Consider the following 57,671-nt stretch of genomic DNA (forward strand, 5'->3'; position numbering starts at 1 on the left):
TCTACGCCCTGGGGGCAAAGAATTGAGACACGGATGTTGTGCGCCTTATGGGAAATCGCGAGGTTCTCCGCAAAGCCAACCGCCGCATGCTTGGTGGTCGAGTAAGCCGCACTGCCGACCTGAGAGAGAAGCCCTGCCGCTGAAATCGTATTGAGGAAATACCCGCCGCCGCGCGCCTTCATGCGCGGGATCAGGTGGCGCGCCGCATACACATGCGCCATGACATGGATCGCCCAGCTTCTCGCCCACGGCTCATCCGAGGTCCCACCAGCATTTTCCGAGAGCGGATCAAATCCCGCACCAATGCCTGCATTCGAGCAGAACAATTCGATCGGACCAAACTGCTGCTCGGTTGTCTCGATCAACTCGCGAATATCGCTTTCCTTACCGACATCGCAGGAAAACGCGGCGCCGCCAATGGAGTCGGCGACGACTTGCGCGCGCGCACCGTCAAGATCGGCAACAACGACTTTTGATGCGCCTTCGCGATGGAAGATTTCGCACAGCGCCTGACCGATGCCATTGGCGCCGCCGGTGACAACAACGACTTTTCCTGAAACTTTCATACGAAAGTTTTAAGTCGGAAAGACAGCGAGATCAATCGATCTGGTGTGGTGGTTCAAAGGTTCGCTCTAGGCACCGAGCAGAATCATGTCCAGAACGGCGGTATAGTGGCAAGCTGCGGCCAGCAGCACGAACGAATGCCAGATTGCGTTCTGGAAACGCAGCCGCTCCCAGACGTGGAAAATCACGCCGAGCGAATACAGCAATCCGCCGGCTGCAATAAACCAGAGCGTCGAAGTCGGCAGTGAAGCCACAACGCTATCGTAGGCAATCACGCCGCTCCAGCCGAGTGCGAGATAAAGCCCCACCGCGAGGCGATCGAACCGGCCCGGGAAAAAGATCTTGATGGCGATGCCGGTAACGGCAACGGACCATACGCCGATCATCAAGGCGATCGCGATAACGCGGTCATTCATTTCGGTGAGAAACGGCGTATAGGTCGCAGCGATCAGAACGTAGATCGCAGAGTGGTCGAAGCGCCGCAGCACCCATTTAACGGGTGAGACCGGCCACAGATTGTAGGTGGCGGATAGCACCAGCATCGCCACCAATCCGGTCACATAGATCGAAACAGAAATGATCTCGGGCGTCGTGGCATAGAGGCCGGCAAGAACAACGAGGACAGTCGCGGCGATCAGGCCAAGAACGGCGCCCAACACGTGCACCACACCGTCTGCAATCAATTCAGCGCGGTCGTAATCCCAACGGATCACGCCACCGCCGATGCTACGCTTGTCCGAATTAAACTGCTTCAATCTGAAAATCGCCATCCGTACAACCTGACAGGACCGACATTGAGCAAGAGACCTAGCTCAAAAGGGTCAATGACTTCTGAAAAGTAGCTAGTGCCCCGAATCCAAAGTTCGCCTCATCGTGCAGCACGCTTCGTAGCGAACTTTGGATTCGGGAGGACCCCAGTAACTTTATGATTCTAATGTGGTTTAGGTTCAGCCACACTAGCCAAACGTCACCATAAAGCTGAAACTTGATTTCTGTTTGACAGCCTCCAGATTCAAGGAGCCGTTACTTGATTATTGCTGCTGCGATTGCTTCTCAGTCCGATAAAGTCTTGATGGAAATATGGCCCCCAGCTTTTCGGACATTGTCGAGGAAACCCGCCTCTCGCTGCGATCTCTGATCGAGTATGGCGAGAATTTGTTGAATCCGACGGTTCGGCTCGGCGTCACAGGTCTGTCACGGGCTGGAAAGACTGTTTTCATCACGGCTCTGGTCCATGGCCTGCTGCGCGGCGGCCGGTTTCCTGTCTTTGAATCCCTCGCGACCGGCCGCATCGCTCGCGCCCGGCTCGAACCGCAGCCCGATGACGCGGTCCCGCGCTTTGCCTACGAAAATCACGTTCGTACGCTGATCGACGAGCGCCATTGGCCGAACTCGACGGTCGATATCAGTGAGCTGCGCCTCGTCATCGATTATCAGCGTCAGAATGCGGCGACCCGCAGCCTGACGCTCGATCTGGTCGATTATCCCGGCGAGTGGCTGCTCGACCTTCCATTGCTCAAGAGGAGTTATGAGCAATGGTCCGCGGAAAGTATGGCGCTATCCCGGCGTGAGCCGCGTGCCCGACTGGCCAGAGAATGGCACGCGCATCTTGCACGCCTTGATCCAAACGACCGTGAGGATGAACAGGCGACACTGACCACTGCCAAACTCTTCACCGAATACCTCCGCGCCTGCCGCGATGAACGCTTCGCCATGAGCCTTCTGCCCCCGGGTCGCTTTCTGATGCCGGGCAGTCTCGCGGGCTCGCCGGCGCTGACCTTTTCCCCGCTTGACGTGCCGCAGGATGGTTCAGCGCCAAACGGCTCGCTATGGGCAATGATGCGGCGACGCTACGAAGCCTACAAAGACGTCGTGGTTCGTCCGTTCTTCCGCGATCACTTTACACGCCTTGATCGTCAGATCGTTCTGGTGGACGCCCTTGCCGCATTCAATGCAGGCCCTGAAGCATTGAAGGATCTTGAGGGCGCGCTTTCCGGCATTCTTGATTGCTTCAATATTGGCCGGAGCACCTTCGTCAGTACGCTGTTTCGCCCGCGTATCGACCGGATTTTGTTCGCTGCAACCAAAGCCGATCACCTGCACCGCTCAAGCCATGACCGGCTAGAAGCAATTTTGAAGCGCATGGTGGAGCGCGCGGCCTCAAGGGCGGAATTCGCTGGTGCCGCCGTGGATGTGATTGCGCTGGCGGCAGTGCGAGCCACCCGTGAAGCGGTCGTGCAGCAAGGTCGCGAGAAACTGCCTTCGATTCTGGGGACACCAGAGGCCGGTGAAACTGCAAATGGCGAGATTTTCGATGGAGAGACAGAAGCTGCAACGTTTCCGGGTGACCTTCCGAACAACCTCGATGAGCTCTTTACCGGCAAAGCTCCATTTCGCGGACTGACGACAGCTACATCCGAGCACGCGGACTTCCGCTTCTTGCGATTTCGTCCGCCATTGCTCAGCCGGAGTGGTAGCGAAGAGCCGGCGCTACCCCATATTCGTCTGGACCGCGCGCTTCAGTTCCTGATCGGAGACAAGCTGCAATGAGCGACCGTCCCCATCACCGCAAACCAACAGCTTTCAAGCTGGACGACCCGCGTGTGATCGTGCTGGACGAGGAGAACGAGACCGCGCGCCCGCTGCGTGGCAAGATTCGTATCACCCCTGACGCCGATCCCGCCTTGCTTCCAGTCCCGGTCGAAGAACCGTTCGTCCCGGTCCGTAAGGGATTCGGCTGGGCCAAAGTGTTCTGGGTGGCGCTCGGCGTGTTGGTTCTGCTCGGCCTTGGTCTTGGTATTACCAACCTCGTAGAGGACCTGTTCAACCGCAGCCTCAGCCTTGGCTATATTGGGCTGACCTTCGCCATTCTGGCCGTGGTGGCGCTGGTCGCCATCATTACCCGCGAAACGCTAAGCCTTGCCCGGCTTGAAACGATCGAGAAGCTTCACGCACGCGCAAATGCCGTCCTGTTGAACGACGACCGAAGGGAAAGCGACGCGATCGTGCGCGACCTGCTCAAAGTCGCCCATGACAATCCGCGGCTTGCCCGGGCTCGTGTTGCGCTCGAGGAACACGGCCGCGACATCATCGACGGCGCGGACATGATCCGGCTCGCCGAACGCGAGTTGATGACACCGCTCGATCAAGAGGCACGCCGCCTCATTTCAAGTGCGGCGCAGCGGGTCTCCATCGTCACGGCGGTCAGCCCCGGAGCGATCATCGACGTCTTGTTCGTGCTGGCTGCAGCGCTGCGTCTCGTCCGTCAGCTCGCAAGGCTCTATGGCGGCCGGCCCGGCACACTGGGCCTCATTCGCCTGATGCGGCACGTGGTTGCGCACCTTGCGGTCACAGGCGGTATGGCAGCCAGCGACAGCCTGATCCAGCAGGTGCTGGGCCATGGCATTGCCGCCAAACTCTCCGCGCGGCTCGGCGAGGGCCTGCTCAATGGACTGCTCACGGCGCGGCTTGGCCTCGCCGCCGTGGAGGTGACGCGTCCGCTGCCATTTGCGGTGTTGCCCCGCCCGATGCTGTCGGATCTCGCGAAGGACCTGCTCCGTCGCGCTGGCGACGACGAACCAAAATCCTGAATCTCCTGACGACCCGCCCTTCGACAAAGTGCTCCAAAGGGCTGCCGACAGGCGTGAACCTACGCCGGACGGAACACGACCAATTTGCGGTGGTGGATATCGGCATCAGCGCGGTCAGCGCCCGTTCAGGAGAATACCATGCTTCGCAAACTCACTCTCGCCCTTGCCGCTGCCGCCGCACTTGGGGCGGCGGCCCTGTCCCCGACCGCAGCCTCCGCTCACGGTTGGCATGGTGGCCACTGGGGGCACGGTTGGGGCCACTATTATGGCGTAGGATTTGGCTTCAGCCCCGTCTATGCAGGACCCCAATACGTCGATGACGGCTGTTACGTGACCCGCCGCGTCCGCACCGCCCGAGGCATCCGATTGCGCACCATCAACGTCTGCTATTGATCCATCGTCTCTGCACGAACCTCCAATCCCCGGTCATCGCCATGACCGGGGATTTGCTTTGACCGATCAGAACCGTTCGCAGAGCAGCCGCCCATGGCGCCGGTACCTCGCATTCGCTAAACTCCGGCTGCGTCGTCAGAGGATGTCGTCCGATCGCCTCATCACGCAATATCAGGCTGATTTCAGGGACCATCCAGCACGATGTCTGATGCCGCTTTCTCGTTGACCAAGTTCGCGCGCGGCATCGGCCTGCGGCAGGTCCGGTTTGCCACGGGCCTCATTCTCTTCGTCTATCTGATCACCCATTTCACGAATCACGCGCTCGGCAATATCTCGCTCAACGCGATGGAAGACATGCTCGTCTACCAGATGTTGTTCTGGCAGAGCTGGCCGGTGCTGATTGTATTTTATGGCGCAGCGCTGACCCACATGGGCCTCGGAATCTGGGCGCTCTACGTGCGGCGACAATTCCGCTGGACAACCATTGAAGCAACCCAGCTGATTTTCGGTCTCAGTATCCCCCTGCTGATCCTGGGACATCTGATCGGCGTGCGCCTCGCGGCGCCCCTCAAGGGCATCGACAAGGATTACCCCCAGGTCCTGTTCGCGTTCTGGATCGCGCGGCCACACCTACTATGGACAATCCTCACGGCCCTCATCGTTTCGTGGATCCACGCATGTATCGGGTTCTATTTCTGGCTGCGAATAAAGCCCTACTTCAAGACAATCGCACCTCTTCTTTTTGCGGCGGCAGTCATCATTCCCACACTCGCATTGCTCGGGGTGTATCAGGGCGGCCGCGCGGTGGAGCGGGCCAGCACATCCCCGGAATGGCGGTCTGACAATCTCTCACGCGACAAGGTCGGGAGCGGCGCTGATCAGGCGGCTCTGGATAACATGACGTTCTACGCGGTGTACGGGTATCTTGGCTTGATCGGTCTGGTCCTCCTCGCCCGCGGCATCCGAACTCTAAGCGAGCGCCGCAGCGGTCTGATCAAGCTCTCCTACGACAATGGCAAGGTCGTCCGAGTGCCGGTCGGCCTGACCGTGCTGGAGGCCAGCACGCGCTTTGGTGTCCCCCATTCAAGTATCTGCGGCGGCCGTGCGCGCTGCTCAACCTGCCGGATACGGGTGATCGGTGACTGCAGTCGTCTGCCGGCTCCCTCGAACCGCGAAGCCTTCGTACTTGAACGCATCGGCGCCGACGGCGACCCCGCCGTTCGGCTGGCCTGCCAGCTACGTCCGAAATCCGACATAACGTTCGTCAGAATATATCCGGCCCGAGGAGGTGCCCTCTCCTCAGATCATACAAAGCCGACGAACACCGGCAAGGAACAGTATCTGGTCAGCATGTTCGTAGATCTGCGCGGATCAACCAAGATTGCCGAAGAGCTCCTGCCGTTCGATACGGTCTTCCTCATCAACCGTTTCCTGTCCGCGGTCACCCAAGCTGTTGTCGAAAGTGGCGGCCAGCCGAACCAATATATTGGCGATGGAATGCTCGCGCTGTTCGGCCTCACGACCACCCCGCAAGTGGCAGCCCGGCAAGCAATCGCGGCAGCGGCCCGTATTGCGGCGCGCATCGACGAACTCAATGAAATCGTCGGCAAAGATGTCCCGGATCCTCTTCGGTTCGGGATCGGTATTCACGGTGGCGAGGTGATTGTCGGAGATATCGGCTCCCATAATCACACGGTGTTCACGGCCATCGGCGATGCCGTCAATGTCGCCTCGCGCTTGCAGGACATGACCAAAGGGTTGGCCTGTGAGGTTGTCCTCTCGGAAGAGCTGGTCAAGACCGCGAAGCTGCCCACGAATGCCTTGCCGAGGGCCGAGGCCCCTATCCGCGGGCGAGTTGAACCGATGGCTATTTATGCGATCGAAAAGGCCGCGACATTATCCGGTTTGATCCCGGATTTCGCAGTTGCGGCAATCTAAGCGCGGCAATCCGCGCAATTAAATCGCGTGATTTGGACTACCAAGGTGCAAATATACCGCGTAGCCTAGCCTGCGTTGGATACGCCATCTGCGGAACCGACCGATTATAACGTTTCTTATTTCTGGAGACCAATTAATGGCTAAAGGCACTGTGAAATGGTTCAACCCGACGAAGGGCTATGGATTTATTCAGCCAAGCAGCGGCGGCAAAGATGTGTTTGTTCATATTTCCGCGGTCGAGAAGGCAGGGCGTTCTACGCTGAATGAAGGGCAGGCGGTTGAGTACGAAGAGATCGCCAATCGCGGAAAAACGTCTGCGGAAAATCTCAAACTTTAATCATTCAAACTCTCAGCACATTACCGGGCTCGATCGTCCGTCTTGAGCGTCTGTATCCATGTTTGAAGAAGTAGACCGGCGGCGACAAGGTCGCCGGTTCTATTCCGGCCACACCAGGGCGGTGGGAGCAGACGTTGGACTGCGCGTCCATGCGCCTCCTCAGATCATTGATCTAACTTTATATCGTAGATCGAGACGATGTCGCGCGTCCGTGATGCTCATACTTGGGATGGGGCTTGAGCTTGTCGCCTGAATCGCGCTTCAATTCGTCTGTTTGATTGCAACGATAAGAATCGAAATTCGGGAGGCACCTATGAGAACGCTCGCAGCCGCGCTGTGCGCTCTAACGCTATTCGCAACCGGCGCGCAGGCGCAAACGGTCAAGGATTTTCTGGCGCAGGTCACCAAAAAGTGGACCACGCCCTTTGACCCGTTCCACATGATCGGAAACATCTACTACGTCGGCACCGACGGCATTGCCGTCTACATCATCAAGACCTCGGACGGTCTGATCCTCATGGATACGGCGCTCCCGGAATCCACCGGCATGATCAAGGACAATATCGCCAAGCTCGGATTCAAGCTCAGCGACATCAAGTACATCCTGAACACGCACGCGCACTTCGACCACACCGGCGGCTTTGCCGAGATCAAGAAGGAAACCGGCGCTCAGCTCGTTGCGGGCGAACGCGACAAACCGCTGCTCGAAGGCGGATACTATCCAGGCGATGAGAAGAACACCGACCTCGGGTTTCCGGCTGTGAAGGTCGATCGCGCTGTCAAGGAACGCGACAAGGTCACCCTCGGCGACACAACACTGACCGCGCACGCCACGCCCGGCCACTCTCCTGGCTGCACGAGCTGGGAGATGACCGTGAAGGACGGCGGTCAGGACCGCGATGTGCTGTTTTTCTGTAGCGGAACGGTTGCGTTGAACAAGCTGGTCGGCCATCCGACCCACCCCGGCATTGTCGAGGATTACCGATCGACATACGCAAAAGTCAAAGGGATGAAGATCGACGTGCTGCTCGGGCCGCATCCGGAAGTCTACGGTATGCAGGAGAAGCGAGCGCAAATGAAGGACGGCGCGCCGAACCCGTTCGTCAAGCCCGGCGAACTTGCGACCTATGTGGCAACGCTCGAACAGGATTTCGACAAGGCGCTCGCCAAGCAGACAGCGGCACTTCAGAAGAGCAATTAGCCCAGAGCTGGATCAAGCGACGCGTGCTGAACGCACGCGTCGCACCAAATTACCCCCAGGGACCACGCGGCCTGTTGCCGGCGGCATGGGGCTCAGCGCTCGTGAAGTCGCCACGCGATCCGAACTCACTCGCAAGGCGCTGCAACTCCCGGACACGATTTTCCGTTGAAGGATGGGTGGAGAACAGGTTGTCTACCCCGTGCCCTGACAGCGGATTGATAATGAACATGTGCGCCGTCGCGGGGCTGCGTTCGGCCTCCATGTTCGGGATTTGATGTGCGGCATTGTCGATTTTGACCAGCGCTGACGCCAGCCACATCGGCTGACCGCAAATCCGTGCACCCAGATTGTCCGCCGAATATTCCCGCGTCCGACTGATCGCCATCTGCACGATCATCGCCGCCAATGGCGCCAGAATCATCATGGCCAATGAGCCGATGATGCCTGGACCGTTGTTACCGCGATGACCGCCAAAGAACATTCCGAACTGCGTGATCATGGAAATGGCACCGGCGATCGTCGCGGTGAGCGTCATGATCAGCGTGTCGTGATTTTTGATGTGAGCGAGTTCGTGCGCGATCACGCCGGCCAGTTCCTCACGACTCAGCATCTGCACGAGGCCAGTCGTCGCGGCCACCGCGGCGTTCTGCGGATTCCGCCCCGTCGCGAAGGCGTTCGGCTGCGGATTGTCCATCAGATACACTTTCGGCATCGGCACGTTCGCGCGCGCGGCGAGTTCAGCCACCAGATGCACGAGTTCCGGGGCCGAACGTTCATCGACCTCCTGCGCGCCATACATTGACAGCACCATCCGGTCTGAATTCCAGTACGCAAACAGGTTCGTCGCCGCCGCGATGACCAATGCGATCATGGCGCCGCTTGAGCCACCGATGAGATAGCCAACGCCCATGAACAGGGCGGTCAGACCTGCGAGCAAAATCGCCGTTTTGAAATAACTCAAAGCCGCCTCCCACCCTCAGAGCATGGAACACACCCCCTAAATGGTGGGTATGCCCCATGGGGTTCAAGGTCGAATGCTGCGTCGCGGCGTCGCGTCGCGATAACAATCATTGATTGAATGATATTCATCATATAAAAGCGCTCTCATCCAGGGACCTTTGAAATGACGATCCAGAATCTGAGGCAGGACGAAACACGCGCGCAGCAGACCCCGGCAATCTCAACACGGATTGTCGTCCTTGCAGCGCTTGCATCGGTCGGATCGTTCGCAACAAGCATCTTGCTGCCGTCGCTGCCGTCGATGGCGAAAAGCCTGCATGTCTCCACCGCCGATGTCGCCTCTGCGATCAGTATCTACCTTGCCGTATTCGCCGCCGGACAGTTGCTTGTCGGTCCATTGTCCGACCGCTACGGCCGGTGGAAGCCGGTCGTTATCGGGCTGCTGATCTTTGTTGCAGGCAGTGTCTGGTGCGAATTCGCCGCCGACCTGCCCATGCTGTTGATCGGCCGGGTCATTCAGGGATTTGGCGCATGCGCCGCGTCTGTTCTGTCGCGTGCCATTGCACGCGACCTGTTGAGTGGAGAAGAGCTGACGCGTGCACTGGCCTTCATCATGGTGGCGATGTCGGCCGCTCCCGGATTCTCTCCGCTGATCGGCGGCCTGCTTGAATCGACATTCGGATGGCGGTCTGCATTCTTCGCTGTTGGAATCTTCGGAGCGATCGTCGCTCTCTCCTATTGGCGATATGTCGGCGAGACCCACCGCCCGGATGGCAACGTCTCGATACAGCCGATCGTCATTCTCAAAGGTTACGCCGACCTGTTAGCGGATGCTCGCTTTATCGCCCCAGCGGGCACCATCGGACTTCTCATGGGCGCAATATTTGCGATGTTTTCAGGAACGCCGCGCGTGCTGATCGACGGTCTGGGGCTGTCGCCGATTCAGCTCGGCCTGTTCTTCGCCGGCTCGGTGTTCGTGGTGTTCGCGGCCGGCATGTCGGCCCCCCGTCTCGCGATCAAGATCGGGCACTCGCGAGCGACGCTCGTCGGGATTGTCATTGCAACGGCGGGCGGGATCGCCCTCCTGGCGGCCCACTGGATCGATCACTCCGTCTGGAGCTATCTCTTACCGGTCGCCGTGTTTCTGGCAGGCTTTGGAATGGTGAGCCCACTAGCAACCGCAACCAGCCTGCAGCCTTTTGGCGACAGGGCGGGTCTAGCATCCGCGCTTCTCGGATTTTTGCAGATGGCAGGAGCCGCGGTTGGCACCATGATGGCGGCTTCCATTGCCAGCCCGACACTAGCGGTCGGCGTCGTCCAGGCATCGTTAACGATGCTGGGACTTCTTCTCTACCTCATGGGCAGGCGGTCGGCAGCGGCGCACTGACGTCAGCAGGACGCCTCCCAGCCTTTTGGAAACGGAATCATCGGCCAGGCGCCGGATCCCGAGCAATCAGACGCCTTGTCGCCTGGTTCCAGCACGCCACCGCAATACGGACAGGGGTTGTCGTTGGCCGCGCGCGGGAAGTCGCTAGAGGTCTCGGTGACCTCGTGAGCGAAAAAGTTAACAACATTGCGACGCGGTTTCAGTCGATCAACGGGCATGCTCAATCCTCTTCATCAGAGATTGCATCATGCCAGCGAGATCATGCTGGTCCGTTCAACAGAACGCTCAAATTTTAGCATTAGATCGCGCGGTTCCGCGCGAAAAGATCAGCGTGCGACGATCAGCCCACGGCTGGTCACGACAACCCAGCGGCCATCCTGGCGGCGGATCGCATCCACCCGGCCGACGCCCGGGAGCGGATCGCCTGGGATGACTTCGAAAATGCCCTGGCGCCCTTCCACAGTTGCAGCGCCATCCAGAACCTGGCGTAACACCCAGCCATCGACGACCGGAAGCCGGTTCGGCTGGGCAGCAGCAGGCGCCGGGGCCGGCGCTGGCGCCACAGAGGCCGTGGCTTCGGCCGCACGGAGCTTTTCGACAGTCTCGGTCAGTTTTGCCAGTTTCGCGGCTGGTTCGGCCTGCGCCTTCTCGACACGGTCGATACGGTCGTTGAGCTTTTCAACGCGATCAGTGAGCTTTCCCGCCTGCGCGCTGTTGCCGGAATTGCCGGACTTCAGCGCCGATATATCAGCGTTGAGCTTGGCGATCGCGTTTTCGAATGTTTTGGCCTGTTCGACAGTGACGCTTGCGACGGCCACCTGCTTCTGGTCGTCCTTCATAAGCTGGCCGACGCCCACGGTCGCCAGGGCACCACCGACTGCACCGACCGACGCCGCGATGGCCACGACTGCCGCCATCGAAAGCGAGCGACGCACCGGCGCTGCGGGCGCCGCCGCAGGTTCCGCGTCGAATGTCTTCTCGCGCTCGTTTTCGTGAAGGACGAAATCTTCCCATGAACTGTTCGGCGTCAGCCGCTGCAGCACGATGTTTTTTGGAGGGTGAACTGTATCAGCCCCATGGTCACTGGAGGGCTTTTCGGCGTTGTCCTTTGAGGGATGCAAAACCATGTCCGTCGAATCTGGAACCAACGATGCTTCATTCGCATCGTTGTTGTGAGCGCTGATCTCGCCGTCGGTGTTGTGGTCGGTCATGGCACGGGTTCCAAAGGGAGTTTGACCATTTGGTAACTACGATTGCTTGAGAAATCGTTACTGTTTCATAACCATCACACGTGCGTGCGGACATGTTCACGCCGCGTGCTCCCGCTCACTGTTATAATGTTCACCCCGTGACGTATTGCCCTCCCCGCCCTGTCATTGGTTGGCGAGCCCGCCAACAGTCTGGTAAGGGACGACAGAGCCTTGAAAATGCCGGATGACCGGCCCTCACTAAAAGCGACATGACGCAAGAACCCATCAACAGCACTGGTTACGCGGACCGGCGGCGCAGACTGCCGCTCGTCGCCACGCTCGTGCTGGGACTGCTGCTGTCACTCTTTCATTGTGCCAATTGCGATCTCGCATTTGCCGATTCCGGCTCCACCACGATTGCTTCAAGTCTCGACACCACCACATCCCACGATGGTCCTGCCGAGCAGCAACTGCCCGCGCACAGCGGCCACTGTCTAAGCCACGTCGCAGCGCAACCATCGGCCGTTACGCTCATCCCCACGGATCTCGGCTACCGGGCATTCGCCATCGGCTGCGATCAAAGCCCGGCATCTCTCGCCGGCCTGCCGCTTTTCAAACCACCACGCGCCTGATCATCAGCGGCCCCTCGTGGCCTGCTGCTGTCCGTAGCCTCACAGAGCTGCGTGACAGCTTCACGCGTTTTAGTTTGACGAGCGAAAGCACGGGCCATCGCGGCTCGATGCGGGATATTTCCAATGAACAGGATTGGTTTACATGCAGCTTGCACCGTATTGTGCGCTGTCATGCTCTCTTCGCCGTTGGCGTTCAGCCACGATGCGACAGCTTCATCCAAAAGCGCTGGATCGGAAACCGAGCATCATGATGCACATGTCCAACTGAGCGACCGTCAGGTCGAAGCCGGAAATTTCTCCGTTCAGGACGTCGCTCTCAGCGCATTAAGCAAACGCATCACCGTATCAGGCGCGATTGTGCCGAGCGGCGATCACATCGCCAGAGTCTCGGTCAGGTTGCTTGGCACCGTTGCCGAACTGCGCAAGCGCCTCGGCGACCCGGTGCAGGAAGGCGAGATCGTCGCAGTGATCGAAAGCCGCGAAGTGGCAGATGCCAAAAGCGGATACCTCGCAGCACGATTGGCATCCGATCTCCAGGAGACGTTGTTCACAAGGTCGAAGAGCCTGTTCGATTCCAAGGTACTGAGCGAGAACGATTACCTCCGCGCCCGTACTGCGTTCGAAGACGTCCGGATCAAACTCGAAGTGGCGCGGCAGAAGCTGTTTGCACTCGGCCTCACTGAGGATCAGATCGCATCGCTTCCTCAACAGCCCGTGGCAACGCTGCGGCGGCAGGAGCTTCGGGCGCCGATCTCTGGGCGTGTTGCAGAACGCCGGGTTGATCTCGGATCGCTTGTCGGGCGCGAGGGGCAGGAAAGTGAGCTATTCGTCATCGTGGACCTCAGGGTCGTCTGGGCCGAACTCGCCGTCCCAACCAGCGACCTCAACGCCATCAGCGAAGGCCAATCCATTCCCCTGACGCTCGGCAATCAAGTTGAGCCGATCCCCGCGACGGTCATGTTCGTTAGTCCATTGCTTGACAAGGATACGCGCCTTGCTCGCGTCGTGGCGTCCGTCGACAACGCATCCCATGGATTGCGTCCCGGCTCTTTCGTGACGGCGGAAATTCCACTGCGTACCACGTCGTCCGCCATCACCGTACCCAAGACAGCCCTTCAAACCATCAAGGATGAGGTCGTTGTCTTTGTACGAACGCCCGATGGCTTCGAGCCCCGCCGGATCACGACCGGTCGGGACGACCATCAATCGGTTGAAGTGACGTCCGGACTGTCAGCCGGCGAACAGATCGCGACAACCAATACGTTCATCCTCAAGGCAGAGCTCGGCAAGAGCGACGCCCAGCATCAGCATTAGGGGCTGGCTATGATCAGCCGCATTCTCGACTTTTCAATTGAGCGCCGATGGACAGTCGTTCTGCTCAGTGCCGTGTTGGTTGCTGTTGGCGCCTGGTCGCTGATGCGGCTTCCGATCGACGCCGTGCCCGACATCACCAACAAGCAGGTTCAAATCAACACGACAGCCTTTGCGCTCTCACCTGTCGAAATCGAGAAGCAGGTCACGTTCCGTATCGAAACCGCGATTGCGGGCATCGCGGGACTTGAAAGCACGCGCTCGATCTCACGCAATGGCTTCTCCCAGGTCACGGCCATCTTCAGCGAGCGGACGAACATCTACTTCGCCCGTCAGCAGATCAGCGAGCGGTTGGCCGAATTGCGCACCACGCTTCCGCCCGGCGCAGAACCAAGATTGGGGCCCGTTTCGACCGGCCTTGGTGAAATTTACATGTGGTCGGTCGCCTTTAAGCCACCAGCAACTGGCGTTCCATCAACCATCGGCAAATCGGGCTGGCAGCCGGACGGAACGTACCGCACACCCGAAGGCGATGTATTGCGGTCAGATATCGAACGTCAGGCCTATCTACGCACCGTGCAGGATTGGATCATCCGTCCGCAAATCAAGAGTGTTCCGGGAGTTGCGGGCGTTGATTCCATCGGCGGTTACGTCAAGCAATTCCACGTTCAGCCGGATCCAGCCAAACTGATTTCCCTCGGCTTGTCGTTTGGGGATGTCGCTCGTGCGATTGAAGCCAACAACGTTAGCCGCGGCGCAAGCACTGTCGAACGGAACGGCGAAGGCGTTGTGGTTCGCACGGGTGGCCGCTTAGAGACTATCGCCGATATTCTTGACGTTCCGGTCAGTACGCGAGGCGCGATACCGGTTCGTGTCCGCGACATTGCTGACGTGACCATTGGCGGCGAGATCAGAACGGGCAGCGCGAGCGAGGGCGGCCGCGAAGTCGTCATCGGCACCGCGCTGATGCTGATCGGCAACAACAGCCGCACCGTGGCTGCCGCCGTTGATGCCAGGATACAGGAGATTCGCCGGACGTTGCCTGCGGACATCCAGGTGAAAACCGTGCTCAACCGCACGCAGCTAGTTGACGCCACCATTCATACCGTTGCCAAAAACCTCGGCGAAGGAGCATTGCTCGTGATCGCCGTGCTATTCCTGCTGCTTGGCAATATTCGCGCCGCCTTTATTGCCGCTCTGGTCATTCCAGTTGCGATGCTGATGACGGCAGCTGGTATGCTGCAAAGCCGGATTAGCGCCAACCTGATGAGTTTAGGAGCGCTCGATTTCGGCCTGATCGTCGATGGCGCCGTGATCATCACCGAAAACGCGCTGCGCCATCTCGCCGAACGGCAGACAGCTCTAGGGCGGCCGCTTTCGCTCTCTGAGCGACTGACCACCGTTCGTGAAGCCGCTGAAGAAATGATCGCACCGAGTGTCTACGGTCAGGCGATTATCGTTCTCGTCTACGTGCCGCTCCTCACCTTCAGCGGGGTCGAGGGCAAGATGTTCGAGCCGATGGCACTGACCGTCATTCTCGCCCTTCTCGCGGCGTTCATCCTGTCGCTGACGCTGGTCCCGGCTTTGATCGCCGTCTTCGTGACGGGACGCGTGCAAGAGACAGACAACATCGCCGTGCGGCGCCTCAAATCGGGATATGCGCCCGTGCTTGCTCACGCCCTAAAATATCCGAAGCAGATTCTTGCCGGCGCGCTTGCATTATTTGTCACTGCGCTGGCGCTGTTTTCTCAGCTCGGACAGGAATTCATCCCAACCCTTGATGAGAAGAATATCGCGATGCACGCGCTGCGCATCCCCAGCACAAGCCTTGCCCAATCGCAAGCCATGCAGCTCAAGGTCGAGAACGCGATCAGTGCGCTGCCACAGGTCGATTTCGTGTTTTCGAAGACTGGCACGGCGGAGGTAGCGTCTGATCCGATGCCACCCAATGCATCCGATACCTTCGTGATCCTGAAACCGCAGGGCCAATGGCCTGATCCAAATCTCAGCAAAGAGGACCTGCTTCGACAGATGGAGCAAGCGGTCGAGGAACTGCCGGGTAACAATTACGAGTTCACCCAGCCGATCCAGATGCGGTTCAATGAATTGCTCGCGGGCGTGCGTGGCGATCTCGCGATTAAAATATTTGGCGACGACTTTGATGCGCTGCTGCGCGCGGCCAATCAGGTCGCGACCATCCTTCGTGCGACAAAGGGAGCTGCCGACATCAAGGTGGAGCAGGCCAGCGGCCTCGCAACGCTTGAGATCAACGTCGACAAGACTGAGGCCGCCCGGCGAGGACTAAGTCTCGCAGCCGTTCAGGACGTGATCGGGACTGCGATCGGAGGGCGCGAGGCTGGTGTTGTCTATGAGGGCGATCGGCATTTCGAGATCGTGGTGCGATTGCCCGAAATCATCCGGAATGATCTTGATGCTCTGAGAAATCTACCCGTGTCATTGCCGACCGCAGGGACAACGCCTTTGACTGTTCCGCTGGGTCAACTGGCGTCCTTCAAATTCCGTGAAGGCCCAAACCAAATCAGCCGCGAAAATGGCAAGCGCCGCGTCGTGGTGACGGCCAACGTGCGAGATCGGGACATTGCGTCTGTTGTCAGCGACGCGCGTGCCAGGATCGAGACACAAGTCGTCCTGCCGCCCGGCTACTGGATGTCGTGGGGCGGACAATTCGAGAATTTGGCCATGGCGCAGGAGAGACTGCTGGTTGTCGTGCCCATCTGCTTTGCGCTGATTTTCTTCCTGCTGATGGGCGCGCTGGGTTCGGCACGAGACGCGTTGCTGGTGTTCAGCGCGGTGCCGTTGGCCTTGACCGGAGGCGTATTGGCGCTCTGGCTGCGCGGGTCGCCATTCTCGATCTCGGCGGCCGTGGGCTTCATCGCCCTTTCAGGCATCGCTGTGCTCAACGGCCTTGTGATGCTCACATACATCAAGCAACTGATCGCGCAGGGCGTCGATCGCGTGGACGCAATTTACGAAGGCACTCTCGTCAGGCTGCGTCCCGTGGCCATGACGGCCCTTGTTGCTTCGCTGGGTTTCCTGCCCATGGCACTGGCGACCGGAACCGGAGCAGAGGTGCAACGGCCAATCGCAACGGTCGTCATCGGCGGGTTGATCAGTGCCACGTTGCTGACGCTCGTGGTGTTGCCGGCGCTCTATGTGTTGTTCGGAAGTGGCCAGACGACACATGCCCAGCTTCCCGAAGCACTGCGCGACGCGGCAGAATAGCATCCGCAATCAATAAAAAGCCCGCGGAAGCTGCTGCTTTCGCGGGCTTTGAATAGGCGAATTGCCTGCTATCGCGACTTGGTTTTGCCGCCGTTTTTCTCTGCCGCGCGGCGCATGGCTTCGGCGAGCGCACCGCCCCCGCCTGAATTATTATCCGGACGTGAACTTGTCCGCGGCTCGTTACGCCGTGGCGACGACATCCGCTGATTGTTGTCAGCGCGTGCTCCGCCTCCAGCCATGCGATCCGACTTACTGCCCACTTCGTCGTCAAGACGCAGCGTCAGCGAAATGCGCTTGCGCGGCTTGTCGACCTCGAGAACCTTAACCCGCACGATGTCGCCCGGCTTCACAACCTCGCGGGGATCTTTGACGAACGAGTGCGACAAGGCTGATACGTGCACCAGACCATCCTGGTGGACACCGATATCCACGAAGGCACCGAAAGCAGCGACGTTGGTCACCGCCCCCTCGAGTATCATACCGGGCTGCAGGTCGTTGAGGGTCTCAACACCTTCCTTGAAAACCGCCGCCTTGAAGGCCGGACGCGGATCGCGCCCTGGCTTCTCCAGTTCGCGCAGAATATCGGTGACCGTCGGCAAGCCGAATGTCTCGTCGACGAACGACTGAGGCTTCAACTGCCGCAACGCGTTGGCGTTGCCGATCACCGCCTTGATGTCGCTCTTGGTGGCTTCGAGAATTCGGCGCACCACCGGATAGGCTTCCGGATGCACGCCCGACGCATCCAACGGATCATCGCCATTCGGAATCCGCAGGAAGCCCGCGCACTGTTCGAAAGCCTTTGGCCCCAGACGCGGGACATCCTTCAGCGCTTTGCGCGAGCGGAAAGGACCATTCGCATCGCGATGTTGAACGATGCTTTGCGCCAGCCCCGGACCAATTCCGGACACGCGCGCCAGCAGCGGCGCGGACGCCGTATTGGCGTCGACACCGACCGCGTTCACGCAATCTTCGACCACCGCATCAAGCGAACGCGACAGCTTCGCCTCGCCGAGATCGTGCTGATACTGCCCAACGCCAATCGATTTCGGATCGATCTTCACGAGCTCCGCCAGCGGATCCTGAAGCCTGCGCGCAATCGACACCGCTCCGCGCAAGGTCACATCGAGCTCGGGCAACTCTTCGGACGCGAAGGCAGAGGCCGAATAGACCGACGCGCCCGCTTCCGACACCACGATTTTCGACATCTTGAGATCCGGCAGCAGCTTGACCAGTTCAGTGGCCAGCTTGTCGGTTTCACGGGACGCAGTGCCGTTGCCGATCGCAATCAGCTCAACCTTGTGCTGGTTGGCCAGCTTGCCGAGGATCGCGAGCGCCTCGTCCCAACGCCGCTGCGGCTCATGCGGGAAGATCGCTGTGGTCGCCACGACCTTGCCGGTTGCATCCACGACCGCCACCTTGACGCCCGTGCGATAGCCCGGATCAAGCCCCATCGTCGCACGTGTGCCGGCCGGAGCCGCGAGTAGCAAGTCGCGCAGGTTCGATGCGAACACACGCACGCCTTCTTCTTCCGCGGCCGTCCACAGCTTCAAGCGCATGTCGATATTGAGATGAATCTGAATCTTGGTGCGCCATGCCCAGCGCACGGTATCAACCAGCCAGCGGTCCGCGGGCCGTCCACGATCAGCGATCGCGAAACGCTGGGCGATACGAAGCTCATACGAGTTGGCGCTCGTCGAAGGAGCGGCGGACGCTTCCGGCTCGATATGCAGATCAAGCACCTCTTCCTTCTCGCCGCGGAACAGCGCGAGAATGCGGTGCGAAGGCAGTTTCACCAGCGGCTCGTTGAATTCAAAATAGTCGCTGAACTTCGCGCCGGCCTCCTGCTTGCCGTCGCGGATACGCGAGGTCACCACGCCGTTCGACCACAGTTGCTCGCGAAGCGCACCAATCAGGTCGGCGTCTTCCGCAAAGCGTTCCACGAGAATTGCGCGCGCACCTTCAAGCGCAGCAGCGGCATCTGCCACCTGCTTCTCAGCATTGACGAAGGACGCTGCCGCGGCCTGTGGATCGCTGTCCGGCTTAGACAGCAGCATGTCGGCCAAAGGCTCAAGTCCTGCTTCCTTCGCAATCTCGGCCTTGGTGCGACGCTTCGGTTTATAAGGCAGGTAAATATCTTCAAGGCGGCCCTTGCTGTCCGCCGCCATGATCGAGGCCTCTAGAGCCGCATCAAGCTTACCCTGCTCGCGGATCGAGTTCAGAATGACCGTACGCCGATCTTCGAGCTCGCGCAGGTAAGTCAGACGCTCTTCCAGCATGCGCAACTGGGCATCGTCGAGCCCACCGGTTGCTTCCTTGCGGTAGCGTGCGATGAACGGAACTGTCGCTCCCCCGTCGAGCAGTGCCACAGTGGCATCGATCTGCTCTTCACGAACGCCGAGCTCTTCAGCGATTTTCTGGTGAATGGTTTTTGCCACGCCCGCACCTACTTCTCAAACCGCGACTCACAAACCCGGCCGCCAAGGGAGGGGCATATGGGCTACAAGGAATCGATTCTTCAACCCCTGTATGACACCATTCAGCTGCTGTGCACGGCGAAAGTTTGTCTTGGATCGAGTACCGTTGCAGATAGATACGAACAGGCATAAACATCTGATAGTGTAGGAGAATTAGTCTTCCGCTCAATCGAGCAGCGCGTACCGTTCAAGAATATTTCTGGACTGCGCGCTTGGAATTCCTGGTTCTGGCAACCTAAAGCGGTGTTATCCCAACCAGATAGTGGTCGCCGTTATCACAAGCCCAGCGATTGCACCGGGACGGCGTTATGCAACCGTCCGCTCCCGAGCGGAAGACCAGCGCACGTCTTCGCTTGGGCCTTTAAATGCGTGGGTCTTCTCGTGCCACTTCCACGCTGTACGAATAATCGTCTTGAGATCGGAATGAGCGGGCTTGAATTGCATGACCTGCCGAGCAGACGTCGGGTCCGCGACAAGCATCGGCGGATCACCCGCGCGACGCGGACGGTAGATCAGCGGCATCGTGTGCCCTGTTTCGGAAAAAATCGCTGCGAGAATCTGTTTGACCGAATAACCGACGCCGGTCCCCAAATTATAGATTCCGCCTTGATGACCGGCCGTGAGCATGTCCACCGCTTGTACATGAGCGGCCGCGAGATCAGTAACATGAATGTAGTCTCTGACCGCTGTCCCATCGAATGTGTCGTAGTCGTCACCAAAAATACTGAAGTCGTCCAGATGTCCTTGCAGCGCCATCATGGCTCTGGGGATTAAATGTGTCTCGGGATCGCGTTGCTCGCCGGTGGCTCCCGAGGCATCTGCACCGCTGGCATTGAAATAACGGAAACAAATCGAATTGAGCCGATAAGCATTGCGATGGTCGGACAGGATTTCCTCGATCATCAGCTTGGATTTGCCGTAAGGATTGACGGGCTGTTTCGGATCAGTCTCGGAAATCGGATCAGCGCCGGCGTTGCCATAGACGGCGCCAGTGCTGGAAAAGATCAGGTGAGGACAATTCGCCTCCCGCATCGCCCGTAACAACGAAAGCGTGCCACCCACGTTATTCGAATAGTACTTCTGCGGATCAACCACGGATTCACCGACCGCGCTCACTGCTGCAAAATGCATAACAGCAGCGAAGTCGTGCGACCGGAAAACCGTCTCCAGCCGCTCTTGATCCTGGACGTCCCCCTCCAGCAGCGGCCCCCATTGCACGAAACGCCTGTGACCGGTGGAGAGATTGTCGAAACAGACCGGCAGATATCCGGCTTCAGACAAGGCCTTGCAGCAATGAGAGCCGATATAGCCGGCACCACCCGTTACCAACACCGTGCCGCGTCCCGTCATGGCCTCAACCTTGCCTGCAATGTCGACCGGCAGCCATTTAATTGGCTATTATTATCTGATTCAAGAAATTTAATTTCGATATATTTAATTGGATGGAATCTAGACAATCCAGCCGAACGAAAAGAAATATATCAGAAAATCAACAAGATAGCCGCCGACACAAGGGGCCTAATTGGGAGACCTGTCCCAGAACCGTGCCGCGACAATGCCGAGCGAGCCGCCGGCGAGTTTAATCAGAAGATCAGAAAATCGGGCATGACGGTCAGGCGTAAGAAGCTGGGATAGCTCGAGCACAACCGCACTCCCTAAAACGAGCATTCCGACGATGACCGAATGGCGAGGGTAAGCCAGCGCAAACAGCACCCCGGTGACCGCAAATGCCGCGATATGCTCAAAACCAACGCCTGCAACATGAGGACGAGCTCCAATCGGAGACAACGTTGCAAAAGCGATGAAGATGAGACTTAGCCAGGCCGCGACGGCAGCAAGTCTGCGATAGACGTTCACATCGCCACCCTGGTCAATAAATGAAAATCCCCGGTATTCAGCGATTTTAAATGTCGGCTCGCGGCCAAAGCAAGGTCCAAAACTTAAGCCCGCGTTAACGCTCCAAAAGGAGCATCCGCTGTAGGTTTCAAGCCGTGGCACTCGGCAGACTGCCGGTGCGGGTTATGCGGGCGGAACCGTCGGAATCTTCAGACCGGCATTAACAGCGCGGACCAGATGGTTTGGAAATTACTTTCACGAAACGACCGTCGCGCCTCGCGCGTGCCCGAGGGTGTGCGTATCTATGCCGTTGGAGATATTCACGGCCGCGCCGATCTTCTGGCTCCGATGCTGTCCCAGATCGAGATCGATATTGCGCTTCACCCGATTTCTCGGCCCGTTGTCGTTTTCCTTGGCGACTATATCGATCGCGGACCGTCCTCAAAGACCGTGCTTGACCTTCTCACCAACAACGACCTCCCCTTCGAGACCGTCTTTCTCAAGGGCAATCACGAGGCATTTCTTCTCAAGTTCCTGGACAACTCAGAAATTCTGGATGACTGGCGGCAGTGCGGCGGCCTCGAGACTCTGATTTCCTTCGGAATAAAGCCTCCGATCAATCCCGCGCCATATGAGCGCGCGCAACTGGCTCGCAGCTTGAGCGGCGCGCTGACCCCAGCGCATCGCCAATTTTTCGAAACGCTTCAGCCGACTTTCGTTTGTGGCGACTTCGTCTTTGTTCACGCGGGACTGCGGCCACTCGTTTCGATCGAAGACCAGAACGAGGATGATCTGCTCTGGATTCGCGACGACTTTCTGCTTTGGGACAAGGAATTCGAGAAGATCGTGGTTCACGGACATACACCCGTCCGCGAACCCGATATTCGAGCCAATCGCATCAATATCGATACCGGCGCCTTCGCAACAGGGCGGCTGACCTGCTTGACAATTGACGGTGCAGAGATCGCCACCCTTGTCGATGTGCAGGAATGGCTGCGTGGCTTGCCTCATCTCGGGTTGTCAGAGGACGGACACAATGGCCTGCCTGAATCAACACAAGCAGCAGCTATGAAAGATTCAACGCTTGCCAGCATCCACGTGAGAGCGATGGCAGCGCAACTCAGGATCCAGGGCCCTCATCTCGCAGCAGCCATTCACGCCAAACAGCTGAGGGAGTCCCTGTCTTTCTATGACAAAGACTCCCTCACGCGTCTTGATCCTCGTAAGCCAAAACTTGGCTAGTTCTCCTTAAACGCTCTCGATGCTTGATCCCGCAAAGGCTTCATCAAGTAAGACAATGCCGTTCGGCCACCTGTCTGGATGAATGCGTCAACGGGCATACCTGGCAGGAGCTTCGCGCCCCCCAGACGCTCGACTTCATCCGCCTTGAGCAGAATGCGGGCGACGTAGTAGCTGGTGCCTGTCCGCTGATCCTGCGTGAGATCCGCGGAAACGAGACTTACATCTCCCTTGATCTCCGGCGTCGTGCGCTGATTAAAAGCTGCAAATTTCAGGATAGCTGATTGCCCGAGATGAACGTGGTCGATGTCCTGAGGGGCAATCTTGACCTCGACAGCAAGCGCGTCAGCATCTGGAACGATCAGCATGATCTGCTCACCTGGCCCGATCACGCCGCCGATCGTATGTACGGAAAGCTGATGCACACGCCCATTTTGCGGTGCGCGGATATCGACGCGATTCAATTGATCGACGGCAGCGATCTTGCGTTCGGCAAGTTCGGCCAACTTTGACCGCACTTCGACGAGATCCTTACCCACCTCGCTCCGCAGATCCTGCTCGACCTGAATGATCTGAAGTGCGATTTCGGCCATCTTTCCCTTTGACTGCGCAATCATACCACTCAGCTGACTACGCTCGCCCTCGATACGAGCTGCATCACGCTCCAGAGCTGTGAGACGGGTGATCGGAACCAGATTTTTTTCCCGGAGGGTCCGCACGCCTTCCAATTCCTGCTGGATGAAGTCGACTTCTTTCTTCTTCGCTTCAACCTGTCCGAGATAGCCTTTGATCTCGTCTTCCAGCTGCGCACTACGCTCCTTCAGCTGTGATTTTTGCCCTTGGCGCGCCTGCCGACGCAATTCAAACAGACTGCGTTCGGACGAGACTGCGTGCGCCGCATCCGAGCTCGGCTGACGGGCTCGTTCCAGCAGCGAGGCAGGGAAAACCACTTCGTCGAGCCCGTCGCGCTCGGTTTCAAGGCGAGCCTGACGCGCCATGAATTCATCGACGTTCTTGGTGATGATCGATGCAGCCGCCTTGGTTTGCGTTTCATCGAGGCGCACCAGAATGTCCCCGGCGCGGACGCGGTCGCCATCGCGGACCCGCAGTTCACCCACAACACCTCCCGTGGGGTGCTGCACCTTCTTGACGCTGGAATCGACCACAAGGGTACCTTGCGCAATGACTGCGCCCGACAGCTCGGTGGTCGCGGCCCATCCGCCGATTCCGAACGTCACCATCATCACAAGGACGACGCCGACGATCAGATAGCGCTGGATGGAATGCTGGGCTGAATCGACCACCTTGTGGCTTGCAGACACGATCATCTGGTGGTTCATCGAGCCCTCCCACGATCCGCCGCCATTCGGAGTGGCACAGGCGTAGGCCGCAGAACTTTGTTTAGAACTTCTTCCTTCTCACCGAACGCCTGCGATGTACCGTCGGCAATTACCAGAACGTGGTCGACGCCATCGAGAGACTTAGGCCGATGCGTGACAACGATCACGATGCCCCCACGATTACGGACGTTGAGGATGGCCTTGGTCAGCGCCGCTTCGCCTTCCGAGTCGAGATTTGAACTCGGCTCGTCGAGCACCACCAGGAACGGATTGCCATAGAACGCCCTTGCGAGCGCAATGCGCTGACGTTGTCCGGCGGAGAGTGCCATGCCCCCCTCACCGATCTTCGTGCCGTACCCATCAGGGAAGGACAAAATCAGTTCATGCGCCCCGGCTGCGCGGGCAGCATCCAAAACCGCTGCCGGTGTCGCCTTCGGATCAAAGCGGGCGATATTCACTGCGACGCTTCCATCGAACAACTCGACGTCCTGCGGCAAATATCCGAGATGGCGGCCAAGTCCCTCAGGTGACCACTGATCGAACGTGGCGCCATCAATCCTGATCTTGCCATGTACCTGCGGCCACACCCCGACAAGCGCACGCGCGAGGGATGATTTTCCGGATCCGCTCGGCCCAATGATTCCCAGGCCCTGACCGCTGATCAGCGAAAACGAGACGTTATGAAGCACCGGCCGCTCAGCCCCCGGGGGCGCAACATGAATCCGGTCAACGGTCAATGACTGCTCCGGCGGCGGGAGTTCCATCGGCTCGCCTTCCTTCGGAAGCAGCGTCAGCAGCTGATCCAGGCGCTGAGCAGACTGACGCGCAGACACAAAACCCTTCCAATTGGCGATCGCCAACTCAACAGGGGCCAGTGCGCGCGACGTCAGAATCGAGCTGGCGATGATGATGCCTGCTGTCGACTCTCCATGGACGACCAGATAAGCGCCAACAGCAAGAACGCCGGACTGCAGAACCATGCGGAAAACCTTCGACATTCCACCAATGCCGCTTGCCACATCGTTGGCTGCCTCGTTTGCCGCCATGTAATTCTTGTTCACTTCGAGCCAGCGGGCCGCAGCCCGGTGCTTCATTCCCATGGCCCGCAACACTTCAGCGTTGCGCCGCCCCTCAACGGCAAGGGCGTTGCGGGACATCGCAAATATTGCTGATGCCTTGGTGGCAGCCCGCGTACGAATCTCAGTCAGGACCGTAAAGCCGACCAGCACGATGGCACCCGCCAAGGCGACCGTCCCGATCCAGAAATGGAAATAGAAGCAGATGCCGAGATAAAGTGGAATCCACGGCAAATCGAACAGCGCGGACGGACCGCCGCTGGCAAGAAAACTACGGACTTGATCGATATCGCGCAGCGGCTGCAAACCATCGCCGTCCCCGCGCGTTTTCAATGGCATACGGACGACAGCGTCAAAGACTCTGTGACCAAGCGTTTCCTCGAGAAAGCGGCCGATGCGGCCGCTGATACGGGTGCGGACCAGATCGAGTGCGCCTTGAAAGACGTACAGAATAATAGCCAGCGCCAGCAATGCGATCAGCGTCGGCACACTCCTGCTGGGCAATACGCGGTCGTAGACCTGCAGCATGAAGAACGAGCCGGTCAGCATCAACAGGTTGCTGAGACCGCTAAAAACGGCGAGGCCCCAAAACGCCTGTCGGCACGAGGCCAGAAAATTGATGACCTCCGACCTCTGTTGATGAAACGCGACAACCGAGCGCCGCGGTTGAGCGGAGAAAATAAGCGGCCTGACGCGTTCAACCGCCGTCCGCAATTCCTGACGTGAACGGGACGAAAAAGATTTCGCGCGTTCATACGCCCTGAAAACCTCGCGGGATGTCCTTGTGAATCCCTGTGACCGTGCAAAGCGCTGTATGGCAGCCGCGGCTGCAGTGGCCTGTGGCGCCCATTTCGGACTGGCCTCGGGTGCAGCCGTTTTTGCAGATTGCATTCCATTGTGCGGAGGAATTACCCCCCGTCGACCAGACTCGACCATCGTAGGTGCCCCACGAGTTATCTAACCAATTATTTATTCCCAAGAGCGGCTATCACACCGCTCTTGGGTCACTCTCATAGTCGGACGTGACGACTCGACTCCGTAATTACGCGAAGTGGAAGTCGTACTTGTCCAACGAAGCTAGCTTCGTGTCCTTCAACGTCAGCGTGTTACCGCTCCCCGCGTTGATGACCACGTCGTGACCGCTTTGCGATGCGTGAGACAGAACGTCCGCGAAACTGTCGAAGACGCTCTTGCTGAACTGCACCACATCGTGACTACGACCGGCTTCCTGGAAGTCCTTGATGACATCCTTGCCGAAGTTCGCCGCGAACACGAAGGTGTCACGACCTCCGTTGCCGCTGAACAAATCGTTGCCTGACGTCCCCTTCAGCGTATCGCCACCGTTGGTGCCGAGAATGGCACTGCCGGCAGCCATGCTGCTCTGACCACTGCTGTCCACGACCTTCGTCGTGAAGTTATGGACCGCATCCGAAACAGCGGATTTGGTGGTCAGACTCCACGTTCCATCGGCGGCCGCCTTCACGGTCCCGACAGATCCCTTGCCATTATCGAAGATCGTGATCTGGCTGTAAGGATCGGCCGTTCCCTTGAACGTCACCGTGTCATTCCATTTCTGGTAGAGACCGGTAAACGCGGAATCCGCGGTATGGCCATCATTGTGCGAATCGACGTTAAGGTTAACCGCCGCAGACGCTTTGCTGATGTTGCCGGCAGCATCAGTGGCCGTCGACGTCAAGCTGTGCTTCCCATCCGCGAGATTGTCCGCAGCGTAGGTCCACGCTCCCTTGTCATTGGTCGTCGCGGTTCCGATCTGCTTGGTACCGTCAAACACCTTCACCACGCTGTTGGCTTCGGCCGTTCCGGTCAGCGTGACGTGATCGGCATTGACCGCACCACCGGTGACAGCCTTCCCATCTGACGAGAACGAAGCGATCGTCGGCGCATCAGGCGCATGCGTGTCGATCTTCACCGACGTAGCTGCGGAAGCGCTGGTGCCTACTTTTGCCGTGAGATTGTGAGACCCGTCTGCCAGAGCGGCAGTCGTGTAGCTCCACGCACCGCTGCTGTTTGCAGTGGCCGTTCCAATCTGGTTGGCTCCGTCGAACACAGCTACTTTGGCGTTAGCAGCCGCAGTGCCCGTCAGAGTCAGCGTGTTGTCGCTGGTGATACCATCTCCAACTTTGCCCGTGTCGTTCGAGAACGACGCAATCTTCGGCGCAGCGCTCGGTGTACCCGGATTGCTTGGATTGGTGGGGTTGGTCGGGTTAGTCGGCGTCGACGGAATGTTGACGGTTACAGCCTGCGAGGCGGTGCCGGTATTGCCCGCCGCATCCATCGCCTTTGATGTCAGGCTATGATTGCCGCTTGCCAGTGCACCGCTGGTGTAGGTCCAGGAGCCGCTACCGTTTGCCGTCGCGGTGCCGATCTGGGTCGAGCCGTCAAACACCTTAATGGTGCTGTTGGCCTCCGCCGTACCGGTCAAAGTGACGGTGTTCGGTGTGGTTGCCGCCGCCGTAGCGGCCTTGGCCGCAGTGGAAGCGGACGTCGCCATCGTCGGAGCCGTTGGTGCCGTGGTGTCGATCTTCAGATTCAATGCCGAAGACGCAGCACTGGTGGCGCCGGATGCGCTGGTCGCCTTCGCGGTCAGGCTGTGGCTACCATCCTTCAGCGCAGCAGTGGTGTAAGACCATGCGCCACTGCTGTTGGTGGTGGCCGTTCCGATCTGAGTCGTGCCATCGAACACCTTGATGGTGCTGTTGGCAGCGGCCTTACCGGTCAGCGTCACTGTATTGTCGTTGGTAATGCCATCGCCCGCGACACCGCTGTCGTTGGAGAAAGCATCAATCTTGGGAGCGTCAGGTGTCGTCGGCTGGGTAGGTGTCGTCGGGTTTGACGGATTCGTGTTCCCACCGCTTGTAACCAATCCCTTCGCAATCGTGTCGCCATCGTTTGCGTTCCCGGTATAAACCGGAGAAGACTGGTTGAAGTTCACGGGTCCCCAATAACCGCCGCCGATGTGGTTATTTGTGATCGAGACACCAGTAATTGAGCCGCCGGAAAATTGGGCGTCCGAGTATACTGTGTATCCGCCACCCACCAGCAGATTACCGTCGACCTTGATATTCGAGATCGGCCCGAAGTAGTTGTCGATCATAATCGCCGCTGTTTGCGTATGCGGATTGACGACAGTGTTATGCGAGATTGTAACGTTGGAAATCCCGCCGTCGATCTGAATACCGTCGTAGTGCGGCGACCCCGACGCTTTCAAGTCGTGGATATAATTGTCTTGAATCACGCTGTTGCCCGAGGACAGGGCAATGCCGTTCTCGACATTGTAAATGTTGTTCCCGATAAACGTACCTTGCCCTGCGATACCGCAAGAGCCGTCGTTACCGGTGCCGACACCGTTGATTTCACAGTTCTGAACAACCGCGCCAGTTACTCCTGGCGAAACTCTAACGACGTAGAATGCAGGCGAAGTGATCTTACAGTTTTCCAGCGTCACGTTTGGGGCGTTGATGTAGACGGTGCCCTTGATATCGAGCCCGGAAATAACCGCCCCCGCCTTATTCACAACGACGTCGCCCGACGGGGTTAATGTCACGCCCGCAGGTACACCCGTGCTTGTCGCGTCGGGAAATCCAGTTGTTGTAGCCAATGTAACTCTCCTTCAAGTTCGACGGTATTTACGACCCAACCAATATTCTGTGATGCAATTGGTCGAGCAGCTCACCGGTGTCGTATTGGTCGAGTGCGAGCGGCTTTTTTTGGACGACTTAGCGGCTCGTCGAAGGTGATTCTCGATTTGTTAATCAAACTTACAGCACAGAGGGGATTTAATAAGCTGATCTCGTTGAATTCATTCGCGATTCGACGATTTAAACGCAACACAAGACGACAAGCTTGTAGCGATTTGATCACACGCAACGCAATTATTCAGAGGCGGGCTTTTCAATATATCCCTTATTCAGTCATTTATTCCCAATGACGCACTACAATCACACGTTGGAGAGTTCTAGGCCGCACAATGCAACTTGGAATTCGTCGTAATCTGGGCGCGCCGTCCCTCTTCTCCAAAAAAGGGACAAAACGCCGCCCAATCGGAAAATAATCCTGGATTTTACTTGTTGATAAATGCCCGCCCCGAATCACCTTAAAATATCATCGAAACGAAATAACGCTTCAAATAACTGCACCAAACGCATCCGGCGTTGCCGCCAGCGGTCGCGGGCAGGTACATCCGCATAATCATATGTTTTTAAATGAGAATATTTCTGCTTCGAACCGGAAAGCAGCTAATCGCATACCCAGCGAGGCTGTAAAAAGCCTTCGGAGCAACGACAGACCTCTCTTCTGCTTGGCCGTGCGTCACCTGACAATGTCTCGCGGCAACTTTCGGCTGCGAGTTCAAAATAGTCCAAACGAGTCCGCCTTACTTCGCGTACGTCAAATCCCGCCCGGTTACATCATCAACATTCCCACGCCAGACAGGGGTGTTCTTCACGACAGATCTGTATCCCCAATGGCCTTTGCCCAATCGATTCTCGACGAATGAAACGCCCGAGATCGTTCCACCGTTAAATTGACCATCGGAGTACACCGAGTAACCGCCTCCAATGAGCCGGTTCTGCTCAACCGTAATATTGGAAATCGGCCCAAAATAGTTATCGATCATCACAGCCGAAGTCTGCGTATATGGATTGATGACTGTGTTGCGTCGGATGGTTACGTCCGAAATACCGCCATCGATTTGAATTCCATCATAGTGAGGGGATCCGGACGCTAGAAGATCGTGGATGTAATTGCCTTCAATTGTTGCGCTTCCATCAAGCGTAATTCCATTCTCCACGTGATAGATATTATTACGCAGGAATGTGCCCGCGCCTCTTATGCCATTTGAGCCGTCGTTGTCCGTTCCAACCCCATCTATTTCACAATCCTGAACGACGACATTCTCGGCACCGCGCTTGATTCGCACGATATCGAATCGCGCGCCCCTGATACGCGAGTTCATTAGCTTGACGTTTGAGGCGTTGATATCGACGGTCCCACGAATATCCAGACCGGAGACAACTGCGCCCGCCTCGGTAATAACGATGCTACCAGAAGGCTTCAGCGTTGTTCCTGCAGGTACCCCGGAATTACCTTCGTCAGGCCAAGCCGTTTGGGAAGTGGGATGCGCGACAACCCCTACTTCCTTTTCGCCCTGCGCCCAAGCTCCATTCATTGGCAAAGAAAACACTAATAAAAGAAAGAGAGGCCAGCCACGCTTTTGATGCTCGGCCAGACTTGGTCGAAGCGCTTCACGCATTTTAGGATGCCTCGTGATGCCAGCTCGGCCTACCGACCTCTCCCCGCAAGCCGGCAAATATCCCCTCGAGCGCAGCGATAAAATTCGATGTCGCACCAGATCGCAAAAACCTGGCTGCGTACAAACACGAAGTTACGATTCGTAATGGAAGAGACCACGGAAAATGCTTGCGCACGAAATGGATGCCGTTTCGCTGCTGAAGATAAACCGACAATTTTGGCATGGCGGCAAGACCTCTCGCCGACCCAGTTGCCGTTCCTCGCTTATGTGCGACGATAGATTTACTCGCATAACCAAGGCCTGTCGGCTTGGCACGCACCCCCCAATCGAGGTCCTCAAAGAAAAGGAAGTAACTTTCATCCATGAGACCGATTGTTTCGATGCAACGTCTCGTTACATACATCGATGCCCCCGACGGACTATCCATTGCGTCTTCAATCTCTGAGAGGTCATGAGGCGCATCAAGACGCTCGTTGAGTCCGATTGAGACGCCCCTTGACGCCAGTCTCTGCCAATGCAGCCCACCACGAAAGCGAACACGGACAGGCTCTTCGAGATCGAGGATAGTGCTACCGACCATCCCCTTTCCCCCGACTTCTGCTCGCTCGACAAGAGCCGCAAGCGCGTCCTCTCTCGGCACAGTATCGGGATTTAAAATCCAAAGACCTTTCCAATCGAGGGCTTTCAGAAGCGGCTGGGTCCAAGCATTGATGCCGCCTGCGTAACCTAGGTTATCGGCGGCACATCCAACCCAGATATTCGAGGGCCTGTTGCGAAAGCGAAAACGCATCACTTCAACAAACCGGGTCGTCGAGAGGCTTGGTGCAGGAAGGTCTCCTACGACGGTGCATAGCGCTTCGCTTCCCGCAAGTTCCTCAACAAGGCGCCGATAGAACGGCGGACCTCCGTTCTCGCAGATGAAAACATCGAAATTTGGCGCGAGCGAAGCGGATGAAATGGCGGTCAGACAATCTACGATATCCGCTGGATTGCGAAAGCCGACGATCACAACCGCAACTTCTGCGGTGCTATCGATAAGCGCCCGTTTCCCGTCGCCGGTTAGCGAATTCTGCCCCATGCGCGAATTTTACCTTTGACTGTCACCGTTCGGCGCCATTAACAAATTCATTATTGCTCAATGCGTTGAATATATATTGCAATAACATTTTTGTACATTTTAAATGTCAAAATGGCGATTAATTAAATAGCGAATGAAGGCGACCCGACAGCATGAATCCAAAGGCTTTGGCACGTTTCTTTTACGCGAATGTTCCGGGGGTCGCCGCTGCTAGGTTTGCAGCCAAGGATTATGCGGCGTCATATTTCTCCAAACCGGAATACAAGGGAGCTGGGAAGCTGCCATTAAGTGACGGCCTGATCGTCGACGTCGGAGCCAATCGCGGACAAAGCATTGCTGCCTTCAAGAGGCTCGAACCACGGGTCAAGATCGTCGCGTTTGAACCAGAGCCAATGGCGGCGCAACGCTTGTCGATGCGTTATCGGAATGACCAAACAGTTACAGTGCACGGATGCGCGCTCGGCGCCTGTCCGGGCGTCATTACTTTTTTCATTCCCAAATATGGTTCGTGGGATTGCGACGGGATGGCATCGACCGATCGCGAGCAGGCGACGTCCTGGCTGAGCGACCCGGGCCGAATGTATCATTATGATAAAAGCAAACTGACCCTAAGAGAATATCCCGCGGAGTGTAGGACTCTCGATTCATATGAATTGTCGCCTCAGCTCATTAAACTTCACGCTCAAGGCGCTGAACTCGAGATCGTTAAAGGAACGCGGCATACCATGAAAGAGCACCGGCCGGCCCTCATGTGCGCCTTCCCGACGCCAGCCTTCACCGAGTTTGTTCGCGAGTTTGGCTACCGGCCTTACATCTACAGCGACGGGCATTTCAGTCCCGGGCTGACAAGACCACCTGTAACCTTTACCTGGTACCTGACGAATGAAAATAGCATCCACCGTTCCATTGTCGGCAGATAAGGCGCACATCTTGGGCCCGGGCCAGCTGCAACGCTGGACGTTCAATCGCATCTGATCTCAAAACACGATGAGCGTCCTGAATGCGTGAAAGGACATCATCATATTCAAAATAGACCATCGCATCGAAACAACGGATACCTGGATCCGTTTGCGACCTACAATCGTAGATGCTCTCGACCAGCTCAGGTTTGCTGAACCTGCTCCGTTCGCCTCAACAGTCTTGAAAACACGGAGGCCATGGACTTCACGTAATCTGCCGCGGGCTTCAGAAGCCGCCATACGCGGAAGCCCAAGCGCCACTTACAATTGAGAAAAAACCATGCAAGCGATTGCTTCACGCGTGGATCTAACTCAACCGCATGTTCCGAGAGTCGGCGGGAGAGGTCCATATTATCTTCATTGAATGCGCGGCTTGCACACCCGACTGCATCGCAAGCCAACCGCAGCAACAGCGATCGACGAAGCGTCGGAGCATCTTCAAGCACCTCACTGCAGCGACTAAAAAAATGATCGAACGCCGCCTTACGCTGACGGAGATCTTGTTCTGGCGAATAACCTCGTGACATATTGGTCGCATGGCGGCGGTAGACTGCGAGGTCCGTATCCAGAAAGCCAACGCAACCATGCGCGGCAAATCGCAACCACATCTCCATATCGCCGCTATGGGTCAACTCCGGCGCATAGCCGCCTAATTTTTTCTGCAGGGCGGTTCTAACCATTACGCTCGGTGCGAGGACGACATTTCGAGCGCCGCTAAGCTCAATAAAATCAAGGCCCGTAAATATACGGGTGCCAACGGTCGCACCAAGATCGGCTGATGGCTTTATTTCCTCACCATGATCGAGTGGAATGGCCCTCCCAAAAGTAAATCCAACGGAAGGGTAGCGATCCATGAGTTCGGCAGACCGTCGAAGCGCATCTGGCAGCAGGTAATCGTCCGCCGACAGCAGAACCATATAGTCCGCGGAAGCCCACGCAATTCCTTCGTTGTAGGTAGCGATATGCCCCATATTCGAAACGTGCTTGAGGAAACGAACGCGCTCGTCGCGGCAAGCGAGATCCTCCGCTATTTCGGCTGTGTCGTCCGGTGACGCGTCGTCGATAATCAATATCCGAACTGTTGGCCCAGACTGCGTCAGAACGCTTTCAACACATTCGCGGAGAAAGTGACCGTATCGATAACAGGGAATGATGACATCCACCGAACTCAACGGACGCTCCTATAAATCAATAGAGAGGATTTACCGACTGCGGCGTGTGCAAGACCGAGACAGCGGTAGATCTGATACATTATTCTTAAACACGCCCCAACAATTAACTATTTAAAATAGAAATATAGATTAATTTCCAGAAGAATTATCTCAACGCCACAAAATATCACTAAATTCAACGACTTAGCAAAGATACGCTCATTGCCGGCAGATTTAAATCTAATGGACAAAACTGAGCCTTTACAATTATTTTATTTCTACGGGAGCCGCTAGAAGGGGCGCATTTTCTTAAGTCCGAGCTGCAGGCCGTGACGCGGATTACTCTTGCAGATGGTTTTTCGCAGTTGGAATCTTGAAAACCAGGACATCCTTTGGGTGAAAATTGGATCCGACAGACGTGAATGAAATCTCAAAAATGCGACCGTCTGGTCTCGCGCTATTTGCCATGTGGGCACAGCGTCGCCGTTGGCCGATTCCACACGCCGTGAGAAAAGTCGCCCGTACATTGCTTTCCGGGTTTCGAAGCAATAACGCCCGAATTGACGACTGGTCCCATCCGCTCATCGTTCGTCAAGAGACTCCCTTCGTGGAGATGCCAAGCATAGACGATCAACAGATGGCGACAGTGCCCATCGGGCAACAGGCCACCCCCACCAGCGTAAGCCAGTCCAAAACCCGTCTACGCTGCCTGATTCTGACAAGCGTGCTGGATGCAGGCGGTATCGATGAGTTCGTCGCATTCCTGGCGCGCCGGCTACCCAGCAAAGACATCGATACGCTCGTGATGTTGACGGATTCTACTGCCGGCAGCGGCCGTCTTGTAAAAGCTTTACGGGAGGAAGGGATACCAGTGATCGACGAATCCCCGGAAGATAGTTGTCGATGGCTTGCCGCTCATCGCCCCGACGTCATCAGTGCACACGCTCCCCCCGACTGGATTGTCGAAGCGGCCCAGGCACTGAACATTCCCGTCATTGAGACGCTTCATGCCGTCCCCACTCCAATAGGGACTGATTGGGGGAAGGAAGGTCCCAGAAGCCGCAATATCAAGTTCTTTATCGCTGTGAGCGAAATGGTGAGGCGGCAGTACCTGCGAGGCAATCCGGAATTCGACGCGGACGCCATCTTCACCATTCCTAATGGCTACAACGATACTCACCGTCCTACCGTCGATCGGATGAAAGCAAGAGCTTGGCTCGGCCTCGATCAGGAGTTTCTCTTTATTTCGCTTGCACGGCATGTATTGCAAAAAAATGCCTACGGCCTGATCGCTGCTTTTACGGAGATAGCACGCGAGTTTCCACAGGCTCATTTGGTCATAGCGGGTCGCATGGATGACCCTGCATATATCGAACAGGTGTATTTCCTCCGCAGTCAGTTGCAGGAACGACAAAGAATTCACCTGCGTGATAATCTTTCCAATCCATCCCCCTTGTTCGCCGCAGCCGACTGTTTCGTCCTCAATTCCTTTTTCGAAGGTTGGCCTCTATCATCCATGGAAGCGCTTTGTGCTGGATTGCCTGTCGTGATGAGCGATGTCGGCGGCGCCCGCGAACAAATTGGCACAAATGGGGAGCGCGGCTACGTAGTACCCAACCCCGCCGGCGATCCGGAGACAGTCAGCTGGGAGAGCTCTGCGAGAGAGCGCTTTCGGCCACAGAGAAACAAAGATGCTCTGGTCCAGGCCATGCGTTCAGTCATCGAAGATCGAGAACAATGGGCAGCGGCTCGCGCCACATTAATGAAAGATGCGAAGCAACGCTTTAGCGTGGAAACATGCATCGAACGATACGCAGAGTTATTTGAAAAAGCCGCTGTCAAATAACAAAAGTCAGAGAACACAATGACGAACGTCATCGCGCAACAAGGACTCAACTACCAACCCGGCGCAGATTGGCGCACTTCTCGCCGTGCTCCTTCGCGCTCCGGTCGTTTAGCGGCATGGCTTGTGTTCGGTGGAGCGCTGTTCCCGGGTGGAGTGGTTACGATCAATATGTTGGGCCCGAAGCTCACAGTTGGCCGAATAGGGATACTGCTGCTACTGATACCCGCGCTTATCAAGCTGACCAGAGCAAACCGCCGTTTAATACTGTCAGATTATCTTGTTTGCATGGCGGCGGCCTGGATGATCGGGACGGCTGCATACACAGGCGACGGGGACGACATATCGTCTGCGGCCGCGGAAAGTATCGAGTATGCAGGAGGCTATTTCGTTGCCCGGGGCCTGCTTTTTGGATACGCCGCACTCACTTCAATGACCAAAGTGCTCAAGATTGTTGCTCTCGTAGCCATTTCTCTAGCGCTTGCTGACAATCTATCTGGACGATTGGTCACTTACAACACGCTGGCCCAGCTTTCCGGTAGCGCATCTTTGCTGGGAGTCGACTTCAGAATGGGCATGGTGCGAGCGGCATCAACATTCGATCATCCCATCTTGTTCGGCACGTTTTGCTCGATCACCGGCATTATCTTCTTGTCTACAGAAACGGCTTCAAAGCGAATTTTGTGGGTTGGCCTATGCCTCTTCGGATGCTTCCTGTCGCTATCATCAGCCCCAATGCTATTTTTTCTTCTCGCGATAGCCACCTTTGCCTACGACAAGCTTATGAAACAGTTTCCTTGGCGATGGAGCGCGTTCTGGATTGCAATTTCGGCAGTCCTCCTTGTGATCTTCGTTGTGACGAACCATCCGATCGGGTGGATCATTTCTCACCTGACCTTAGATCCAGAGTCAGGATATTTCCGATTGCTAATTTGGGATACCGCGTTACCAAAGATTGCCGAAGAGCCATGGACTGGCTACGCGTTCAATTCCCTTGATGACTATATACTCGACTATACCGTCGATTGCGTTTGGTTGACGTTGGCGCTTCGATTTGGTGTTCCCTTGGTCGTCCTGATAATTCTCACCAACATCACAGCGATTCTGCCATCAGGAGCCCCCCGAAATCTGAGGCGCAACACCACTCAGATGGACGAACTGCGGCCGGGCTTTACCAGAGTTCTTTTGATCATAATGTTGACCGGTTTGACGGTTCACTATTGGCACTACATCTGGATTTACTGGGGACTTTGCGTTGGTGTTCGAGCGTCGCTTCGCGAACAGTCGATGACAGGCTATCAGCCCTGACATCCCGTCGACCAAGGTTATGATGTAAAGACCAGCTCAGCAATGAGAGCGAGTGCAGCTTCGAATTCCGGCTTACGAGATCTTGCCAACTCAATTTGAGCTCCGATAGATTTTTTACATCGATGGCATGGCTTTTAAGCCGCGACCGACCATACCCGCTACTCAGCGAGTTTCGTCAACTTGTTTGACTGAAGGCAGATCGATCGATGACCTTCCAGTTAACTCTGGGCTGCACAAGATTGCCGCCGTTGGCCTCACCGAGCATGATGTATTGCTTGGTAAGATGATGGCGCAGTAAGCCGAATGACAGCGTATCCAGCAACTGCGATTTCGACCCTTCGACTCCTGAGATCAAGCCATCTATAACTATTAAGTTGGCATCGTTGAGAAGCTTAACAGCTGTATCTTCGACGAAGAATCTCAGATGTGTACGATCCATGATGCCTGAGTCACGATAGGTAAACTTGCGCCCAAAGAGCAAGGGAAGCGTCACACTCAGATGAGCCACGTTCGGGACAGAAACGATAACACGCCCGTTGACTGAAAGAAGGCGACTTATTCTCTGAAGAGTGCTTGTCGAGTCTGGAACATGCTCAAGTACATCCAACAGCAGGATGAGATCGAACGTTTCAAGCTGCGGCATGCACTCATCTATATTTCCAAAGATAACCTCGTCGGCATTCAGCTCCAGCTGACTCCTAAGGTTCACATTTAATTCGATGCCGGTCGTCGTTGCATTCGGATAGATGGTTTTAAGCCACCTCAGTGTATACCCGCCACCGGCGCCGATATCGAGTATTCGAGATGCCGTCTTCGGCAATAGCGAGCGTATTTCCCGACGCGAGTGTTGGTAATAACGTGCTTGCGCCGCCTCTCCTAATGAATGGCTCGCTTTGTCTTGCATTTCCGAACCTCAACACATTCACTGTTCCGCTGAACGCGAAGTCCCGATTAAGAGCCCGCCACTCTCAAAGCACCGGGTAATCTTTTGGGCGCTACAATCTCTTGCCAGATCAACTCATGCCCTTTTGGCAACAATTACGAAATCCGAAACCAGAAGCGAGCGCCCGAGACCACCAATGCTTTTACGGCCCTTGTCAGGGATGACTCTAAAGATCTTCTCAACGGTCAATCCGCATGACGCGCACCATTTTCGAACTCTTCCGATCGATGTATTATGAACTCCCGTGGCCTCGTAGCGCCCCCACCTGCGGAGCTTTCTGTCGTTCTTAACACTCTGCCATAAGTATCTATAAGAGGGCAGGTTCGGCGCGCTGATGATAATCCTTCCGTTCGGCGACAGAAGATCGACGAACAAACTCAACAACTCAACCGGATCGCGAACGAATTGCAGAATATCCAAATATAACAAGCAATCAAAACGCTCGTTTTCGATACTAGCTCTAGCTGTCCGCAGATCGCCTTCTACTATTTCCACACCCGTTCTTGACGTACTGCTGCTGATGACCGGGTCGAGAGGAACTGCTGCGACACGCCTCCCACTCTTGACCAAGCGGCGCTCATTTGCAGCTGAAGCACAACCTATTGAAAGGATTCTTTTGGCGCCCTCTGGAACGGCCGACAGCACCTCGTCCCTGACGGGCTCGTAGTAGTCTTTTGAATACATGCTGTGCCAAAGGCGGGTGCCAGCATTGAGCAACGGAACAGGCGCGCGTTCGTCATGAACAATTCGCAACAGCGCTGCGATCTGAGAATTCAATTCGGGACCGTCTACACCCAGCTTGCCGATATATTTATTGGGCAGGTGGTGAGCCGCGAAATCTTCGATCTCAGAAACCGGAATGAGTTTCTTAAAGCCGCACTGCGTGTATGGGTCAGTGGCGGCAGTACAAAGAAGGTCGTACTTCCCCTCGTGTGGTTCAACTAAAAAGCCACCTGACTCGATCGCCTTTGCGAGCTGTTGCTGAGTAAGCAGATAGGAAGCCGCATGCTCGTTGGTAAAATGGGCAAGGCAATAATTCCCTCTTACCCTGACCGATGTGCAATCCCAGTGGAAGTGGCCGTGCATCTGAGGATAATTCAGCCCGCCGTCCAGATCCTTTTCTACGAGCAGAAAGCCCGCAATCTCGTCTTCCGCCAGTACGGCAGAGACTTCCAAGAATGCTCGAATATTCCGCTCTGTTATTAGGATATCGTCCTCTGAATAGATGAAGAGGTCATAATCATTCAGGCGTTCAGCAAACAACTTCTTGTGCGAAAACGGGAGCGACCATGGATTCTTGTTCGGAAGTCCGACGAGACATTCGATGTCTGCGGCCGGCCTCTTTTCGATGTTGGAAAGAATAACGATATCGATATCGAAAGGCATCGATCTGTATTCATCAATGACCTTTTCTAAATATCGGTTGTTCGCGGTCCCGTAGCTGGCGAGCGCGACCAGAATTCGACAATCTCGGACCTCGGAGCCTCTCGTGATAGAACTCTCCTCTCCCCGAAGTTTTACGGGAATCACCGCATGACCTCCGCACGCAAAGCAGCCGCCACACGTGCAGCATCCTCCTCGATCATTTGTGCATAAATCGGCAGAAGGATCGCGTGATCTTGGGCAATTTCGGATTGACGCAGATCATGACGCTGCCTGTCGTTGGCGTACGGCCCCTCGCGGTGAGAACACATAATCCCACGTCGCGTTGCGATACCTTGATCCAGGAGATTCTGCATCACCGTTTTCTGGTCGACCCTGCTCGGCAGACGCACGCAGTAACTTTGCCAGTTAGAGCGGGCCCATTCGGGCTCGAGCGGCAGACTCAACCCCTCAATATTGCCAAGAAGTTCGGTGTACCCTGCGGCCAGTGCGCGGCGACGCGTAACGATATCGGATAACTTCGCCAGCTGCTTGCGGCCGACAGCCGCCTGCATGTCGGTCATCCGATAATTGTAGCCGACCACAAGATAATCCTCGAAAATCACCTGCGGCGAGCCGTGCCGAACCGTGTCAGGAACGCTCATACCATGCTGCCGTAGGAGCCTGAACTTACCGTCGAACTCCGCGTTGGAGGTCGTCAGCATGCCTCCCTCACCAGTCGTGATCACCTTTCGGGGGTGAAAGGAAAAGCAGGCAATATCACCGTGAGGCTTGCCAATTCGATCCCATTGCTCGGTAATTCGAATCTCACTGCCTGCGGCACAGGCGGCATCTTCAATCAGAATAAGATCGTGCTTCTTGGCCAAAGCAGTCAGTGCGCCTAGATCACATGGCATGCCCATTTGATGGACCGCCAAAATGGCGCGCGTACGCGGCGTAATAGCTTCAGCTACCCGGACCGGATCGATATTGTAGGTTTCTGGATCGATGTCCACGAAGACCGGCGTCGCACCGCAATATCTGATGCAATTCGCCGTAGCGATAAATGAGTGACTCGTGGTGATCACCTCGTCACCTGCGCCAACATTCGCCGCGACCAAAGCAAGGTGCAGGGCTGTTGTACAGTTGGACACCGCACAGGCAAACGGCGCATCGACCATGGCCGCAAATTCACGCTCGAAGGCAGCGACTTGCGGCCCCTGGGAGACCCAACCCGACAGTACAGCCTCTCGCGCTGCGTCGGCTTCACTCTCATCAAGAAGCGGCAATGCGATGGGGATCATGATCCTAATGCCTGCTGCTTACTCGGCAGTGCCAAAGTGTCGCGTTCGGCCCGCCACCAATCAACCAATTCGGCGAGCCCCTTATGCAGCGGGATCGTCGCGCGGAAGCCGAGCATACGTTCTGCTTTATCGGTGGACGCCAGACGGCGCGGAACTGGATTGACGGAACGCTCCGGTGCAAATTCCGGCTCGAGTTCCTTCTTGCCCATGACCTCGGTCAGAGCTCGCGCCAATTCCGCCAGACTCGTTTCCGTTCCGCTCGCAACGTTGAAAACCTCGTCGCTGACTTTCGCCTTGGCTCCAAGGATATTGGCCCGCGCAACGTCTCTCGCATGCACGAAATCCATGGTCTGCCGGCCATTGCCAAAAATGATGGGGGGCAGTCCGGCTTCAAGGCGTTCCATCCAACGGATCAGAACTTCCGTATAGCGGCCATGAATGTCCATGCGATCGCCGTAGACGTTGAAATACCGGAACGCAACGTAATCGAGACTATGCATATCGTTAAACGATCGGAAAAGGCCTTCATTGAAAGCCTTTGCAGCGCCGTACAGCGTGCGATTGTCGTAGGGATTTTGGTCTTCCGTCGTCGGGAATCGATCCGCCATCCCATAAACGGAGGCAGACGAAGCCGCGATCACCTTTTCGATGTCATGCTTCACGCAAAGTTCGAGCAAATCGAACGTCGACTGCACCATCACTTCCATCGCAAGGCGCGGCTCCGCCGCGCAATGCGTGATCCGCAAAGCGGCTTGATGGAAAACAATGTCAGCGGATTTGACGAGAGCTGTCATCAGCCGATCATCTCGGATATCACCATGCACGAGTCGGACCGGCCCACGCCCCAGCGCACGCTCCAGATTCTCGGGGCGACCACGAACCATGTTGTCGAGAGCAATGATCTCGATACAGCCCTCATTGCATAGCAAATCTACGATGTGCGAACCGATAAAGCCGGCTCCGCCTGTTACCAGTATCCGTTTGCCCTTTAAATCAGCCACAACGCGACCTCTCTTTGTCCGAACAATCCGTAGCTTGGTCTAAAATTGCTCGCTTGAATGGAACATCGACTACGCAGCTTGAGTAAGAACCGCCTTCTCCAATTCCGAGACCACTGTCGAGATCTGATCGGGCTGTAGCTCGGCATAAATTGGCAACGAAAGAAATCTGCCAGCCAAGAGCTCTGTCACAGGCAGGTCGCCCGCCTTGTATCCAAGTCCGGCATAAGCCCTTTGAAGATGGACAGGTACAGGATAATGAATGCCGGTGCTGATGCCTGCGGCCTGCAACTTGGCCTGCGCCTCGTCACGCTCAGCCACTTCAATCGCGTAAACATGATAGACATGGCGACTATAGGTCGGGGGAGCAGGTCGTCTGTAAGGGTGGCCGGCCAATAGTCGATCGTATTGGGATGCGACAGCTCTTCGCGCTTCGGTCCATTCCTCGATGTACTTCATCTTGACGTTCAGTATCGCACCCTGGATTCCATCCATGCGATAATTGTATCCCGCCACGACATGGTTGTATTTCGAGGCCTGTCCCCAGTCTCTCAACAACGCAATTCGTTGATCGATTCCAGCATCATTACAGACCACAGCGCCGCCCTCGCCATAGGCGCCGAGATTCTTGCCGGGATAGAAGCTGAAGCAACCTGCATCGCCGATCGAACCGGCTCGACGGCCCTTGTACTCCGCGCCATGCGCTTGCGCTGCATCTTCAATCACAATCAGCCGATGCCGGCGGGCGATCGTCATGATCGCATCCATGTCGGCCATCAGGCCATGCAGATGAACAGGAACAATTGCCTTCGTCCGCGGCGTGATCGCCGCTTCAATTAGTTTGGGATCCATCGTCCAGGTATGAGGATCGATGTCCACAAAGACAGGCGTCGCTCCGCAATAGAGAATAGCTGCAGTCGTCGCAACGAACGTCATCGAAACCGTTATGACTTCGTCACCTGGGCCAACCCCCGCGGCAAGAAGCGCGAGATGAAGTGCCGATGTTCCGCTATTGACCGCCTTGCAATGCTTTGCGTTGCTATATGAGGCGAAGCGCTCTTCGAAAGCTGAAACTTCAGGACCCAGCACAAACTGCCCGCTTTCGATCGCGCGCTCCACCGCCACGTCGATCTCCGGCTTGATTTGCCTGTATTGGGCCTTCAAATCGAGAAACGGAATCAAAGGCCATTCCCCCTGCATCACCGACGTTCCACAAGGAACAACTGCCGCGCCACGACTGTCTGTGAATCTGGGACTGAGGACGCGACTATAAATCAATCACCGATATTAAATATTGGTATAAATATAAGTTGGTGAAAATAATACCGCAACCAATTAATAAATCGAGATATATTTAATTTCCATCATGATTAAATTAGACAACGACGGCAAACACGCAAACTTCCTTGAAAAGCGCGGTTTCTGTTACGCGGTCACGTGAAGCCTCTTCTTTCCGGTGACAATTCGAGCCGGCACGCCCGCGACGACCGCATTTGGCGGCACATCTCGAGTGACAACCGATCCCGCCCCGACGGTCGCCCCCTCTCCAATGGTGATTCCGCAGAGGATTGTCGCATTCGATCCGATGGAAGCCCGACGACACACTCGGGTGAGCTCCACCTTCCAGTCAGCAGGTCCTTGCAGTTGGCCATCCGGGTTCGTCGCTTGCGGGAACCTATCGTTGGTGAACATCACACCATGACCGACGAAGACCTCGTCCTCGATCGTGACTCCTTCGCAGATGAAGCTGTGCGATGAAATTTTACAGCGACTGCCGATTTTCGCGCCGCCCTGAATCTCCACGAACGTGCCGATCTTGGTTTCATCACCAACGGAGCAGCCATAGAGATTTACGAGATCAGAATGGAAGATCTTCACGTCACGACCAAGCTGAACATCTTTTCCGATCGGCATTCAATTTCTCCCAAGAACGAATGATTCCGTAGGTGGCACCGTGCCACTGAGTGATGTCGGACCGCAGCCCATAATCAATCTACTATCGCGCATCGGAGGCTGAGCCCGCTGGTTTAACCTTGGTCATGCCGGCGAACGGCGGAAAGCGTGCAGATAAACCTTTCGCGGCGAACTGCAGATGTGGCAACAGCGGATGGTCCGTTAACACCAACGTTGCACACCATCCTGCCCCAGCAGAAAGACAGGCCAGCACGAAGCCAACGACCGGTCCAAGCAAACCGACATGAATCATAGCGGCGAATAACAGCGGCCCAACCATGCTAACGAGAGTGATGACACCGCTTTTCCATGTAGCCCGAAGCAGATCCGACAGGGAAAAATTCAGACGTCGCTTAATGAACAAAATCGCCACAGCCGCTTGAAATGGAAGCGTCAGCAACGCCGTTGCAGCGACGGCTTTGACGCCGAAGAACGAGGCCGCAAAAACTAACAACAGCGACGGCGGAAGAGAAATTGCCGAGGAAATCATTGCGTCGCGCACGGAACCAGCGGCTACAAGAACCGGGTATGTCAGACACGCCGCGAACAGGAAAAGGCTTGCTGCACACAGCAACCGCACAAGCGGGACAACATCCAACCAGGTTGCACCAAGCCATATCAGGATAATCGGATAAGCCATCACCGCGACAAATGAAAGAAATGGCCAGTGAACCGCAGAAAGCAGCGAGAGCGCGTCCAGATAAATCCGCTTCAGATCGCCACCGGCTTTGATCTGGGTGAAGATGGCCGGCATGATGACCGGGCCAAGCACCTGCCCCACTAATTTATCAAAAACCTGCGTGGCACCAACGGCACGGCTGTAAAGTCCAACAGCCGCAAAATCCAAGATACGGGCCAGAAAGAACTGCGGCGCCAGATTGTAAAACACATTGATGACGGTGACGCCGCTGGAATACAGGCCGAAGCTCATGACATTCCTGTACCCAGACAGCGAGGGGCGAAAGATCGTCAGATCGCCCCACGCAACAACCAAGAAAATTGACAACGCAATGTTTCCGGAAACCAGTCCCCAGATCGGCGCCAGGTAACTGTATCCGACGACCGCAAGAGCAATAGATACAGCGGCAGCAATGACATTGGCGACCAGATTACACACGGCAAGCTTGCCGAATTCCATATTCCGCCGGAAGAGAGCCGACACCGTTACTGAAATGGGCGTCAGCGCAAAATTGAGAGCGATGACTTCAATTCCGCCTTTCAATGCCTCCTGTCGAAAGAGGACTGCAAATTCATTGGCTGTCGCGAAGAGCGCCACTCCGATCATGAAGCAAATGCAGAATGTGATCGTGAACGCTGTACGGATATTACGCACCGAAAGCGACGTCTTCTGGATCAGATAGTTCGCGCCGCCGAACTCTTGGAAGAACGCTATAATCACGACAACAATTGCGCTGATCACAGCAAATATGCCGAATTCCTCCGGCGTCAGAAGTCGCGCCATCACGGCGGTAGAGATTACGGAGAGAGCAAAGCCCCCGTAGCGTTCTGCGGCCGAAAAGAAGATCGAACGATGCACCGCACTCATTATGATCGGCTCGTGGCCTGGATCCTTTCCACGTCCTGCTTCTTGCGTCGGCCGATGACCCTCGCCGGCACGCCGGCGACCGTGGAAAATTCTGGAACATCCCTCGTGACGACCGCGCCCGCTCCGACGATCGCACCACGGCCAACGGTAATTCCTGGCAAGATGACTGAGTTCACACCGACATCGGCCCATTCGCAGATTCGAACAGGGGCAATCTTGAGGTCCGTCTGGATAAACGGAATATCGACCGGAACGCCGGTGTGCTCGGAGCCAAGCACCTTCGCGCCGGAGCCCCATCCCACATAATCCTCAAGAACAAGATCACGCGCGTCGAAATAACTTTGCGGACCAATCCAGACTCCTTTGCCAACGACAAGACGTCCGTCAAACCGCCCCTGAATGATGGTCTGCTCTCCGATGAACACCCCATCGCCAATCTCAAAGGTCTCAGGATGGATGACGGTAACGCCTCGACGAATATTCGCGCCCGTGCCGAGCTTCCTGACGAGTGCGCGCAAGCAAACCCGACGCATTAATTCGTCGATATAACTTGCTCCGGTAGCATGGCGCGTGAACGCTTCGTGCAGTTGCTCGCGGTCGAGCTGTTCCCGCAGATGGGCCGCCATATCCAGCTCGAATTGCGGATCCTGCTCAATCTCCCGGGCACCGTGGATCGCCTTCACCATCCGCGAACCGGCCTTGCTTTTGCGAGGAAGAATCTCATTTACCTCTTCAAAAATCATAGCGCGGCCTCTTTCAACCTAACGCTCGGCTTCAGCCGAACGGGCTTGCCCTGTGCGGCAATCGATCGGGAAGCGGCTTCCAATACTTCGATGACGCGAAGTCCGCTCGTCCCGCTCGAAACCGGCGTCTTCCCATTGCTCAGGCAATCGATGAAGTGCTCCGCCTCGGTTTGCAAAGCCTCCTTCGCGGCAAGATGCGGAGCCCACATGTCCCCTGCGCGATATCCGATCCGCAGCTGGCGGGCTTTTTCCGCCGATCCATTGACGGTAATTCCCTTGTCGTAAACCTTGATCTTCTCGGTTGGTTCGAGATCGTCATACACGATCATCTTACGGCTGCCGCCCACCAGAGTCTGCCGGATTTTGACGGGGGAAAGCCAGTTGACACTGATGTGTGCAACGCAATTGTTCTGAAAGAACAGCGCGATATGGGCCATATTTTCCGGTGTTCCAGCCACATGGCATGTGCCCGTCGCGGAGACAGCCACTGGCCGCTGATTGAAAATGTGCTGGATGATGGAGATGTCGTGAACGGCAAGGTCCCAAATGACATTCACATCGCTCTGGAACAAGCCCAGGCTCGCCCGGATGCCGTTGTAGTAGTAAATGTCACCCAGAGCCCCCTCATCGACGAGCTGACGAATCTTCTGGACTGCCGGCGTATAAAGGAAAGTGTGGTCGACCATCAGCGTGAGCTTCCGTCGGTCCGCTTCCTCGATGAGGTGAAGCACCTGTTCCGACGTTTCCGCCAGCGGCTTTTCCACGAAAACGTGCTTTCCCGCCTGTAGCGCGGCGAGTGCGAGTTCGTAGTGCGTGTGAACCGGCGTCGCTATCGCCACTGCGTCGATAGCCGGATTCTTCAGCAAATTCCGGAAATCGGTGGTTGTTTCCAACCCAGGATAAAAGCGCTTGCTGGCGGTCAGCTTGGCCGGGTCAAGATCGCTGACGGCTACAACACGAGCGACGTCGCTATTCATAAAATTGCGCACGAGGTTCGGACCCCAGTAGCCGTATCCGATAACTCCAACGCCTATCAATCCGTTTTTCATCTGAATACTCACATACTCGGGTCTAAATACGAATGAAAATTTCGCGTTACGAACGTCACGTCCTGATCGGCATGTCCTGCCAGATACCGCGGGTGTCGATCACATCGAGATGACGACGCTCAGCGATCGGAGTCATCTTGAACTCATCGTGGTCGACCAGAAGGAGAGCTATTTCACAGGAGCGCAAAGCTTCATCGACGCTCATCATTTCCGCGCCGTGTTTTGCGAGCTCCGAAGGAAGACGACGGATATTGGGTTCTACGATCTTGATGCGTGAACCGTACTTTTCTGCGAGATGCAGCGCGATCTCCAAAGCCGGGCTTTCGCGCAGATCATCGACATTCGCTTTGAAAGCCAACCCACAGCAGGCGACATTCGCGTAGGGATGATCCTCGATCAGCGCCATGGCACGTTCGACGATTGTTTCTGTCTTGCGATTGTTAACTTCTCTGCTGGTCCTCATCACCCGAGCCAGATCCGGTGCGGAATCGATGATGAACCATGGGTCAACCGCGATGCAGTGCCCACCGACACCCGGCCCCGGCCGCAGAACGTTTACCCTGGGATGCCGATTGGCAAGATCGATGACTTCCCAAACATTGATGTCGTGACGATCGCAAATGAGCGATAGCTCGTTGGCAAAAGCAATGTTGGTGTCTCGGTAGGCATTTTCCGTCAGCTTGACCAGTTCGGCCGTGCGCGCTGTCGTTGCTATACACGCGCCTCTAACAAACATCTTGTAGAAGCGTTGGGCGCGCCTTGCGCACATCGTGGTGATGCCGCCGATGCAACGATCGTTGTTCACGAGTTCCGAAAGGATTCGCCCTGGAAGAACGCGCTCAGGACAATACGCGACAGAAATCGAAGCACCGCCATTCGACGAACCAACACTGAGATCCGGGCGCTTCTCCCTAATCTTCTTGGCGATCTTTTCGGTTGTCCCAACCGGCGAAGTCGATTCGAGAATCAAAAGATTGCCTGGCACAAGAAGATCGGTAATGCGATCGACGGCTGCCATCACGCAGGACAGGTCGGGATGATTGTCTTCATCAATCGGGGTTGGCACCGCGATCATGAAGACGTCCGCCGGTACCGGCTCAGTTGTTGTCGTCAGCGATCCGTTTGAGACGACCTTCTGAACAAGACCATCGAGATCCGGCTCAATAATATGGATGGAACCGGATGCGACCGTCTTGACGATATCGGGATTGGTATCGATGCCGACAACCTTGAACCCGCGGCTCGCAATTAGTGCTGCGGTCGGCAAACCGATGTAGCCGAGACCAATGACGGCGACTTTTTCAAACTCAGACATCGAGATGTCCCCCTGCGACGGACTCCGACGCCGTACCAACGTCACTCGCCGCCTGCGCCTCCGCGATGAGGCGATGACTCACCGGCGATCGATTGATTTCTGCCCGACCGACTTCCGATAAAGAGAAAACCTGCATCCGCACGCCCTACCCCCTTAACCGGGTAGAATTGACTGGCGCCGCACTACGCTGCTTCGCAAACCCATGCAGACCGTGTTCAACAACGGCTCGAGCCAGAATGCCGGCGAATACCGTGTTGGTTTTCGCGTAGCGCCACCACATTCGCCGCGGCTCCTGATAGACGCGATAGAGCCATTCAAGACCGAAGGCCTGCATACGCGCTGGAGCGCGCTGGACTTTTCCAGATAAGATGTCGAAGGAGCCTCCGACGCCCATGATAAAGGGAACGTTCAACTCGTCCCGGTGCGACGCGAGAAATCTTTCCTTGCGAGGCGTCGGCATCCCGATGAATAGACAGTCCGCTTCACTCTCTCGAATCGTGCTGACGATCTCAGGCTCCTGCTCCAATGAAAAGTAGCCGTCTCTCAATCCGGCAAATTGAAGGGTTGGATATCGTTCGCGAACCCTCGCTGCGGATTCCTGCAATACTTCGCGCGTGGCGCCGAGAAAGTACGGCCTGAACCCTTCTTTCGCACAGACGGCGAGAAGTTCGTTCAGCAGGTCCACGCCGGAAACGCGTTCCTTGACGGGCAATCCGACAAGCCGCGCCGCCATTACGATTCCCATCCCGTCAATGCCGACCACATCGCTACTGGCAACATCGGTTGAAAGCACTGGATCCCATCGCGCGTTCACAAGCTTCGCGACGTTCAGCGCGACATGCTGCAACCTGATACGGTTGCGCATCGCGTCGCGGGCGAGATCGACGGTTTCGGCCATCGTCAGAATATCAATTGGGCACCCCAAAAGATTCTCCCGCATTTTTCACCCCAAAAACGAGTAAAATAAAAACGTTTGAAAAATCAATCGGTTCAGATAAATTTATTGAAATTAACCGCATTGCAAAAACACGCTATACCTTTAATTATTTAATTACAAGAAATCCGGATTTAATTTGATATATAAAATCGAAAATAATGATTTCTCGTGAAGTAGCGTTAATGCGCAACGAGCCGGAGACGGGAACCCGCATGGAATTGGATCAACCGTTATTTACAGTCATCATTCCGCATCTGAATCAGAGCTGCGAACTCGAAACCTGTCTGGCGAGCCTTGATGCACAACGGCTCGATCGAACACGCTTCGAGGTTATCGTGGTCGACAATGGTTCGGCTTCGCCGCCACACGACGTTATCGCTCGGCACCTTGGAGTGCGTTTGTTGAGCGAACTTCAGCCCGGCCCCGGCCCAGCGCGCAACGCCGGCGTTCAGGAAGCATCCGGCGAATTCCTTGCATTCATTGATGCGGATTGCCGCTCACATCCAGATTGGCTTCTCAGCGCACTGAAGGCCTTTCGAACATATCCGGATCGAACAATTCTCGGAGGCGACGTTAGAATTTGGCGAGAGGACAAGAATTACACGGCGATCGAGGCGTATGAGGGGGTCTTCGCCTATCGCTTCAAACTTTATATTGAGCAACACGGGTTTTCCGGAACCGGGAATCTGGCGGTCCGCCGCTCCGACTTTAACAAGGTCGGGCCATTTGCGGGAATTCATGTCGCGGAAGATATGGACTGGGGGCGGCGCGCATTAAGCGCCGGCCTCCAATTTCGTTACGTACCGGAGATGATCGTCTATCACCCGGCCCGGCGCTCGCTCCAGGAGCTCTGCGTGAAATGGGACCGGCAGCTTCAACACTACTTAAATATGGCTCAGGGAAAGCCCGGCTGGAAATTTCGCTGGGCCGCCCGCGCGCTGGCCGTGTTGGGCTCTCCAGTGATCGACTTTACAAAAGTCATCGCAAGCGATCGAATTGAGGGCATAACAGCTCGCTGTAAGGCGATCCTGGTTCTCGTCGCCATCCGCACTCATCGGGCACGGAAGATGCTCAGCCTGCTACGCGAGAGCAAGACTGTGATCTGGAACCGCGAGGCCGGGGTTTAGTCGCCCGTTCGCACGAACAACAATGCGATTAAGCCGTGCTGGATAGTGCCTTGATGAATTCCTGCGCGTGAGTCAGCTCAGCCAAGTCCGAGCGCTGGCCAAACGACCAAAGAATCCATCCCAACTCGTAACTACGGCATTCCATTCGTAGAATCACGTTTGCAGGATCTATTAGGCGCGTAGCCCGAGGTAAATAGGCATGCTGCACGGCGCGTATCATCCGCAGTTTATTCGTATGCAGCTCTCCGTTTCGAACTTGAGAGCGAATGGATAGCTGCAGCTCGGGCACCAGCATCGACCGCTGTAATTGATTGTTTCCCAGGACCCATTTGAAACCTTTGATCAAGGCTTCTCTGGCCGAAGGAATATCGTTCCGCTCGGCGCATTCAAGAAATGCAGGCGCCATTCCATATTGATGAACCGAATAGACTTCGTAGAAATCGAGGACCTGGCCCTGCCTTGCATCAAAAAACCAGGGCCACTCGCCTTCCGGCCCCTGCAATTTGATCAGCTTGCGAACGCAGTCACGCGCCATGCCGATAGCAGTGCCGTCTCCAGTCAGCTCACCATAGTGAAAGCACGCGATTGTCAGATACGTTTGCGTCGCGAAGGATGCAAATCGCCGCCGATAGCCGATCGCAGCATCGAAAAATAATCCTGATTTGCTGTGGTATCGGTCGATGAGAAAAGAAAACAATGGCTGGGCAAACTTGCGCCAGCGCTCTTCACCCGCTCTGAGTTGCGCGACGACCCCGGTCAGGAGCATCCCAAGGTCTTGGGCCTTAAATCGTCGCCAATTGTCCCTCTCCGAGAGCAGGCGATCAATATGATCGACAATATCGGCCGGGATTTCAAATCCGGATTCCGCCGCCGTCCACAGCGCCATTCCATAAGCATAGTCTCTGACTGGTAGGCTTGGCAGTTGTCGAACGTTCTGTTGAAAAATCGCTGTCCGATCGAACTCCTTTGGAACATGCTTCACCCTCGACAACCCAAGCAGAACATTGAGGGTGTAAAACACATCACTGTGCGGCACGGATTCATTCGGCTGAGGCCGGCCATCAAGATGATAGATATGCGACCAGCGGCCATGGTCGGGCATCCAGCACTGCCGAAGTCCGCTCAAAGTGTAGTCGATCAGCGGCGAATTACGATGCGCGCGACAGCGTTGTGCGTCGAAGTCCGGACTGATGTTCATCGCGCATCACCGCATCTGTATGTTTCGACAATACCGAACAGGTAGCTGCCATAGCCGCTCTTCTCGAGTGACTTCGCAAGGCTCAACACCTGGCCGCGATCGATAAATCCTTGTCGAAACGCAATCTCTTCCAGACAGGCGACCTTCATCCCCTGCCTGGTCTCCAGCGTTTGAACAAAGCTTGCGGCATCGATCAGCGATTCGAACGTACCCGTGTCGAGCCAGGCAAATCCGCGTCCCATCCTTTCAACATGAAGAGTACCGGTCGAAAGGTATCGCAGCTGAAGGTCCGTAATCTCGAGCTCGCCCCGTGCGGACGGCTTTACTTCCCTGGCATAGCGGACGACTTCGTTGTCGAAAAAATACAGACCGGTGACCGCCCAATTCGAACGCGGCTGCAGCGGCTTCTCCTCAATGCTGATGGGCCGGTCGTCGCCGTTGAACGTCACCACGCCATAGCGGGCTGGATCTCGAACGTGATAGGCAAATACAGTTGCTCCCGCTTGCCGCCGAACAGCTGCCTTCAAGAGATCCGGCAACCCATGACCAAAGAAGATATTGTCGCCAAGCACCATGGCGACACGGTCGTCTCCGATGAAATCCGCGCCGATGATAAAAGCCTCTGCCAGTCCAGCAGGCTTTGGCTGCTCTGCATAACGAAGATGGATACCCCATTGGCTGCCATCGCCGAGCAGACGTTCGAATTGATGATGATCTTCCGGCGTCGTGATGACGAGAATGTCCCGGATGCCCGCGAGCATAAGGGTCGACAGCGGATAATAGATCATCGGCTTGTCATAGACAGGCAATAGCTGTTTGCTCACGCCCCGCGTGATTGGATAAAGCCTTGTCCCGCTACCGCCCGCAAGAACGATTCCTTTCAGCATGCCGGGGATTCCACTGGGGCTGCGATGCGATCAAGGCATCTTTCGACCGACTCCTGCCAAGGAGCGAGTTGAACGCGAAACATGCGATGAGCCTTGGATGAATCGAGACACGAATTCCTGGGACGACTGGCCGGCGTCGGATAATCCTCGGTTGTGATTGCTCCGACTTTCGGCACCCGATAGCCACGACGCGCAAGGCTCGCAAAAATCGTTCCGGCAAATTCACACCAGGTAGTCTCGCCTTGTCCGGCCAGATGATAGATCCCCGACTTGTCGCCCGAACAATCCGTGCGAAGCTGCCGGACGATCTTCAGAACGGCGGCCGCCAGATCCGATGCAGAAGTTGGCGTGCCTCGCTGATCATTCACAACACGGATAGGCAGTTGCGGCGCCGCCAATCGCAGCATGGTGCGAACAAAGTTGTGGCCGTATGGACTGTAGACCCAGGACGTCCTGATCACCACAGCATGCGGATTCGCCGCGAAGACAGCAACCTCACCCTCATATTTTGAACGCCCATAAACATTCAAAGGCGCCGGCTGATCCTCTTCGTTGTATGGCGATGGTTTGGTGCCATCGAAGACATAGTCCGTCGAGATATGCACAAACGGGATATTTCTCGACTGGGCCGCAGCAGCAAGCCGGGCGGCGCCATCACGATTGATGGCGCGCGCCACGTCCGGCTCCGCTTCGGCCTGATCCACCATTGTGTATGCAGCAGCGTTAATAATGGCCGCCGGTGCCATCGTGGCGATAACCCGCTCAACATCTGCATCCCCGCCCAAATCGAACTCAGGACGGCCAAACGCAACCAACGGCAAACCTTCTTTATTCGCTACTTCGAGCAGACAACGCGCCAGTTGCCCGTTTTTGCCGGCAACCAAAATTGGCCTGTCAGTCCACGAACTCTCAGAGCGATGCTGCGGCAAGGCCAAGACGCTCCCCCTTGTAGACCGTCTGACGTGACGGCCCCCACCATGCGTTGTTCTCAAGGTACCAGTGCACTGTCTTCTCGATCCCATCATCGAATGTCTGGCGGGGCCGCCAGCCCAATTCGCGGTGAGCTTTGGATGCATCGATCGCGTAACGCAGATCGTGCCCTGGCCGATCAGCAACAAATTTGATGAGTGACCGCCTTGGCTGCGGGCCGGGACTCACTTCATCGAGCGTGGAGCAGATCCGTTCGACCACTTCGAGATTGGTCCGTTCACTGTCGCCACCGAAATTATATTTCTCGCCTAGCCGTCCATTCGAGAGAAGTGTGATCAGCCCTTCCGCGTGGTCTTCGACGTAGAGCCAATCGCGAACATTGGTGCCCTCTCCATAGACCGGTAGTGGCTTTCCTTCGATCGCATTGAGAATGATCAGGGGAATAAGCTTTTCTGGGAATTGATAAGGTCCATAATTGTTGGAGCAGTTGGAAACGATGACAGGCAAGCCGTAAGTCTTGAACCAGGCATGCGCGAGGTGGTCCGAGGCAGCCTTACTGGCGGAATATGGAGAGCTCGGTCGGTATGGTGTGTCCTCGCAGAAGCGGCCTTCAGCGCCGAGCGAGCCATAGACCTCATCTGTCGAAACATGCACAAGTCGGAATTCTGCGCGGCGATCCGGCACTAACCCCGCATAATAATGTCTTGCGGCTTCGAGGAGCTGATAAGTTCCGACGAAATTCGTATCGATGAACGCGGCGGCGCCCGTGATCGAGCGATCAACGTGACTTTCCGCGGCAAGGTGAATCACCGCGGTCGGGCGGTGCTTCGCAAAGATCGCATCTAGCGCGGAACGGTCGCACACATCCGCGCGCTCGAATGTGTAACGCCGATCCCCAGCAATGGAATCAAGAGAGTACGGATTCGCAGCGTAGGTCAGCTTATCGAGATTGACGACCGAAATACCGTACCGGCTCACGAGCAGCCGGCAAACGGCCGATCCGATAAATCCTGCTCCGCCTGTCACCAAGACACGCACGCGAACGCTCCACCATTCTAGTCAAAGACAGGCGTCAGTTCATCAAGCATTGGCAATTTGCGGTCCTTGTCCGAGAGAACCGCGTTTTCCGCCGTCACCGGCCATTTAATTGCGAGTTTGGGATCGGCCCAATTGAGGCCACGGTCATGGGTCGCCGAATAGACCTCATCGACTTTGTAGAGAACGACCGTTTTCGGCTCTAACGTACAGAAGCCGTGCGCAAAGCCCACCGGGACCAGAAGCTGTTCATCGTCGGAGTCACTCAGTTCGACTGCGACATGCTGACCATAGGTCGGGGACGAGCGACGAAGATCGACAACCACATCGAGGATTCTGCCGCTCAGCACGCGGACAAGCTTTGCCTGGGCAAAAGGCGGACGCTGAAAATGGAGGCCCCGAATGGTTCCGACTTGCGCAGAACTCGACTGATTATCCTGCACAAAATCATAATCGAGATCGTGCTCGAAAAATGCTCGACGGACATACGTCTCGCAGAAATAGCCGCGAACATCAGCTATTCGAGACGTTCGGATCAATTTCACACCTGGAATTGGGAGAGTCTGGATGTCTAGCTGCATGGGACGCCCCCTTGCGACAGCGCGCGCAGAACCATGACGACGATGACTTTCTGACCAAGGAACGCGAAACCCGGCAAGATTCGACCTCAATTAATCGTAAAGCAATTAAATTCTGGAAGCATTATTTGAATTATTGGATATAAATAAATTAAATGCAATACTTCGGCTAGATAATGACATTAATGGTAAAGGCGTCATCTAAAGGCATTTTCGCGATCTCCGAACCCGCCATGTGAATGGACCATTTAAATGCTTCATATGCTTCAAACTGACCGATCGCGCTCGCTGGCGGGAAATGAGGCTGCGTGGGATCAAGGCGAACAAGGAAGCCTTCGCGACCTCGTCAATTTCGCATTCGGCTTTCTAAGGCGGCAGTATCTGCTCATTTTGTTCGTGGCAGCGCTCACCGTCGCGGCGAGTATCATCTACCTGCGGATGACGCCTCCGACCTACACCGCTCAAGCGAAGGTCCTGTTTGCCAACCCGAAGACCGAGTACTTCCAACAGCAATCCATTCTCGCGGATTCCCCACTCGATCGAGCCCAGTTTGAGAACCAACTTCAGATTCTCAAATCCAAGGCGATCGCCAATGCGGTCATCAACCAGCTCAAACTGGCGGACGATCCCGACTTCGACGCATCGGCCCAGCCTGTGCCAAAACTATTCGCGCGCATCAGGGGCATATTTGTTTCTCCAAAGCCGGCTCCCAAGCGCGAAGTCCGTCCGGACGAAGGTCCCGACGATGGGTTGATTGACGCTTTCGAGGCGAGGCTCAAAGCCGAGCGCGTCGGCTTCAGCTCGGTTATTGAAGTCAGCTACAGTTCCAGCAGCCCAGAACGGGCCGCACAGATCGCAAACGCTGTCGCCAACACGTATATTGCCGATCAACTTAACGCCAAATTTGACGCCAATCGGCAGGCAACCGCGTGGCTGCAAGCACGCCTGCGTGAGCTGGGGCAGCAGGCCTTGACGGCCGAACAAGCCGTCAATGCATTCAAATCGCAAAATAATATTATTGCTGCCGGCGGCAAGCTCATGGACGAGCAGCAAGTCACTGAATTAAACAGCCGACTTGTGGCTGCGCGTGCTCAGACCTCAGATGCGCTGGCCCGGCTGAACAGGTTTCAGACAACGCTTCGGATGACCGATTCCGACGTGGACAGCACAAGTGCCAGCCTCGACGCATCCGTTTCCGACACGTTGACCAGCACAATCATCACCACCTTGCGTCAGCAATATCTTGAGTATTCGAGGCGTGAAGCCGAATGGTCGTCTCGCTTCGGGCGAGATCACCTTGCTGTGGTGAATCTCCGGACAAGAATGCGGGATATCCGCAAATCCATTATCGAAGAAGTACGCCGGCTCTCCGAGACCGCCAGGAGTGACTACGAAGTCGCCAAGCAGCGCCAGAGCGAAATCGAAAAGCAACTTGCGGACGCGGTCTCCCAGTCGCGAACGACGAATTCCGCTGAATCGACGATGCGCGAGCTCGAAACCAGCGCGAAAAGCTATCGAAGCCTCTATGAGAGTTTTCTTCAGCGCTATATGGGCGCCGTGCAGCAGGAGTCGTTTCCTATTACGGAAGCACGGGTGATCTCAGCGGCTTCCCCTCCGCTCAGCAAAAGCAAGCCGAAGTCGAAGCTCATCCTCGCCCTTGGGCTTTTTGGCGGCTTGGCGCTCGGTACGGCACTTGGGTTCCTTCGGGATATCATGGATCGGGTGTTCCGTACGGCGGCTCAGGTCGAGAGCACCTTGCACCTGCCGTGCATCTCCCTGGTTCCACTCTTGAAAGAGCCAAAACCGAAGCAGCTGACGCGTGAACAGCAATCGGACAAGGCATTCGAGCAACGAACGATCGTGCGCCGCTCCGGGGTTTTCTGGGCGGCAACCGAAATGCCGCTATCCCGTTTCGCCGAGTCGATCCGTTCGATCAAATTGGCCGTTGATCTGAATGCGAGCAATGCGTCGAACAAGGTGGTCGGGATTACGTCCTCGCTTCCCAATGAAGGGAAATCGACCGTCGCGGCGGCACTCGCACAACTGATGGCTCACGCCGGAGCGCGTGTCATCCTTGTCGATTGCGATCTCAGAAATCCGTCGCTTTCCCGCAGCCTTGCCCCCGTCGCTGGTGCCGGCCTCATCGAGGTTATCTCCGGCCGATGCGCGCTCGACGAGGCAGTCTGGAGGGATCCAAAGACCAATCTCACCTTCCTGCCGACCGTTAAAAAGAAGCCGATCGTGCACACCAGCGAGATCTTGTCCGCCGCACCGACCAAGAAACTTTTCGATGGCTTGCGCACAGCCTACGACTATGTCGTCGTCGACCTTCCGCCTCTCGCGCCCATTATCGACGTCCGCGCGACGGCGCCATTAATTGATTGTTTTGTCTTGGCAATTGAATGGGGTGGCACGAAAATAGATGTCGTCCAGCACGCGCTTCACACCGCGCCCAATCTGCATGAGGCCTTGATTGGCGCTGTCCTCACCAAGACCGACATGCAGGCAATTAAACGCTATGACAATTATCATAACGATTATTACAGCAATAAGCACTATACCCGGTACGGCTATACGTCCTGACATGACCTAGGCCGAAGTATTATTCTACCGGGCAATCGTGCTGCGCCGCACTTGCGATGTTGCAAGCAAGTCACAAGGGGGACCTGTCTTAAGCGGCGCTCCGAAGAGCACTAGCCTGAATCGCAACATAGTGCGAACCTGCTGAGGGCTTGGGACTTAGATTTGGGGATTTAATTCTGTTCCGCGCGGTGCATCACAAGGTAACGGCCAGTCTGCTCGTCGCTGCAGCTCTATGCGGCGGCTGTACGATTATGCCGACCAGCGGCCCGCAGAGCATGGACGTTCTGATGAACAAGCCCACGGAGCCTGACAGCATTCCGTATGGGCTCGTTAAGTTAACCCCCGAAGCAGTCCGGATCCTGGGGCAATATACGCCAAGGCTTTCAACCGCATTCGCAAATCGAACACCGCCCAAGGCATTCCGCTTCGGCCTTGGCGATACAGTCAGCGTGACGATCTTCGAAGCTGCGGCGGGGGGACTGTTCATTCCAGCCGAGGCTGGCGTGCGCCCCGGAAACTTTGTGACCATTCCCAACCAGGCGGTCGACAACAATGGGAATATCACTGTCCCATATGCGGGCGCGATTGCCGCGAAAGGTCGCACTCCTGTCGAGATTCAACAATCGATCGTAAACGCCCTCAAAAATCGAGCCATCGAACCTCAGGCAGTGGTTTCGCTGGTCGATCAAAAAGCCTCGCTTATTAGCGTCTTGGGTGATGTCCGCACGGCTGGCCGATTTCCCGCCGCCCCGTCCGGAGAACGAATTCTGGATGCGATCACGCGTGCGGGCGGTCCAAACTCACAAGGTTACGACGTCTGGGTGACCATGGAGCGCGGGGGACATCGCGCAAGCGTTCCGT

General features: G+C 56.3%; 47 protein-coding genes (2 of these 47 running past the window's edge). 17 read left to right on the forward strand and 30 right to left on the reverse strand.

The genetic code is table 11. The features are described 5' to 3' along the window. Window positions 1-566, reverse strand: partial view of an SDR family oxidoreductase gene (locus tag ACZ5C3_RS24250; protein WP_464033685.1) — the 5' portion only. Its footprint begins 232 nt before the window's first position; 566 of the gene's 798 nt are visible here — the first part of the coding sequence; the start codon lies at window positions 564-566; its stop codon lies beyond the left edge, outside the window. A 66-nt stretch (window positions 567-632) separates the two neighbouring features. Next, window positions 633-1,334, reverse strand: coding sequence for a PAQR family membrane homeostasis protein TrhA (trhA, locus tag ACZ5C3_RS24255; protein ID WP_464033686.1), 702 nt, complete (start codon window positions 1,332-1,334; stop codon window positions 633-635). Window positions 1,335-1,644: 310 nt separating this feature from the next. Between trhA and ACZ5C3_RS24260 the strand changes: the two genes are divergently transcribed. The 6 genes from ACZ5C3_RS24260 (at window position 1,645) to blaBJP (ending at window position 8,023) form a co-directional block, all read left to right on the forward strand. Next, window positions 1,645-3,114, forward strand: a complete 1,470-nt coding sequence (locus ACZ5C3_RS24260) for a YcjX family GTP-binding protein (RefSeq protein WP_464033687.1) — start codon at window positions 1,645-1,647, stop codon at window positions 3,112-3,114. Then, entirely contained in the window at window positions 3,111-4,154 is a 1,044-nt protein-coding gene (locus ACZ5C3_RS24265) for a YcjF family protein (protein WP_464033688.1), read from the forward strand. The genes ACZ5C3_RS24260 and ACZ5C3_RS24265 overlap by 4 nt, the downstream gene beginning before the upstream one ends. 138 nt (window positions 4,155-4,292) lie before the next feature. Further along, window positions 4,293-4,547, forward strand: coding sequence for a hypothetical protein (locus tag ACZ5C3_RS24270; protein WP_464033689.1), 255 nt, complete (start codon window positions 4,293-4,295; stop codon window positions 4,545-4,547). Between the two features lie 201 nt (window positions 4,548-4,748). Further along, window positions 4,749-6,485 (forward strand): adenylate/guanylate cyclase domain-containing protein, encoded by a 1,737-nt coding sequence (locus ACZ5C3_RS24275; protein ID WP_464033690.1) that lies wholly within the window; start codon window positions 4,749-4,751, stop codon window positions 6,483-6,485. Window positions 6,486-6,621: 136 nt separating this feature from the next. After that, window positions 6,622-6,822, forward strand: a complete 201-nt coding sequence (locus ACZ5C3_RS24280) for a cold-shock protein (protein WP_464033691.1) — start codon at window positions 6,622-6,624, stop codon at window positions 6,820-6,822. 313 nt (window positions 6,823-7,135) lie between these two features. Next, complete coding sequence (blaBJP, locus tag ACZ5C3_RS24285) at window positions 7,136-8,023, forward strand: BJP family subclass B3 metallo-beta-lactamase (protein ID WP_464033692.1); 888 nt, start codon at window positions 7,136-7,138, stop codon at window positions 8,021-8,023. A gap of 49 nt (window positions 8,024-8,072) precedes the next feature. On the opposite strand, the gene htpX is transcribed toward blaBJP, so the two are convergent. Continuing rightward, on the reverse strand, window positions 8,073-8,984 hold the full coding sequence (htpX, locus tag ACZ5C3_RS24290; protein ID WP_464033693.1) for a zinc metalloprotease HtpX: 912 nt from the start codon (window positions 8,982-8,984) through the stop codon (window positions 8,073-8,075). Between the two features lie 162 nt (window positions 8,985-9,146). Here htpX and ACZ5C3_RS24295 point away from each other — a divergent pair, with 162 nt between their 5' ends. Further along, window positions 9,147-10,370 carry a multidrug effflux MFS transporter gene (locus ACZ5C3_RS24295; RefSeq protein WP_464044328.1) on the forward strand — a complete coding sequence of 408 codons (1,224 nt, stop codon included), beginning with the start codon at window positions 9,147-9,149 and terminating at the stop codon, window positions 10,368-10,370. Between the two features lie 2 nt (window positions 10,371-10,372). Here ACZ5C3_RS24295 and ACZ5C3_RS24300 read toward each other — a convergent pair whose 3' ends face one another. After that, the gene (locus tag ACZ5C3_RS24300) at window positions 10,373-10,588 is read right to left on the reverse strand and encodes a hypothetical protein (protein ID WP_464033696.1); all 216 of its coding nucleotides are present in this window, start codon (window positions 10,586-10,588) and stop codon (window positions 10,373-10,375) included. Between the two features lie 108 nt (window positions 10,589-10,696). Further along, on the reverse strand, window positions 10,697-11,581 hold the full coding sequence (locus ACZ5C3_RS24305) for a hypothetical protein (RefSeq protein WP_464044330.1): 885 nt from the start codon (window positions 11,579-11,581) through the stop codon (window positions 10,697-10,699). Between the two features lie 248 nt (window positions 11,582-11,829). Between ACZ5C3_RS24305 and ACZ5C3_RS24310 the strand changes: the two genes are divergently transcribed. From ACZ5C3_RS24310 to ACZ5C3_RS24320, 3 genes are all read left to right on the forward strand, one after another. After that, a complete protein-coding gene (locus ACZ5C3_RS24310; RefSeq protein ID WP_464033700.1) occupies window positions 11,830-12,192 on the forward strand; it encodes a ferrichrome ABC transporter substrate-binding protein in 363 nt (120 codons plus the stop codon). A gap of 171 nt (window positions 12,193-12,363) precedes the next feature. Next, entirely contained in the window at window positions 12,364-13,506 is a 1,143-nt protein-coding gene (locus tag ACZ5C3_RS24315) for an efflux RND transporter periplasmic adaptor subunit (RefSeq protein ID WP_464033701.1), read from the forward strand. Window positions 13,507-13,515: 9 nt separating this feature from the next. Then, window positions 13,516-16,746 (forward strand): efflux RND transporter permease subunit, encoded by a 3,231-nt coding sequence (locus ACZ5C3_RS24320; RefSeq protein WP_464044331.1) that lies wholly within the window; start codon window positions 13,516-13,518, stop codon window positions 16,744-16,746. Between the two features lie 68 nt (window positions 16,747-16,814). Here ACZ5C3_RS24320 and ACZ5C3_RS24325 read toward each other — a convergent pair whose 3' ends face one another. The 3 genes from ACZ5C3_RS24325 to ACZ5C3_RS24335 form a co-directional block, all read right to left on the reverse strand. Continuing rightward, complete coding sequence (locus ACZ5C3_RS24325) at window positions 16,815-19,181, reverse strand: Tex family protein (RefSeq protein ID WP_464044332.1); 2,367 nt, start codon at window positions 19,179-19,181, stop codon at window positions 16,815-16,817. Window positions 19,182-19,526: 345 nt separating this feature from the next. After that, the gene (gene galE, locus ACZ5C3_RS24330) at window positions 19,527-20,570 is read right to left on the reverse strand and encodes a UDP-glucose 4-epimerase GalE (RefSeq protein WP_464033703.1); all 1,044 of its coding nucleotides are present in this window, start codon (window positions 20,568-20,570) and stop codon (window positions 19,527-19,529) included. A 168-nt stretch (window positions 20,571-20,738) separates the two neighbouring features. Beyond that, window positions 20,739-21,218, reverse strand: coding sequence for a VanZ family protein (locus ACZ5C3_RS24335; protein WP_464033704.1), 480 nt, complete (start codon window positions 21,216-21,218; stop codon window positions 20,739-20,741). Between the two features lie 75 nt (window positions 21,219-21,293). On the opposite strand from ACZ5C3_RS24335, the gene ACZ5C3_RS24340 reads away from it, so the two are divergent. After that, window positions 21,294-22,298, forward strand: a complete 1,005-nt coding sequence (locus ACZ5C3_RS24340; RefSeq protein ID WP_464033705.1) for a metallophosphoesterase family protein — start codon at window positions 21,294-21,296, stop codon at window positions 22,296-22,298. On the opposite strand, the gene ACZ5C3_RS24345 is transcribed toward ACZ5C3_RS24340, so the two are convergent. The 5 genes from ACZ5C3_RS24345 to ACZ5C3_RS24365 all read right to left on the reverse strand — a co-directional run bounded on the left by ACZ5C3_RS24345 (window position 22,295) and on the right by ACZ5C3_RS24365 (window position 30,992). Beyond that, the gene (locus ACZ5C3_RS24345; protein ID WP_464033706.1) at window positions 22,295-23,635 is read right to left on the reverse strand and encodes an HlyD family type I secretion periplasmic adaptor subunit; all 1,341 of its coding nucleotides are present in this window, start codon (window positions 23,633-23,635) and stop codon (window positions 22,295-22,297) included. The genes ACZ5C3_RS24340 and ACZ5C3_RS24345 overlap by 4 nt on opposite strands. Beyond that, window positions 23,632-25,647 (reverse strand): type I secretion system permease/ATPase, encoded by a 2,016-nt coding sequence (locus ACZ5C3_RS24350; RefSeq protein ID WP_464033707.1) that lies wholly within the window; start codon window positions 25,645-25,647, stop codon window positions 23,632-23,634. Before ACZ5C3_RS24350 ends, ACZ5C3_RS24345 begins: the two co-directional genes overlap by 4 nt. A 106-nt stretch (window positions 25,648-25,753) precedes the next feature. Beyond that, a complete protein-coding gene (locus ACZ5C3_RS24355; RefSeq protein ID WP_464033708.1) occupies window positions 25,754-28,330 on the reverse strand; it encodes an Ig-like domain-containing protein in 2,577 nt (858 codons plus the stop codon). Window positions 28,331-29,104: 774 nt separating this feature from the next. Beyond that, entirely contained in the window at window positions 29,105-29,983 is an 879-nt protein-coding gene (locus tag ACZ5C3_RS24360; RefSeq protein ID WP_464033709.1) for a right-handed parallel beta-helix repeat-containing protein, read from the reverse strand. A gap of 1 nt (window position 29,984) precedes the next feature. Beyond that, window positions 29,985-30,992 carry a glycosyltransferase family protein gene (locus ACZ5C3_RS24365; RefSeq protein WP_464044333.1) on the reverse strand — a complete coding sequence of 336 codons (1,008 nt, stop codon included), beginning with the start codon at window positions 30,990-30,992 and terminating at the stop codon, window positions 29,985-29,987. Window positions 30,993-31,213: 221 nt separating this feature from the next. Between ACZ5C3_RS24365 and ACZ5C3_RS24370 the strand changes: the two genes are divergently transcribed. Next, a complete protein-coding gene (locus ACZ5C3_RS24370; protein WP_464033711.1) occupies window positions 31,214-31,981 on the forward strand; it encodes an FkbM family methyltransferase in 768 nt (255 codons plus the stop codon). Between the two features lie 182 nt (window positions 31,982-32,163). Here ACZ5C3_RS24370 and ACZ5C3_RS24375 read toward each other — a convergent pair whose 3' ends face one another. Beyond that, window positions 32,164-33,183, reverse strand: coding sequence for a glycosyltransferase family 2 protein (locus ACZ5C3_RS24375; protein WP_464038421.1), 1,020 nt, complete (start codon window positions 33,181-33,183; stop codon window positions 32,164-32,166). Window positions 33,184-33,676: 493 nt separating this feature from the next. Here ACZ5C3_RS24375 and ACZ5C3_RS24380 point away from each other — a divergent pair, with 493 nt between their 5' ends. Together ACZ5C3_RS24380 and ACZ5C3_RS24385 are read left to right on the forward strand one after the other, a co-directional pair. Next, window positions 33,677-35,017 (forward strand): glycosyltransferase family 4 protein, encoded by a 1,341-nt coding sequence (locus ACZ5C3_RS24380; RefSeq protein WP_464044334.1) that lies wholly within the window; start codon window positions 33,677-33,679, stop codon window positions 35,015-35,017. A gap of 18 nt (window positions 35,018-35,035) precedes the next feature. After that, on the forward strand, window positions 35,036-36,322 hold the full coding sequence (locus tag ACZ5C3_RS24385) for an O-antigen ligase family protein (RefSeq protein WP_464033713.1): 1,287 nt from the start codon (window positions 35,036-35,038) through the stop codon (window positions 36,320-36,322). Window positions 36,323-36,497: 175 nt separating this feature from the next. On the opposite strand, the gene ACZ5C3_RS24390 is transcribed toward ACZ5C3_RS24385, so the two are convergent. The 11 genes from ACZ5C3_RS24390 to ACZ5C3_RS24440 form a co-directional block, all read right to left on the reverse strand. Continuing rightward, window positions 36,498-37,226 carry a class I SAM-dependent methyltransferase gene (locus ACZ5C3_RS24390; protein ID WP_464044335.1) on the reverse strand — a complete coding sequence of 243 codons (729 nt, stop codon included), beginning with the start codon at window positions 37,224-37,226 and terminating at the stop codon, window positions 36,498-36,500. Between the two features lie 114 nt (window positions 37,227-37,340). Next, the gene (locus ACZ5C3_RS24395; RefSeq protein WP_464033715.1) at window positions 37,341-38,651 is read right to left on the reverse strand and encodes a class I SAM-dependent methyltransferase; all 1,311 of its coding nucleotides are present in this window, start codon (window positions 38,649-38,651) and stop codon (window positions 37,341-37,343) included. A gap of 140 nt (window positions 38,652-38,791) precedes the next feature. Next, the gene (locus ACZ5C3_RS24400; protein WP_464033716.1) at window positions 38,792-39,931 is read right to left on the reverse strand and encodes a DegT/DnrJ/EryC1/StrS family aminotransferase; all 1,140 of its coding nucleotides are present in this window, start codon (window positions 39,929-39,931) and stop codon (window positions 38,792-38,794) included. After that, entirely contained in the window at window positions 39,928-40,932 is a 1,005-nt protein-coding gene (locus ACZ5C3_RS24405; RefSeq protein ID WP_464033717.1) for an NAD-dependent epimerase/dehydratase family protein, read from the reverse strand. Before ACZ5C3_RS24405 ends, ACZ5C3_RS24400 begins: the two co-directional genes overlap by 4 nt. A 69-nt stretch (window positions 40,933-41,001) precedes the next feature. Further along, window positions 41,002-42,111 (reverse strand): DegT/DnrJ/EryC1/StrS family aminotransferase, encoded by a 1,110-nt coding sequence (locus ACZ5C3_RS24410; RefSeq protein WP_464033718.1) that lies wholly within the window; start codon window positions 42,109-42,111, stop codon window positions 41,002-41,004. A 243-nt stretch (window positions 42,112-42,354) separates the two neighbouring features. Further along, window positions 42,355-42,843 carry an acyltransferase gene (locus tag ACZ5C3_RS24415; RefSeq protein WP_464033719.1) on the reverse strand — a complete coding sequence of 163 codons (489 nt, stop codon included), beginning with the start codon at window positions 42,841-42,843 and terminating at the stop codon, window positions 42,355-42,357. A gap of 82 nt (window positions 42,844-42,925) precedes the next feature. Beyond that, a complete protein-coding gene (locus ACZ5C3_RS24420) occupies window positions 42,926-44,428 on the reverse strand; it encodes an oligosaccharide flippase family protein (protein ID WP_464033720.1) in 1,503 nt (500 codons plus the stop codon). Continuing rightward, window positions 44,428-45,171, reverse strand: a complete 744-nt coding sequence (locus tag ACZ5C3_RS24425) for an acyltransferase (protein ID WP_464033721.1) — start codon at window positions 45,169-45,171, stop codon at window positions 44,428-44,430. Before ACZ5C3_RS24425 ends, ACZ5C3_RS24420 begins: the two co-directional genes overlap by 1 nt. After that, window positions 45,168-46,208 (reverse strand): Gfo/Idh/MocA family protein, encoded by a 1,041-nt coding sequence (locus ACZ5C3_RS24430; RefSeq protein WP_464044800.1) that lies wholly within the window; start codon window positions 46,206-46,208, stop codon window positions 45,168-45,170. The genes ACZ5C3_RS24425 and ACZ5C3_RS24430 overlap by 4 nt, the downstream gene beginning before the upstream one ends. A 67-nt stretch (window positions 46,209-46,275) precedes the next feature. After that, window positions 46,276-47,535, reverse strand: coding sequence for a UDP-N-acetyl-D-mannosamine dehydrogenase (gene wecC / locus ACZ5C3_RS24435; RefSeq protein WP_464044336.1), 1,260 nt, complete (start codon window positions 47,533-47,535; stop codon window positions 46,276-46,278). Between the two features lie 145 nt (window positions 47,536-47,680). Beyond that, window positions 47,681-48,460 (reverse strand): WecB/TagA/CpsF family glycosyltransferase, encoded by a 780-nt coding sequence (locus tag ACZ5C3_RS24440; protein WP_464044337.1) that lies wholly within the window; start codon window positions 48,458-48,460, stop codon window positions 47,681-47,683. A gap of 224 nt (window positions 48,461-48,684) precedes the next feature. Between ACZ5C3_RS24440 and ACZ5C3_RS24445 the strand changes: the two genes are divergently transcribed. After that, on the forward strand, window positions 48,685-49,599 hold the full coding sequence (locus ACZ5C3_RS24445) for a glycosyltransferase family 2 protein (protein WP_464033724.1): 915 nt from the start codon (window positions 48,685-48,687) through the stop codon (window positions 49,597-49,599). 28 nt (window positions 49,600-49,627) lie between these two features. Here ACZ5C3_RS24445 and ACZ5C3_RS24450 read toward each other — a convergent pair whose 3' ends face one another. From ACZ5C3_RS24450 to rfbC, 5 genes are read right to left on the reverse strand one after another with little or no spacing between them, the layout of a single operon-like run. Next, window positions 49,628-50,797, reverse strand: a complete 1,170-nt coding sequence (locus ACZ5C3_RS24450) for a hypothetical protein (protein ID WP_464033725.1) — start codon at window positions 50,795-50,797, stop codon at window positions 49,628-49,630. Further along, complete coding sequence (gene rfbA, locus ACZ5C3_RS24455; RefSeq protein WP_464033726.1) at window positions 50,794-51,684, reverse strand: glucose-1-phosphate thymidylyltransferase RfbA; 891 nt, start codon at window positions 51,682-51,684, stop codon at window positions 50,794-50,796. The genes ACZ5C3_RS24450 and rfbA overlap by 4 nt, the downstream gene beginning before the upstream one ends. After that, complete coding sequence (gene rfbD, locus ACZ5C3_RS24460) at window positions 51,678-52,619, reverse strand: dTDP-4-dehydrorhamnose reductase (RefSeq protein WP_464033727.1); 942 nt, start codon at window positions 52,617-52,619, stop codon at window positions 51,678-51,680. Before rfbD ends, rfbA begins: the two co-directional genes overlap by 7 nt. Next, entirely contained in the window at window positions 52,594-53,652 is a 1,059-nt protein-coding gene (gene rfbB, locus ACZ5C3_RS24465; protein ID WP_464033728.1) for a dTDP-glucose 4,6-dehydratase, read from the reverse strand. The genes rfbD and rfbB overlap by 26 nt, the downstream gene beginning before the upstream one ends. Before the next feature lie 17 nt (window positions 53,653-53,669). Beyond that, window positions 53,670-54,230: a dTDP-4-dehydrorhamnose 3,5-epimerase gene (gene rfbC / locus ACZ5C3_RS24470; protein ID WP_464033729.1), complete on the reverse strand. Its 561-nt coding sequence runs from the start codon at window positions 54,228-54,230 to the stop codon at window positions 53,670-53,672. Between the two features lie 249 nt (window positions 54,231-54,479). Here rfbC and ACZ5C3_RS24475 point away from each other — a divergent pair, with 249 nt between their 5' ends. After that, window positions 54,480-56,810, forward strand: a complete 2,331-nt coding sequence (locus tag ACZ5C3_RS24475) for a Wzz/FepE/Etk N-terminal domain-containing protein (RefSeq protein ID WP_464033730.1) — start codon at window positions 54,480-54,482, stop codon at window positions 56,808-56,810. Window positions 56,811-57,097: 287 nt separating this feature from the next. Then, on the forward strand, window positions 57,098-57,671 hold the 5' portion of the coding sequence (locus ACZ5C3_RS24480; protein ID WP_464033731.1) for a polysaccharide biosynthesis/export family protein. 557 nt of this gene lie beyond the right edge of the window; only the first 574 of its 1,131 coding nucleotides appear in the window; its start codon is at window positions 57,098-57,100; the stop codon falls past the right edge of the window.

The organism is Afipia dichlorophenoxyacetatis (genome assembly GCF_055386385.1).

What these genes read in the sequence shown, in the direction of transcription:
- ACZ5C3_RS24340 (WP_464033705.1), top strand. Translation starts at nt 21,294, where the DNA reads ATGGTTTGGAAATTACTTTCACGAAACGACCGTCGCGCCTCGCGCGTG.
- ACZ5C3_RS24320 (WP_464044331.1), top strand. Translation starts at nt 13,516, where the DNA reads ATGATCAGCCGCATTCTCGACTTTTCAATTGAGCGCCGATGGACAGTC.
- rfbC (WP_464033729.1), bottom strand. Translation starts at nt 54,230, where the DNA reads ATGCAGCTAGACATCCAGACTCTCCCAATTCCAGGTGTGAAATTGATC.
- ACZ5C3_RS24350 (WP_464033707.1), bottom strand. Translation starts at nt 25,647, where the DNA reads ATGGTCGAGTCTGGTCGACGGGGGGTAATTCCTCCGCACAATGGAATG.
- rfbA (WP_464033726.1), bottom strand. Translation starts at nt 51,684, where the DNA reads ATGCTGAAAGGAATCGTTCTTGCGGGCGGTAGCGGGACAAGGCTTTAT.
- trhA (WP_464033686.1), bottom strand. Translation starts at nt 1,334, where the DNA reads ATGGCGATTTTCAGATTGAAGCAGTTTAATTCGGACAAGCGTAGCATC.
- ACZ5C3_RS24450 (WP_464033725.1), bottom strand. Translation starts at nt 50,797, where the DNA reads ATGAACATCAGTCCGGACTTCGACGCACAACGCTGTCGCGCGCATCGT.
- ACZ5C3_RS24260 (WP_464033687.1), top strand. Translation starts at nt 1,645, where the DNA reads ATGGCCCCCAGCTTTTCGGACATTGTCGAGGAAACCCGCCTCTCGCTG.
- galE (WP_464033703.1), bottom strand. Translation starts at nt 20,570, where the DNA reads ATGACGGGACGCGGCACGGTGTTGGTAACGGGTGGTGCCGGCTATATC.
- ACZ5C3_RS24300 (WP_464033696.1), bottom strand. Translation starts at nt 10,588, where the DNA reads ATGCCCGTTGATCGACTGAAACCGCGTCGCAATGTTGTTAACTTTTTC.
- ACZ5C3_RS24425 (WP_464033721.1), bottom strand. Translation starts at nt 45,171, where the DNA reads ATGATTTTTGAAGAGGTAAATGAGATTCTTCCTCGCAAAAGCAAGGCC.
- ACZ5C3_RS24420 (WP_464033720.1), bottom strand. Translation starts at nt 44,428, where the DNA reads ATGAGTGCGGTGCATCGTTCGATCTTCTTTTCGGCCGCAGAACGCTAC.
- ACZ5C3_RS24280 (WP_464033691.1), top strand. Translation starts at nt 6,622, where the DNA reads ATGGCTAAAGGCACTGTGAAATGGTTCAACCCGACGAAGGGCTATGGA.
- ACZ5C3_RS24360 (WP_464033709.1), bottom strand. Translation starts at nt 29,983, where the DNA reads ATGCGTGAAGCGCTTCGACCAAGTCTGGCCGAGCATCAAAAGCGTGGC.
- ACZ5C3_RS24310 (WP_464033700.1), top strand. Translation starts at nt 11,830, where the DNA reads ATGACGCAAGAACCCATCAACAGCACTGGTTACGCGGACCGGCGGCGC.
- ACZ5C3_RS24275 (WP_464033690.1), top strand. Translation starts at nt 4,749, where the DNA reads ATGTCTGATGCCGCTTTCTCGTTGACCAAGTTCGCGCGCGGCATCGGC.
- ACZ5C3_RS24345 (WP_464033706.1), bottom strand. Translation starts at nt 23,635, where the DNA reads ATGAACCACCAGATGATCGTGTCTGCAAGCCACAAGGTGGTCGATTCA.
- ACZ5C3_RS24265 (WP_464033688.1), top strand. Translation starts at nt 3,111, where the DNA reads ATGAGCGACCGTCCCCATCACCGCAAACCAACAGCTTTCAAGCTGGAC.
- ACZ5C3_RS24445 (WP_464033724.1), top strand. Translation starts at nt 48,685, where the DNA reads ATGGAATTGGATCAACCGTTATTTACAGTCATCATTCCGCATCTGAAT.
- ACZ5C3_RS24395 (WP_464033715.1), bottom strand. Translation starts at nt 38,651, where the DNA reads ATGCCTTTCGATATCGATATCGTTATTCTTTCCAACATCGAAAAGAGG.
- blaBJP (WP_464033692.1), top strand. Translation starts at nt 7,136, where the DNA reads ATGAGAACGCTCGCAGCCGCGCTGTGCGCTCTAACGCTATTCGCAACC.
- ACZ5C3_RS24390 (WP_464044335.1), bottom strand. Translation starts at nt 37,226, where the DNA reads ATGCAAGACAAAGCGAGCCATTCATTAGGAGAGGCGGCGCAAGCACGT.
- ACZ5C3_RS24295 (WP_464044328.1), top strand. Translation starts at nt 9,147, where the DNA reads ATGACGATCCAGAATCTGAGGCAGGACGAAACACGCGCGCAGCAGACC.
- ACZ5C3_RS24475 (WP_464033730.1), top strand. Translation starts at nt 54,480, where the DNA reads ATGCTTCATATGCTTCAAACTGACCGATCGCGCTCGCTGGCGGGAAAT.
- ACZ5C3_RS24305 (WP_464044330.1), bottom strand. Translation starts at nt 11,581, where the DNA reads ATGACCGACCACAACACCGACGGCGAGATCAGCGCTCACAACAACGAT.
- ACZ5C3_RS24270 (WP_464033689.1), top strand. Translation starts at nt 4,293, where the DNA reads ATGCTTCGCAAACTCACTCTCGCCCTTGCCGCTGCCGCCGCACTTGGG.
- ACZ5C3_RS24370 (WP_464033711.1), top strand. Translation starts at nt 31,214, where the DNA reads ATGAATCCAAAGGCTTTGGCACGTTTCTTTTACGCGAATGTTCCGGGG.
- ACZ5C3_RS24415 (WP_464033719.1), bottom strand. Translation starts at nt 42,843, where the DNA reads ATGCCGATCGGAAAAGATGTTCAGCTTGGTCGTGACGTGAAGATCTTC.
- wecC (WP_464044336.1), bottom strand. Translation starts at nt 47,535, where the DNA reads ATGTCTGAGTTTGAAAAAGTCGCCGTCATTGGTCTCGGCTACATCGGT.
- ACZ5C3_RS24315 (WP_464033701.1), top strand. Translation starts at nt 12,364, where the DNA reads ATGCTCTCTTCGCCGTTGGCGTTCAGCCACGATGCGACAGCTTCATCC.
- ACZ5C3_RS24385 (WP_464033713.1), top strand. Translation starts at nt 35,036, where the DNA reads ATGACGAACGTCATCGCGCAACAAGGACTCAACTACCAACCCGGCGCA.
- ACZ5C3_RS24400 (WP_464033716.1), bottom strand. Translation starts at nt 39,931, where the DNA reads ATGATCCCCATCGCATTGCCGCTTCTTGATGAGAGTGAAGCCGACGCA.